Origin of the sequence: Marinicella sediminis (genome assembly GCF_002000055.1) — a bacterium.
Lineage (GTDB): Bacteria > Pseudomonadota > Gammaproteobacteria > Xanthomonadales > Marinicellaceae > Marinicella > Marinicella sediminis.
In genome coordinates, this window is sequence record NZ_MVBD01000018.1 from 1 (window position 1) to 57,671 (window position 57,671).

Sequence of the window (57,671 nt, forward strand, 5' to 3'; positions counted from 1 at the left end):
ACCCTGACTTTCACCATCACCGTGACCAACACCGGTAATGTGACTTTGAACAACGTCACCGTATCTGATCCCATGATCACCCCCAACAGCAACTCATGTGCCACCCTCGCACCTGGGGCTACATGTGTGCTGGTCGGCACCTATGTGGTCCAGCAGTCTGATGTGGACAATGGCTCAATCACCAACACCGGTACCGGCGATTCAGATGAGACACCTCCGGATGATGACACCGTCATCACCCTGATCGGTTCAAATCCTGCCTTGGAAACTGATAAGTCTTACACAAGCAATGCAGATGAAGACGGCTCGGGCACCATCACTGTGGGAGATACCCTGACCTTTACGATCGTGGTTACCAACATTGGTAACATCACCCTGACCCAAGTAACTGTAACCGACAACATGATCACCCCAAACAGTACTGTTTGCCCAGTGGTTCCCGTAGGTAACACTTGCGTGCTGGTTGGTACTTATGTGGTACAACAATCAGACGTTGACAACGGTGAGATCATCAATGTAGCAGAGGGGGACTCTATTGAGACGGGTCCTGATCCTGACTCAGACATTGAAATTGTTATCATCAGCGGACCGAGTCCAGTACAGGTACCTTTGGATAATAAATGGTTGTTCTTATTATTGCTGATAGCCATGTCAGGTCTGGCGGCAGGAAGGTTGCAACAAAAACGTTGATATTTTTATTCCAGAGTCAACATAAAAGGCCTGTCAGTTGACAGGCCTTTTATGCATGACCAATCAATAACTGATGATCAAACAAATTTACAATCAGGTGCAACAAAGGACAATTTGACTGAGCAAAACATTTTACTCCGTAAAGAACTGGAGTTGTATGCAGCTGTTGATAATCCAATGAGCATCAAATCAGTCTTTCAAGCCAAAACCAAAATCCTGATCGGCATTGGCTGCCATGGCAACCACAACCACCCAGGCAGCGACGTTCTGTGCCAGTGCGGCAGGATCGATTTTATCCAGGGTATCATTCGCGGTATGGTGATAATCAAAGTAATCGGTGCCATCTTGTTTCAAACCAAACACCGCCATACCCGCTGCCCGCAGCGGGATCAGGTCAGCACCTGATCCGCTTTGGTTGTTGCTGTACGCAATACCCAATGGTTTTAACTGCTCAGCAATGGCCATAACCACAGGCATGGCTGTCTCAGACACCCGCGTACCAAAGCCGTAAATCCGGCCAGCCCCAAAGTCAGACTCGCCACCCAGAATATGTTTATTCAATTCATGCTTATGCGCCTCGTGATAAGCCTTCGCCCCAGATAAGCCGTATTCTTCGTTGGCCCACAGTACCACCCGAATGGTTTTCTTTAACGGACCCATGTGTTCATTGATCAATTGAGCTGCAGCCATGGTGATTCCACATCCAGAAGCATCATCGATCGCTCCAGTCCCCAGGTCCCAGGAATCCAGGTGACATCCGATCACGATGTACTGATCGGCCTGGGTGGTGCCTTTCATGTCTCCAATCACATTGTATGAAGTGTAATCACCATCCCAGTGAGAAGTCAAAGTCATGCGGACCTTAACCGGAACATCTCGTTTCAGCATGTTAACCAGTAAATCAGCATCAGGATTTGATATGGCTCCGGCAGGCACCGAAGCGATGGCTTCATCATATCGAGCAGCTCCGGTGTGGGGGGTGCGGTTGTTATCGGTACCAATGGAACGAATGATTGCCGCAATACCGCCTTTTTCTGCTGTCACCTGGGCTGTTTCGCCTCTGGCACCGACCGCTTTGCCATAACCTGATCCATCCTGATGCCGTTCCATGCGCTTGCTGATGAACGTAATTTTACCTTTCACCAAAGCAGGGTCTGCGGCTTTTAAAGCCTCAAGATCAGCAAAATGAATGATTTCACCTTCCAATCCTTCTGCAGGAGTCGGCAGGGTCCGACCCAGAGCGGTGATGTGCATGGGTTGGGGGAAAGGTGACAGCACCTCGGCCTGCTCAACACCACGTGTCCATCGTTTCAACGGTGCCGGTTCAAGCCTGACCTCATCAAAACCCAATGCTTTGAATTTGGCTTCTGCCCAAGCCACTGCTTTGGCATCTCCCGGACTGCCTGCAAGCCGGGGACCCACTTCGGTGGTCAATGATTCAGTCAGCTCATAAGCCAGTGAATGATTGATTGCCAGCGACCTGAGTTCACCAAGCTGATGCAAAAATGCCTCAGTATACAGCTGCTCATCATTCTCGCTGGCCATAACGCTGGCCAATCCCACCATCAATAAACACACTGCTTTTGCCACTGACTTCATAACACTCTCATCTTAAAAAACCAAAGATTGTATCAAAGACTGTCCATTCAGACATAAAAAAAGCCGGGACCAGGCCCGGCTTTTAGCTCATTGGCAGCAGTTACTCTGCATCAATTTTGCTGGCGTCACCCGCTGTGATGATGGAAAAACTGTCTGGCTTGACATACTTATTGAAAGCCATATTCACCTGTAAAATAGTCAGGTTACTGATGGCTTCTTCGTACTCTTTATTCCATTGTTGGGTACGATCAAGATCGATGTAATTTGCCAGTTGACCAGCCAATCGGTTGTCTTTGGCACGATCAATCCGGTTGTTTTGCAAGACACCTTTTCTGGCATCATCCAGCTCTTGTTGCGTAAACCCTTCATCAATGACTTTCAACAGCTCTTCTCTGAAACCAGTGGCCACTTTTTCGAGGTTCTCTGGCGCACAGATGGCATAAGCTCCAAATGTGGCATTTTCATCATATGGCGAAGCATTGAAGAACGAACCAGCACCATAACTCAAACCATCCTGTTGCCTTAATCGGTTGGCCAGTCGACTGCTGATAAAACCACCACCAAACATTTGGTTGGCCATTACCAAAGCCGGATAATCCGGATGGTCATCACTGATTGGCATGCGCATCATGGCCCCAAAAGCGGCGCCGGACTTGTCAGGCGTGTCAATGAACTTATTGATGCTGTCTACATCGGCATACCTGGCAGGAACACGCTCATATGCCACATCACTGCTCCAACCATTGAGCACATCCTGAATGACACTTGTTACTTTATCCTGATCAAAATCGCCAACAATACTGACATCCGCATCCTGACCACCATAGAAGGTTTTATGGAATGCCCTTACCTGATCTGGTGTAGCGGCTTTGATGGCCGCAATTTCATCATCAATGGTCATTTGATATCGGGGATGGCCAGGTTCATATGGATCAAGGTGACGACCCAGTTGTCTGAAAACCTGGGTGGTTGGCTGTTGTTTTTGCTGTTCAAGCGAAACAATCAATTCCTGTTTCAGCACATCGAGTTCTTCCTGATCAAAAGCCGGCCGTTTCAAAACCTCATCCAACAATTTAATCACTGCCGGAAGGTTTTCATGGGTAGTCCTGACATTCACACTGGCACTTCTGGCAGAACCGGATACACTGACGTTGGCTTTCAATTCATCAAATTTGGCTTTCAGTTCATTGCGTGAATAGTTGGCTGTTCCCCGATCCAACATATTACCTGCCAGACGGCCCAGCACTGACTGATTGTACAGTGCCTCTTCATTGCCCAAATCCAGCCTGAGGTTCATCACCACCGAATCACCGCGGGTTTGTTTATTGACATGCACCAGTTGAGCACCGTTGCCTAACTCAACTCGTTTGGTACGGGCATCAATGTTTTCAAAGCTGGGATCAAAATCTTCGCCCTGGGCAACCATTTCACGACCTTCATAGCCTTCAACCATGGCTTTGATTTCTGCCAGAGAATACCGTTCAATGGAGTCTGCACGGTCAAAGTCACTTTCCGGTATAAACAACCCCAAGGTTCTGTTGTCATTCACCAGAAATTCTTCAGCAGCGGTTTGTACCTGCTCAAGCGTCACCGCTTCTAAACGATCACGACTCAGAAACATCAAGCGCCAATCACCCATTCCAACCCATTCACTGAGGGCCAGGGCAATGCCTTCTGATGAATTGAATGACAACTCAAATTGTTTGATCAGATTGGCTTTGGCCTGGTTCACTTCTGCTTCGGTGATCAGCTGTTCGCTTGCACCTTCCAGGGTAGCTAAAAAGGCTTCTTTGGCAGCATCAAGGTCTTTATCTTTGGCCACTTGAGCCATGAAAGACATGGCACCTGGCTCTGCCCACTGGAAATTAAAACCAAACGAATTGGCGGCCAACTCTTCTTTCACCACATTTTTATGTAAGCGTCCGGTGGTTGGATGCGCCATGATCTGAGACAACACGTCAACCGCTGGAAAAATAGGATCTGAACCTGCCGGAGCTTTGTACATCGCACCAACCACCTGAACGTCACCAGCTCTTCTCACAGTGACCATGCGCTCACCATCCTGAATAGGCTCTTCGGTATAAAGCGGTCTGATTTCACGGCTTGGTTTTGGTATTTTGCCAAAATGTTTTTTGATCAGTTTGAGGGTTTGATCTACGTCGATCTTACCTGCCACAATCAGCGTGGCATTGTCAGGCTGGTAATACTTTTTGTAAAACGCCTGAAGATTTGAAATGTCTACATTTTCCAGGTCAGATCGGGCACCAATGGTACTCTTACCATAATTATGCCAGTCCATGGAAACTGATCCCATGCGCTGCCAAAGAACCCGAATTGGGTTGTTGTCACCGTTTTCCAGTTCATTTCTGACCACCGTCATTTCTGAATCCAAATCTTCTTTGGAAATAAATGAGTTGATCATTCTGTCTGCTTCCAGTTCAATCGCCCATTCCAGATTGTCATCTGAAGCCGCAAATGTCTCAAAGTAGTTGGTGCGGTCAGTCCAGGTGGTACCATTAGGTTCGGCGCCTCGGTCAGTCAGCTCTTTGGTGATGTTAGGGTGGTTTGGCGTGCCCTTGAACACCAGATGCTCAAGCAAGTGAGCCATTCCGGTTTCACCATAATTTTCATGCTTGGAACCCACGTGGTAGGTGATGTTAACCGTTTGGGTTTCCTGAGATGTATCTGGAAACAACAAAACCTGCAAACCGTTATCCAGGCGGTATTCTGTGATACCTTCTACAGTGGTAACAAATTCTATACCCTTGGGTAGTTTGGCTTGCGCACCCGCAACAGCCACAAGCAGGGTAATCAGCAATACCCACCGGTATTTATGTAAATGAGACATAGTACTCCTCTGTTCAAAAGATTAAAGTTATCCCATCAGACATGAAAATCCTATGAAAATTCACCACTGAGGGGACATCAGCCGGCCGATCATAAATCATTGTAGAGCCTATTACATCCAACGAAAGTCATGAAAACCAGGAAAGTCGCCCTTGCTGCAAGCCTTAATCATGTGATATCTTGAGTCACAATACGGTAACCGGAATTACTGATGAAACTCAATAAAACCATGACATGGTGCCTGCTGACAAGTCTGATCGTGACCTGTCCGGTTATGGCTACTGAAGCCCAATACGATGAACAATTGGCCCAAAAACTCGGGGCTGATGAATATGGCATGAAAATGTATGTCATGGCGTTGTTGAAAAGTGGTCCCAACAGGCCTGAAGACGTTGATCGGGCGCGGGCATTACAGCAAGCACATATGGAAAATATCAAACGATTGGCCAGCGAAAAAGTGTTGGTTCTTGCCGGACCGTTTGGTGCCAATGATGCTGACTTACGAGGAATCTATGTGTTTGATGTGCAGACCATTGAGGAAGCCCGTACACTGACTGAATCTGATCCGGCCATACAGGCTGGCAGTCTGGTTATGGAGCTGATTCCATGGTACGGTTCGGCGGCTTTGATGCAGGTCAACGAACTGAGTTTAAAGCTGGCCAAAAAGTCTTTTTAACCCAAACCCATGATACGAACAGTCCGTTCATCAGGGCTCATTAGGTAAATACAAGACCTCACCTATCATCAGCTGATCAGACGATTTATTGTTGATTGATTTAATGGCAGCCATGCTGGTGCCGTGACGGCTTGCGATGTCACTGAGCGTGTCGCCTGATTGTACAATGTGCTTCTTGCTTTTGGCCTGAGCCGCAATCCATGTATTAGGTGGCGGACTTTGGTAAAAATAATTCCGAATGCCATCAGCAATTTGCCGTGTCAGCTTATCCACATGTTTTGGGTCTTTGAGCTTTTTCTCGTCGTTGGGGTTACTGATATAACCGGTTTCAACCAACATGGATGGAACATCAGGAGACTTCAACACCAAAAAATTGGCCTGACCAAATCCCTGACCATGCAATTTCACAACTTGTTTCAGGGCAGCATGGACTGATTTGGCGGCTTTGTGACTCTCTTCCAGGGCTGCATTCTGAGACAAGTCATACAGCACTTTTGATAACATGTCTTGTTTATCTTCAATCACCACACCACCAATCTGGTCAGATTTGTTTTCAGATTCTGCCAGCCATTTAGCAGCTTCTGAAGAAGCGCCCCTTTGAGACAGGATATATACACTGGCGCCATTGACCTTGCGGCTGTGAAAGGCGTCGGCATGAATCGAGACAAACAGATCAGCATTGTGCTTTCTGGCTTTTTCAAAGCGTTTGCGATGTTTGATGTAATAGTCACCTTCACGAATGATCAGGGCTTTCATGCCAGGCTTGGCATTGATTTTTTTAGCCAGTTGGTTTGCCACATTGAGGGTAATATCCTTTTCGTGCGTCCCGGCAGCACCGATGGCACCAGGATCTTCCCCGCCATGACCGGCGTCAATGGCCACAATCACATCCCGGTTGGATTGGGTGACGGAGGCAACAGATTTCACCTGAGGCTTGGCTGCTCTATTCAGGTCCACCACCAGTCGATGACCATATTCACCCGTGGGTTTCAACAGAAAACTCTTGGGTTTCAGGGATTGATGTAAGTCCAGTACGATTCTGACTTTACCCGGCTCGCTGCTGAAGCGAACTTTTTTGATGTCTTTGTTGTTTTTAATGGTCAGTGATTCGGTCAAAGTTGCCTGATTCAGATCAATCACCACCCTGGGCGGGTTGTCCAGTTCGAATAATTTGTAATCTGCATCGTCGCTCAGATCAAACACAGCCCGGGTGTGCTCAGGGCCGGTCCAGACCCGCATACCTTCTACATTGGTGGCGATGGCCGACTGGCCAGCCAACAGCATCATTGCCATGTACATCAGCTTTTTCATAACTAAAAACCATACAAACTCTGAATAATTGTATGCAAAGGCCGTGCTTGAATCAAGCTTTTTAATTTAAATCAACAAGATAGATTAGCTATTTGATGTTATTGTTAAGGTTCTGTTCAGGCCATTCAAAACAAATTCAAGTACCCAATCAGCTGCTGGCAACACGCCCTTACCCTTTCCAGGCCATTCAATCAGCACAATATGTGCAGGATCGAGCAAATCTTCAATGTCCAGAAAATACAACTCTTCCGGATCAGTCAGGCGGTACAAGTCCATATGCACATATGTTTGTTCGGCCGTTTGATACGTTTCATACATGGTGTAGGTTGGGCTTTTTACCACTTCTGTAATCCCACATGATTTGAGCAACAGCTGGGTGAAAGTGGTTTTACCAGCTCCCAGATCCCCTTGCAGGTAAACCACTGTCCCCGGAGGGATCTCGCAACTTAACTGCCGGGCCACAGCAGACAACTGATCCAGGGTGTCTATCTGAAAAGTACGTGGCTCAATGGATGATTTCATGCAGGTCATCCAGTAAATCTGAGGCCGTCATGGTAAATCCATAACGGCTGTGAGTTCCCACCAGGGCATGCCACAGCACCGCCAGATGTGCCGCTGACAACGGCGAGAAGCCTTGTGCCATAATGCCCGCTACCATACCTGCCAAAACATCTCCGGAACCAGCAGTAGCTAAGTTGGCATTGCCAAAAGGACAACACCAGGTTTGTTCACCATCACTGACCAGAGTACCAGAACCCTTGAGCACTGCGACACAATGGTACCTGCGGGCCAATTGCCGGACGGCAAGCCAGCGGTTTTGTTGGACCTCAGCTACCGAGACATCCAGCAACCTGGCGGCCTCTCTGGGGTGCGGAGTGATGACCCTGAGGTGTTCAGGTGTGACAGGTGAACGCGCCAACAAATTCAACCCATCGGCATCCATCACCAAAGGCGATGGCGTTTTGAGCGCTAGTTTAAACAATTGTTTCGACCATTGTGACTGTCCCATACCCATGCCCATGACCACCACATCAGCAGGCTTTCCAGCAGACAAAGGCTCATCGTCACTGGTACCGGAAAAGCCACTGACCATGAGTTCAGGTGCATACAATGGGACCAACGCCTGGTGCTCCTGGTCAGTGATCAAGGTGGTCAGACCAGCCCCTGATTTAAGCACCGCTCGTCCGGCCAGTAACACGGCACCCAACATACCTGCCTGTCCGCCAACAGTCAGCACATGACCAAAACTGCCTTTGTGGGTGTTGTTTGCTCTTGCAGCTGGTAATTCCTGCAGTTTTTCACGGTTCATCAATTGGGCCTCAGCCACTACTGATTGCAATGCCACTGCCGGAACCCCCAAATCTGCAAACAGAATTTCGCCACAACAGGCCGGGCCATCCAGGGTATATAACCCGGTGTTGCGCCCCAGAATGGACACGGTTTGACTGGCCCGGACAGCACAACCCTTGATTTGTCCTGTGGTGCCATTCAGACCGCTGGGGATGTCAATGGCAAGCGTCTTATATTCATTGTTATTGATGAGACCAATGATGCTCGCATAACTGCCCTCAACCTCACGGGTTAATCCTGTGCCAAAAATGGCATCAACCACACAATCAAAGTTTTCATCCGGCCATTCATCAATCACTGTACCCCGATAGGCGGCAGCTGCTTTGGCCGCGTCGCCGGTCAGCTTACTCACCGGCTGTAATGCCAATACCTTCACTTTCTGACCTTGTTGCCTGGCCAGCTCGGCAACCACAAAACCGTCACCACCATTGTTGCCAGGCCCGGTCACCACCAACAGACGCTGGTGAGTATCCAGGTATTGATGTACCGCTGCTCCGGCTTTTTGCATCAGGGCAAATGAATCAATGCCCAATGCCTCAGCGGCCAATTGATCAATTTCCCGGGTTTTGTTATTGCTGTACAACAGTTTCATAAGGGCTAACAAATTTTGATTTATAATGTCGCTTCATTCAGGCCTTATTTTAACAGTGATTGCACCCGGGGAACACATCGATTACCAGCAGTTGGCACAGCAAATCAAAGGCTGGGCCCGGGAATTGGGATTTCAACAGTCGGGGATTTCAGACATCAACCTCGCAGCGGCAGGACAACACCTCAACAACTGGCTGAATAAAAAGTTTCATGGTTCAATGGCTTACATGGCAAAACATGGCAGCGCACGCTACCATCCTGAACAACTCGTGCCAGGTACCATCCGGGTTATTTCGGTGCGATTGGATTACATGAAAACTGACCTGAAACCGTATGAGCAGCTACTTGAGAATCCGCAAAAAGCTGCGATTTCCCGTTATGCCCTTGGGCGTGATTACCATAAGGTTTTGCGTCAAAAGCTCAAAAAACTCTGTACCATCATTGATCAGCACGCTGGCGAATTCGGCCATCGTGTATTCACGGACTCTGCACCTGTGATGGAAAAAGCCCTGGCTGAAAAAGCCGGCCTTGGCTGGATTGGTAAGCACAGTAACCTGATCAATCATCAGGCCGGTTCGTACTTTTTTCTCGGTGAAATTTACACTGACCTGCCCTTGCCGGTGGACCAGACTGCCAGTTTCCATTGTGGCAGTTGCACGCAGTGCATACAAGACTGTCCCACACAGGCCATTGTGGCTCCTTTTCAGGTGGATGCCAGGCGCTGTATTTCTTACCTGACCATTGAAAACAAAGGACCGATCCCACTGCAATTCCGCCAAGCCATGGGCAACCGCATTTACGGCTGCGATGATTGTCAAGTGGTCTGTCCATGGAACAAGTTCACGCAACACAGCGCAGAACCTGATTTCAGCCCACGACATGCCCTCGACGACACCACCTTGCTAGAATTGTTTAACTGGGACGAGGCCACTTTTTTAAAGCGCACCGAAGGTTCTCCGATTCGCCGCATTGGCTATCAGTCCTGGCAGAGAAACCTGGCCGTTGGGCTGGGAAATGCCCACCCCACGAAAGAGATCATTCAGTCACTGAAAAATCGCCACTCCGGCGCCTCCGAATTGGTTCAGGAACACATCAACTGGGCACTGCAACAACTCACAGAAGTCAATTAAAACCCAGCTCCACCTTACTGAATCAGTTCAATAAGCCCAGCCTCATCGATTGGCCCCATGTGCTTGTCATGTCGCATACCCTGGGGGTCATAAACAATGGTGGTTGGTAATCCCAAACCACCCTCTTCAGCAAATCCAGGTGGGTTATAAACATCCATGGTCAATAACGGGTAATTCACCGAAAAGTCAGCCGCAAAATTTTTCAGTTTGCTGACCTCAGCATCTTCATAAGCAATTCCCAACACCTGCACATTGTCATGGTTGTCCTGGAAAGTAACCAATTCGGGTATTTCGTCGCGACAAGGAGCACACCAGGTGGCCCAGTAATTCAATACCAACCACTTACCACGGAAATCTTCAGCTTTGACTTCATTGCCATCCAGGTCCATCAGTGCAAAAGACAAAGGTGCTGATATGCCATCGTTGGCGGGGTGGATATCTCCCTCCGCGGGGTCGACTTCAACCACCGGAGTTGCAGCAGGCTGTGAAGCTGCCACATCAGCTGCCTGCTCAGTCAGTGAAGTGGGCTGTTGTTCTGTGCAGGCACTGATGGCCAGTAGCGCACAAGTCATAAGGAGTGGGTTAAGTATTTTTTGAATCATGGTCATCTCTGATTTTTATGAGGTTTTCGATGGGCTGGCTTAGCAAGTCGTCGACCGGCTGCCAGTATTCATCAAGCATGGGCTGGTATTGTACAAAATGACGGCTGGCCTTTACAGGAATTTTGAACCCACCACGGGCATACAACGCTTTGAAGTCAATCGCTGACAAATTTTGTCGCAGCAGGTAGTTTCCAGACTGATTCACCGCAATGAATTGTTTTTTTCTGAGCCATTCCAGCTGTGCCGATAGCTCATCATCGGGCACAAAGTAAAAATAATCACTGAGTTCATCATGAGGCACCGTACGCCCATGCTGACTGGCTTTCCATAATTGATAAAGGCATTCCATGATCAGCAAAAGGCGCTGATTAGATTGGTACTCCTGAACATGCAGACGCCACCGTGAACTGCCCAAGGTGGCTGTGACTGTGCCACCCAGCAAAATGATGTTCCAGGACAAAAACATCCAGATCAGAAACAAGGGGATGGTCGCCAGTGTGCCATAGACTTTCTGGTAGCTGGGTATTGAGGTGACATACAGGGCAAAGCCCTTTTTGGCCAATTCAAAGCTAATGGCTGAAAATAAAGCCCCAACTATCGCATGACGCCAGATGACTTTGCGGTTAGGGACAATGTAATAGATCAGGAAAAACGCCAGTGTTGAGGCCAATACCGGCAGGGCCTTGACCAAAAACCCTTTGATGCTGGCAAATGCCGAATACTTAAACACCATTGAAGACAAGGCGATTCCACCACCAACCAACAACGGTCCCATGGTCAAAACGGCCCAATACACCATCACTTTAATTTTCAATCGTCCTGTGGATTGGCTGTCAAAAATCCGGTTCAAAGCCTTTTCCATGGTATGCATCATCAGAATTGATGTCACAAAGACAGCCAGAAACATGGTCACAGTCAGGCCCCTGGCTTTTTCCACAAAACCAAGGATGTAAGTCTGTATCACTGCACCTGTGGTGGGCACAAAGTTCTGAAAGATGAAATCCTGCAATTGCTGTGAGGCTTCTTCAAACAAGGGCATCGCTGAAAACACAGTGACCAATACCGACATGAATGGTACCAGCGATAACAAGGCCGTGTATGCCAGTGAGCTGGCCGCCAGCGACGTTTCATCATCTCGGTATCTTCTGGCCACTTCCAGAACAAAGTTTTTCAGATTGATTACATAGCGCTTCATCAGGTTCATGTGGTTATTGTCTGTGAATTACATGGATTATACAAGCCGACCGATTGATGCCTGTTTGATTGCACCTGACTGCACGTCAATGGTGTCAATTGTTTTAACTTATCTTTTGTGCTATATTGATTATGCGTGTTTGCTGGGGGGCATGACAATCGCAACATACAACGTGGTGTGACATGGCCTTTCTGCAATGAATTTTTAATTCAGTGAACGGATATGTTATGAACAACAATAATACCAAACTCACAATCACAGCCATCCTGTTTCTGGTTTTATCAGCCTGCGGTGGCAGCCATCCTAAACTGACACATTTCAAAGCATTTGACGAACGATTCACCACGGTCATTGACACTTCAGACCCCGCAACTCTGAAAGATCTTGGTGACATGTTCTTTGATCAGGTAGAAGCCACAGGCACTCAGGCCGACTTTGATTTTGTCTATTTAATTGATGTATCGACTGCTGCCGGTTCGGAGCGATATCGATGCACCAAAACCGGATACTGTCAGCTGCGGACAGAAGGTGCAGAAATGCAAAGGGAAATCGTGTACCTTGAACGTTACCGGGAACTGTACGATTTGTCTAATCTGAACTGATTGCCGCCAACAGCGTCAGAACCAGCTCGGTCGATTTCCGTCCGGCCTGCTCTATGTATTCCATGAAATTAAGCTGGGCATCCTCGCCGGCCACGTCACTGAGGTTACGCAAAATCAAAAAGTCAATGTCATGCATATGACAGACCTGGGCAACAGCCGCAGCTTCCATCTCACAAGCAATGACTGCCGGAAATCGTTGCCTGATCAGCTCGACCTGATGTTGTTGATAGATGAATGATTCGCCAGTGGCAATGACTCCCAGGTGGTGAACATCATTCAGTTCATTGGCCACTTCATTCAGCAGATTCAACCATTTTTTCCTGACTTGATAAAACACAGGCAAACGCGGCAATTCTCCATAAGCAAAGCCGATCGGACTGACATCAACATCATGATGACACACCTGACTGGCAAACACAAAATCGCCAATTCGGGCACCCCCTTTGATGGCACCGGCAGACCCAGTGTTGATGATCAATTCAGGCTGAAAGCTCCGTGCCAGCCATTCAGTGGCCAGTGTGGCATTGACTTTGCCTATACCTGATTCCAGCAGGCACACATCATGACCAGCATGCCGGCCATGGGTGATTTTGATGTCAAGATACTGCTCATGACGGGTATCGGACAGTTGTTCACGGTAATATTCACATTCCTGGTGCATTGCACCAATCACGCCGATGCGCTTCATACCTGACCACTCATCAGTTTGTGTAATTGCTGACCTGGATCGGAATGACGCATGAATGACTCACCAATCAGATAGGTGTTGATACCAATACCCTGTAGATAATTGATGTCGGCGCTGACATGGATGCCACTTTCGCTGACCAGGGTACAGTCCTCCGGAACCATGGTGCATAACTGCTCACTGGTTTGCAGTGAGGTATCAAATGTCTTGAGGTTGCGGTTATTGATACCAATTAATGTTGCTGGTGTGTTCAATGCCCGCTGCATTTCTTCGGCATCATGCACTTCCATCAAGACATCCATCTGCAGCTCTGTGGCAGCCGCAAACAGTTCAGCCAACTGCCCATCACTCAGGCATGCCACTATCAGCAAAACACAATCTGCACCCAATGCCCTGGACTCATGAATCTGCCAGGGATCAATCATGAAGTCTTTACGCAGCAATGGCAGTGAAACGGCCTCTCGCACCTGTTGCAAATAGCTGTTATGCCCTTTGAAATACTGTGCATCAGTCAACACCGACAAACATGTGGCGTCACCCTGTTGATACGACCGGGCAATCTGTACCGGATCAAAATCAGCCCGGATGATGCCTTTGGAAGGTGATGCCTTCTTGACCTCAGCAATCACTGCCGATTGTCCGGCATGGAGGCGTTGACGAATGGCCTGATGAAAACCACGGGGTGCCGATTGAGCTGCCATCCGCTCCAATAAATCATTCAGTTGATGAATGGCCTGGCCTTTTCTGACTTCTTCTTTTTTGGTTGCAACAATTTGGTCAAGTACATTACTCATCAGCTTTTCCCAATTTGCAGGTGAATGCTGCCAGGTTTTGAAGCAGCTCCCATGCTGCTCCCGAAGCCATGATTTGGCGGGCTTTTTCAACTCCACCTTTCATTTCAGCACTGCAACCGGCGACATAAATGGCAGCACCTGCATTCAAAGCGAGCATATCGGCTGCAGGCCCTGCCTGGCCAGTTAATGCGGCCTTGATCAAGGCCAGGCTTTCTTCTGCATTGCTGACCACCAATGACTCAACCGACTGTCTCCTCACTGCAAAGTCTTCCGGAGTGAGGCTGTATTCCCTGATCACCCCGTTTCTCAGCTCAGCCACGTCAGTCGGGGCGTTGAGTGATATTTCGTCCATCCCATCTTGTGAGTGAACAACCATGACATGTTCCGAACCCAGTTCACGCAATACTTCAGCAGCGGTCCTGACCCATTGTTTGGCAAATATGCCCATCACCTGAAAAGGTGTATCTGCCGGATTGGTCAACGGACCAAGCAGATTGAACATGGTCCTCACCGCCAGCTCCTTTCTGGGTCCTACCGCGTATTTAGTGGCACCGTGATGCGCTGGCGCGAACAAAAAACCAATGTTGAATTCATCGATGCATTGAGCCACCTGATCCGCATTCAGGCTCAGGTCAAAACCAGCCGCTTCCAGAACATCTGCTGACCCGGTTGATGAGGACACCGACCGGTTGCCATGTTTGGCCACCCGGCAACCGGCTGCAGCTGCAATGAATGCAGCGGCTGTGGATACATTAAAGATACCAACACCATCACCACCGGTGCCACAGGTGTCAATCAGGTGGTGTTTGTTGACCGAGACTTTTACTGCCCGCTCACGCATGACCCTGGCAGCTTCAGTGATGTCGGCCACTGATTCACCATTGAGTTTCAAGGCCATCAATAAACCACCGATTTGGGCCGGGGTGGCTTCGCCATCCATGATTTGGTTCATCACGGCGGTCATGCGGCCTGGTGGCAAGGTTTGTTGTTCACCCAGCATGTCAAGGGCAGATTGTATGGGAGTTTTATTCATTGTTATTTTTGGGTCAAAAAGTTCTTAAGCATTTGATGGCCATGTTCAGTGAGGATACTTTCAGGATGAAACTGAACGCCGGAAATGGCATATTCCTTGTGTTTAAAGCCCATGATTTCCTCAATTTCTCCCGATTCATCCTCCGTCCATGCGGTGACTTCAAGGCATTCTGGCAGGGTGTTTTGATCAACCACCAGTGAATGATATCGTGTGGCATTGAAAGGCATGCTCAGACCACTGAACACATCGGTGTTGGTGTGGTGTACAGCAGAAATTTTACCATGCATGATGGTCTTGGCCCGCACCACTTGTCCGCCAAAAACCTGGCCGATAGACTGGTGTCCTAAACACACCCCCAGCAACGGGACTTGTCCGGCACAAGCGCGGATCATGTCCATAGAAATACCAGCCATATCAGGATTTCTGGGGCCAGGAGAAATCACCACGTGATCTGGCTTCAATGCCAGCGCCTGCTCAACAGTCAGCTCATCATTGCGGTACACCTGTACATCGCAACCAAGCTCACCAAAGTACTGCACCAGGTTATAGGTAAAAGAGTCGTAGTTGTCTATCATCAACAGCATGGGCTGTTCCGGGTCAAATCAGGCATTGTAACGAAATTTCATGCCTGGTGAAAAGAAAAACGGCCTCATTGAGGCCGTTTTTTAAACGTTCATATGTTTGACCAGAGATCAGAAATCAATGGTTGCTCTGACATAACCGAACTGACCTTCACCATCATAGGTCGATGGATCGTAGCCATTGAGTGAACAGCTGAAACAAGCCGGAGGTTGTTTATCTGTCACGTTGTTGATACCCGCTTCAAACTGAACACGGTTCCACTCAGGGAAGATAACCTGAATATCATGGTATGTGGTGCTACCCAGACGATTAGACCGGTTGGCAGGATCAGAACACAATCCCAACTCAGCCAAACCATTGGGAGAACCGTCCAGGAAATCTGAACAGGCTTCTCTCAGACCACTGATGTGTCTGGTGCCCCAAATGAATTTCCAGTCTCTGACATTGAATGTGGTGTACAGATTGGAATTCCAGTTAGGAATACCGGAATCATTGACTTCAATACCATCCAAATCACGTGGAGCAAATCCTGATGCTGTGTTGGCCGGGTTCAGTTCATCAAATTGGTTTACAAATGAGTTGTTCCAATTGGCCTGAATGAAGCCCCAGTCGTATTGTGGAGAAGTCCAGGTTACGTTGACATCAACACCATTGGTTTCAATGCCACCGATGTTGGTCAGCTGCGTGCTGAAGTTTTCAATGTTACCAAAGCTGTCACGACCAAACGATGAACACAAAACATAATTAGGGTCCTGAGCACAACGATTCAAAATAAATTGAGCGTCAACTGCCTGAATCGCGCCATCCACTTCGATGTCATAGTAAGTCACTTCAAAATCCAAACTGGAAGACCAGCTGGTGTCATCGGCCCATTGTGGCGAATAAACCACACCCAGAGTCAATGTCTCAGCTTCTTCCGGAGTCAGATTGGGGTTACCACCTGTGACTGTAGAAATCTGTGGATTGGTCTGCTGGTACCCGGCTGGAATACCGGCACAACCTGGCAAGCTTGGTACCACACCATTGACATCGGAATTACAAGGGTCATTCAGCTGAGCGTCAAAACGTGCCTGGGTACCGAACAATTCACCGATCGATGGAGCGCGCAAACCTTCAGCAAATGTACCACGGAACAACAGGTTGTCAGTAGGCATGTACTTAAAGCCCACCTTACCTGTGGTGTCTGAACCCGACGTACTGTAGTCGGAGCTGCGGAATGCCAGCGAGACATCAAATAACTTGGCATACTCTTTGTCAGCCAAAATGGGAATCAGGAATTCAGCGAAAAACTCATCAACACTGAACTCACCCGAAGTCGGACTGGCAGGTACACCATTACTTTCACCGGCAACAACGATTGGATCAGGCTGGAAAAATCCAGATTTCTTACGATACTCGTACCCAACCGCAACTGACAGCGGGCCGGCAGGTAATTCAACCAGATCACCAGAAATATTGGCCGTGAAATCCGTCAACTCCTGTTCAGAGTTATCCGATTGAATGAAAGAAATGTAATTCAACATATCCGGTGTGATGGTTCCACCACCACTGCCCTGACCACCAAAAATATTCAGTGGCACACAGCCCGGTGTGGCCAGACAGTCGTCCAAAGGTCCCAGTGCAGTGGCAATGCGGGCAATGTTTAAAGCACCGGTTTTGCGTTGTGATGCCTGGTTTTTACCATAAACGCCATTGATGTCCCAATACCAACTGCGATCTGCAGCATTGAACGATCCTTCCAACCCGGTTGAAAAGTAAAAAGTATCCACATCCTGATTAAAGATCCGTGGACCTGCTTCCAGCGGGCGGCGGCCTATGAAGCCAAAACCATCAGAGAAGACATCAATTCCAAATGGGTTATACGGATTGGTCGAATCAATGATGATGTTGTCAGCAATGGCACCAGCTTCTGCAAATGGTCCGATAAAGATCGGTTCCGGCGCAGCCTGATTGGTTGATTTGCGGTTATTGTAAACCCCTTTCATGTGCCAACTGATGTTATCACTGAGTTCAACATCAACCTGGCCGAAAATATTGGAGCGTTTTGAAGGCGTTACATAATAGTTAAACTGTGCGTAATTGAACCGGTCATTATCAGTGAATGGGTGGTAATCATCTCCACTACAAGGAGAGGCCGGATCAAAAAACGGCACACCTGTGACACCATCATTAACGGTACAGTTGATTGAATTGCCATTGATGTCAGTCAACAGAAACCGTCCTTGCGGGGTTCCTGAACTGCCACGAGTTACGCCGGTGAATGGCTTTGGAAATGCAGAAAGCACACGATCTGCTGCTGATACTTCCTGTTGATCGGTGTAGCCAACATTGAAAATCATGTTGATCTTATCGGTTTGGGTACCCACGGTCAGATCAAAACTGCCGGTTTCACCGTCACCTTCATCAAAAGCACCTGCATATACCCTGGCCTGGCCGCCTTGCATGTCTGATTTGGTGATGATGTTGACCACACCAGCGATGGCATCGGCACCATAAATCGAAGAAGCACCGTCTTTCAGGATGTCAATGCGCTCAATGATGCCAACAGGAATTGTATTCATATCAACGGCGTTACTGACACCGGAAGCAGAGCTGCCCGCTACCCAGCGTAAACCGTCCACCAATACCAAAACCCGACTGCTGTCCAAATGGCGCATGTCTACCTGGGTTGAACCGGCGCCAATACCACCACCGTTGGATGGAAAACCAAAGTTACCACTGGAGTTAAAACGGGTGTTGATGGCTGATCCTGATTGTGTCAATTGTTGCAGGATATCACCCACCGATGTCAGACCAGAACGATCAATGTCCTCTCTGGTGATGGTCTGAGTCGGCTCAATGCCCTCAATTTGTGATTGCCTGATACGCGATCCGGTCACCTGAACCTTGCCCAGCTCCTCTACTGAGTCGTCCTGAGCCAGGACAGCAGGTGTGGTGAAAACGCAGGCCACAGTCAGACACATTGCCTGATACAGCCGGTTCCTGTTGAATTTATTTTTCATAGAATTACCCTCTGGTTATTGAAAAGTGCACTTGCTATACAAGTATCGAATTTAATGATTATCCCAACGAATAACCAACTGAAATGCTGCTTATTTATTATTATGAACAAATCAATTGGCCAACAAAATATAGGTGAACTGTCGGTTTTTAGCAACGTTAAATTTAAGTTATTTGTTAAACAAAACTGTACAACATGATGCCGTCATTGGATATTTTTTAATGTGACCGGCATCATGTTTTTAGGCTGGCAGCCGATCAGAATCCCTTGATGGCCTGTTCAACGGCACGGAAGACCGCTTTGGATTTGTTCATGATTTCCTGCCATTCATTCTCAGCGGTGCTGTCAGCCACAATCCCTGCGCCCGCCTGAACATGCAGCTCCTGGTCCTTGATCACTGCTGTGCGGATGGCGATGGCCAGGTCCATGTCGTTGTGCCAGCCCATGTACCCCACGGCACCGGCATAGACATTGCGTTTGACCTTTTCCAACTCGGCAATCACCTCCATGGCCCGCACCTTGGCAGCTCCTGACAAGGTGCCCGCAGGAAAGACTGCTTTGATGACATCGGCATTGGATTTACCGGCCTGCAGCTGCCCCCTGATTTCAGAGACAATATGCATCACATGCGAATAATGCTCAATGATCATCTTGTCTTTCAATACCACAGAACCAATGTCTGCAATCCGACCCACATCATTGCGACCAAGGTCAATCAGCATCAGGTGTTCTGCAATTTCCTTCGGGTCATTGAGCAAATCAATTTCAAAAGCCTTGTCTTCTTCGGCGGTTTTGCCTCGTGGTCTGGTCCCAGCTATGGGCCTGAGGGTTATTTCATCCCCCATCCTCCTGACCAAAACTTCAGGAGATGAACCAACCACCTGATAACCATCAAAGTCCATGTAATACATGTAAGGACTTGGGTTGGAAGCCCGCAACGCACGGTACACATCCAAAGGTCTGGCGTTGAATTGTGTGGAAATTCGCTGCGACAGCACCACTTGCATGATGTCACCTGATTCAATGTAGGCTTTACATTGATCGATCGCCTGATTGAATTCTTCCTGAGTGAAACCGGTTTTAAAGTCTGTGGTATTGATGCTGTTCTGATTGATCATCTCAGCATAACCCGTGGTCCCTGAGCGCAGGCGGTGGGTCAGATCATGCAGGCGTTTCATGCCTTTCTCATATGCAAAGTCATCTGCCGGATCGGCATGCGTAATCAGCCAGACTTTGCCAGCCAGGTTATCAAACACCGCCAACTCTTCGGCCAGCATCATATTGACATCCGGGATGTGCAAGCGGTCTTCCGGCGCCAATCCCTTCAACCGAGGTTCGATCTGTTCAATAATTTCATAGCCCAGATAGCCAACCAATCCTCCATTGAAAGCGGGTAATTCATCAATCACAGGAACTGAATAACGACCTTTGATGTGCTCAATTTGTGCCAGTACATCTTCAGCCTCATATTCATCAATCAGGCTGTCATGCATGAATTCCTGAAAGCGGGTTCCCATCACCTGAAAGCGAAAACTGGCTGACAGACCGATGATTGAGTAACGCCCCCATTGAGCACCACCCTCTACTGATTCCAGCAGGAAGGTATGCTCACCGTTGGCCAGCTTCAGCCACGCACTGAGTGGGGTATCCAAATCAGCGGACACACAATGATAAAGCGGTATGCGGTTATGGCCGGCTGAGGCCAGTTGTTCAAAGCGGGTTTTGTTCATGGCACGACTGTGTGATGGTGAACCGATAGTTTAACGGATTCCCCCTGGCTTGCAACCCATCCGAAGCCTCAATCTGCATAGTCGTACTCACCTCCCTTTTGCAATGCAGCCTGATAGGCAGGCCGCCCCTGAAAGGCCCTGACGTAACGACAGATGTGCGGATGGGATTCTTCGGTGATGCTGCCTTTGGCAACACTGGCTTCCAGCGGAAATGACATCTGAATATCGGCACCGGTTATCCGGTCTCCGGTGAAATACTCATGCTCAGCAAGGTGATCCTCGACATACTGAAAGTGTGTTTTGATGTTCGGGGTCACAAATGAGCTCATCACTTTATTGGCAATGCCATGGGCAATGGGTTTGATGAAAAATGGCATTTTGCTGCTTTTGACTTTATCAAAGACTATTTTAAGCAGCAGTGGAGACATCAATGAGCCTTCGGCATAGTGCAACCAATACATGTATGCCTGGTAACGTGCACTGTTGCGTCTGGGCACCCACTCCTGTTTGCCATAGGCACGCCCCAGGTAATCAATGATGGCGCCTGACTCAGCCAGTACCTGATTGCCATCAGTCACCACCGGCGACTTGCCCAACGGGTGGATGCGCTTCAATTCATCAGGTGCCAGTTGGGTTTCTGCGTCGCGTTGATAAAACTTAATTTCATAATCCAGTTGCAATTCCTCAAGCATCCAAAGGATTCGTTGAGAACGCGAATTATTCAGGTGATGTACGGTAAGCATGTCTGTGTTCCTGTCTTTGAATGGGCACAGTTTAGCATTGTGTTGACATGATGTTGTGAGCAATCACAGCATTTACCGAGCGGAACCCAAGCAGATTTCATGACCTGCATTTTGGGATGCCTTGAAATGGATGATTATGGCTTCAGGACTGGCACAGTAACCAACAGTGTCCAGTCCGGCTCATGCCGGCAGATGGAGCCAACTACTCTGAACGATGAGCTTGTTGATTGAGCCAATGCCCCACCGGAGAACCCTCCTGCCTTCCGGCAAGCTGAATCATGCGTCATTGACTCCTCATAACCGATAAAACATCAAGTCATTCACAGGGCTGACGATTTCATACTTTGGCCAATTCACCAGCCTGATGTTGCCAGCGCTGGATGATGCGTTCGCAGACTTCAGGGTTGTCTTTCATCAGATCAGCAGCCAGGATTTTGGCTTGTTGAAACAACTGAGCATCTTGTTCCGGATTGGAAAACCGAAATTCCATGCTGCCTTTCTGCCGGGTTCCCAGAATTTCTCCCGGGCCACGTAACTTGAGGTCCTGCCTGGCAATTTCAAATCCATCGTTGGTTGAGCGCATGGTTTGTAATCGAATCTGTGCGTTTTCACTCAGGGGAGCCTGGTACATCAACACACAGTGACTTTGCCGGTTTCCCCGCCCTACCCGGCCGCGCAATTGATGCAACTGCGAGAGGCCCAGTCGCTCGGCATTGTCAATCACCATCAGGCTGGCATTGGGAACATCCACCCCAACCTCGATCACCGTGGTGGCCACCAGCAAATGAATTTCATTGGCCTTAAAACGATCCATTACCAGCTGTTTTTCATCGGCTTTCTGCCTGCCATGAATCAGACCCACTTTCAGATCCGGAAACGATGCGGTCAGTTCATCAAAGGTATCCTGTGCTGCTTTGGCACGCAGGTGTTCAGATTCTTCAATCAGGGTACATACCCAATATGCCTGTTCTCCACGCTGGCAGGCACTGCGTATGCGTTCAGCCAGTTGTGGCATTTTACTGTTCTCCAGCAGCACCGTATTGATGACCTTGCGATTGGGTGGCAATTCATCAATCACCGATACATCCAGGTTGGCATAGGCAATTTGTGCCAGCGTCCTTGGTATCGGCGTGGCGGTCATGATCAGGTTGTGTGGCAGCTGATCGTGTTGTTTGCCTTTGTGTTTGAGTTGTAACCGTTGATGAACTCCAAAACGGTGTTGCTCATCGATGATTACCAGGGCCAGATCACGATAAACCACCTCAGTCTGGAACAAAGCATGGGTGCCAATGATGATGTTGCCCTGACCTGCGATGGCAGTCAACGCCTCAGCACGCTCTTGTCCTTTGATTTTTCCGGAAAGAAACACCAGCTGTTCTTGCGGAAAATAATCCCTCATGGTCAGTAGATGCTGTTCAGCCAGGATCTCAGTTGGAGCCATCATCACCGCTTGTTTACCGGCACGCAATGCTGCCTGAATAGCCAATGCAGCAACCACAGTTTTACCACTGCCCACATCACCCTGCACCAACCGTTGCATGGGCATTGGTTTGGCCAAATCCTGATGAATCTCAGCCACCACCCTTTGCTGGGCACCGGTTAACTCAAACGGCAGTCGCTCAAGCATGGCCTGATGATCAGCCTCACTGATTGGCATGGCCACAGCCTGATGTTGCTGGATGGCGGTTCGGGCTTGATGCATGGCCAGAAAATGGGCCAGAATTTCCTCAATCTTAAGTCTGATTTGCGCAGGATGACTCATGGTCATCAATTGATTCACATTCAGTTCCGGTGGCGGGGTGTGCACCTGAATCAATGCTGCTTTGAGGGTTGGCAACTGTTGTGCGCTGAGCCATTGAGCAGGCAGCAATTCGTCCAGTTCAAATGCGCCGGCCTGAAGCAACTGAATGGCCTGAGCGGCGGCTTTTTGCAGCAGTTTTTGAGACACCCCTTCAGATTTGGGGTAAATTGGCGTCAGGGTTTCGGCCAATGGTGGCTGATCTTCGCCCAAAGAAAATTCGGGATGAATGATTTCCATGCCATACATCCCATGCCTGACTTCGCCAAAGGCGCGAACCTTTAATCCAGCACGCATTTTGATTTTTTGTGAATAGTAGAAATTGAAAAATTTCAGCTGCATGTTGCCGCTGCCATCATCGATTTCACAAACCAATATCGGCCGTCTTCCCTGGGTCACGTATGAATGAGTGATCTCACCTTCCACCTGAGCATGACTGAACCCCTGCAAATCATCAATGGCCGTTATTTTGGTTTTATCTTCATACCTCAAAGGCAGATGAAACAACAGATCCATGACATCACGGATACCCAGTTGCTCAAGTTTTTCAGCTGTTGTCTTACCGATCCCTTTGAGCTGAGTCAACTCCATAAAAACGGTCAGTCAACGGCAATAATGGCATCAATTTCGATCAATGAATCTTTAGGCAACCTGGCGACCTGTACTGCTGCCCTTGCCGGGTATGGTTGCTGAATGTATTCACCCATGATGTGATTCAGGCTGGCGAAATTTTCCAGGTCCTGTAAAAACACATTGAGCTTGATGGCATGTTGCAAATCAGTGCCGGCGGCGGCGGCAATGGCTGCCAGATTTTTGAACACCTGATGTGCCTGTAATTCAAACTCTGCCGGCAGCATCTCACCGGTCGCCGGATCAATGGGGATCTGCCCTGAAGTGAACAGTGTGTTGTTATGAACAATGGCCTGCGAATAGGTTCCGATGGCTGCAGGAGCCTGGTCAGTGCTGATGATTTTTTTCATGATAAACTCGATTGACGTTGAGAACTTCCCGATGACTTTGTAACTGATCCATCAGGCTCTGGGCATGTAGTTTACTTTCCACCTCTACGGTAAACAACAGCTGTGAAAATCCGGTGTCTTTATCGGTCTGGTCGATGGTGACAATATTGACATCCTCACCGGCAATCACCGAAGCCAGATTGGCCAGTACCCCGGTGCGGTTTACGACATCCACTTCTATTGAGGTTTTAAAGGTTCCGGTGGTATTGACATTCCAGCGACAAACCACTTTTCTTTCCGGAGAGCTTTTCAGCGTTTCAGCCAAATTGATACAACCACTGCGGTGAATCACCACACCTTTGGCCGGACTCAGGTATCCGGTGATGTCATCACCTGGCAATGGCAAACAACAGTTGGGGTAGTTGACGATGGACCCTTCTGTACCGTCAATAGACAATGCCTCTTTCGGCTCGTATACCTTATCCAATTTCCGTTGTTTCATTAACGGCATGAGTTTTCTTGCCACAATGGATGGCAGCAATTGCCCAAAGGCAAATGACTTGAGTAATTCATCCATGGAACTGAGCTGGTAATGTTTAAGCACCCTTTTAACAGACCGTGGGTCAAGCTTTTCGAAGGTATAGCCAAAGGTATCCAGCGCCCGGTCCAGCATGCGATGACCCAAAATCAGGGCATCTTCATCTTTGATGGCTTTCAATTCTTTGCGGATTGCGGTTCGGGCTTTACTGGTGACCACAACCCTTAACCAGTCTGCATTCACCGTCAATCCGTGTGCCGTTTTAATGCTGACGGTATCTCCAGTGTCCAACACTTGTGACAGGGTTGCCGGATTTCCGTTCACCAGAGCACTTTCGGCATGGGCCCCCACTGAAGTGTGGATTGCAAAAGCAAAGTCAATCACACATGACTTACTGGGTAATTGCACAATGTCACCCTTGGGAGTGAATACATAAATTTCATCACTGCCCAGATCACTCTTCAGGTTTTCATAAAACTCCAGTGAACTGCCTGAATCTTTCTGTAATTTCAGCAATGATGACAGCCAGTTTCTGGCTTTGGTTAATGATTGAGTCTGTTGGGCGTTTTTGTGTTTATATAACCAATGCGCTGCCACACCGGCCTCGGACAGTTGATCCATTTCCTCGGTACGAATCTGCACTTCCAGTTTCATACCAAAAGGACCGGTGACCACAGAATGCAATGATTGATAGCCATTTTGTTTAGGCACGGCAATGTAATCTTTGAAACCATTTTCGTTCGGTGGGTACAGGTTATGTATCACCCCCAGTGCCAGATAGCATTGCGGCAACTCTTTGACCACAATCCTGACGCCGAATAAATCATGGATGTCTTCAATTTCAACCTGCTTATCCTTCAGCTTCTTATAAGTACTGAAAGGTGACTTCTGTCGACCGGTGACTTCGGCTGGCATGGATGATGCCAGCAAAGCTTTTTCTATGGTTTTACGGATTTTTTCCACCGCTTTTTTGCGGTTGCCAGCTATTTTCTTGGAGGCCTCACTGATGGCTTTGTATTGATTGGGGTGCAATGCCTTGAAGGCATGGTCCTCCAATTCATGCTGAATCCACTTTAACCCCATGCGTTCGGCAATGGGCGCATAAACATCCAGCGTTTCTCTGGAAATTCGCCTTTGCCCGGAAGCGCTCATGGCACCAATGGTGCGCATATTATGCAATCGGTCTGATAGCTTAATGATGATCACCCGGATGTCATCAGCCATGGCAAACAACATTTTCACAAATGTCTCGGCCTGAGCCTCTTTCAGGTTACGAAATTTGAGTTTATCAAGCTTGGTGACGGCTTCAACCAGGTTTGCCACGTCTTCATTGAAATGTTCATTGATGTCCTGAAAAGTGACATCTGTGTCTTCAATGGTGTCATGCAAGACCCCGGCAATCAGGGTATCAATATCAACCCGCAATTCAGCCAGCACAGTGGCCACGGTGATGGGGTGAGTGATGTAGGGCTCGCCGGATTTCCGGATTTGTTTTTCGTGGGCAGCTGCGCCGAAATGAACGGCTTTTCTGAGTTGGGTTTTTTCCTGAGGTTCGAGGTAAAGGTTGGTCTTTTCTTTCAGCGTTTTAAATGCCGCCACCACTGCTTTGTGGCTCATGGTGGCAGATGTGAATGACAACTCACTCACATCCAATACCTCATCGATTGACAGTCAGTACAACAGTTATTCGGCGTCTTCATTGTCCTGAGTTTCAGCCGCTGCGTTCCAAGCTTCCAACTCTCTGGCACGTTTGGCTTCCAGCTCCAGTTCTGCCAGTACTTCTTCATTGATTTTGTCTTCGGCGATTTCACGCAAAGCCAGTACAGTCGGTTTGTCGTTTTCTTCTTCAACCATTGGCTCCTGGCCATTGGCAATTAAACGAGCGCGCTTGGCAGCCATCAATACCAAATCAAAACGATTGGGTACTTTTTCTAAACAATCTTCTACGGTGACTCGTGCCATGTTTCTCTCACTGAATTTTAGCTAATCGCGCATTGTAATCAAAAAGCCCACAAATATCAAAGAATATTGATTCACTGTAGGGCAAATGGCCAAAACCCGCTGAAGGCAGCACCAACGGGTGTTTTTCAGCGTCCAATGCCACGATCTGCTGCAATTTCCTGTTGTCTTTCCCGCTCGGTAATCAGCGGTTCATAGCGAGCGATCAGGGCATTGATTTCTGCAGTCTGATAATAATCCAGGTCTTCATTTTTTCGCAGGTTTTTCAATATCCGCACCGCGCGGTAGTTACGCCCCATCAAATGTTCTTTTCTGGCCATGGCTTCACCCGATTGAGTGGGTTTCAACGCATTGTAATAGGCAATGGACAGCAGATCATAGTAGTGTGGATTATGTGGATGCTTCACCACCAGCTTTCTTAAATGGCTGATGGCCTGATCCACATAATCCAGGTCCTTGTACTGCATCAACACCCTGGCAGTGGTTTCCAGTACTGTATCATTATCAGGGCTCCAGGCCAGCAACGCATCAATCTTATCTTTGGTCACCACAGGATCGAGCTGCGACCACACTTGGATTTCCAATAAATCGACCACGTGCCTGGTACCACCCTGTGGTTCAATTAAGGCCAGGGTATCCAATGCCTGCCGAAACTTGTTGCTGGTAAACTCATGCAAAGCCCGGCCGTACAACAACGCATTCACCGAGCCGGTTTCCTGACTCAGAGCGCCCTGGTAATAAGCATTCAGGTCAGTGAACTCATCAGCGGTCAGAACCCGTAATCGTTCTTTCACATATGCATACATGTGAGACTCCCGGACCGGAGCGGGTGAAAAATTTTGCAACCGGTTTCTGGCTTCGGTTACCCGATTGACAGACAATGGGTGGGTGCGCAGGTATTCGGGCAACTGATAGCGGGGGTCAACCCGGTTTTTTTGCATCAATTTACCAAAAAATGTGGCCATGCCTTCTGGGTTAAGGCCGGCATTGTACAGGGTGTTGATGCCAACCCGATCTGCTTCATATTCATGATAACGGGTAAAGTTAATCGCCAACTGTTGCTGAATTGCGGAAACACTCGCAGCGATGGCAATCGGTGCATCACTGCTGCTGCTTGACTGTGCTGCTGCAATGGCTGCCAGCATTCCCAATAAAATTGGAGCCGTCGATTTTTGTTGTTTGGCCATCATCCTTGAAATATGGCGTTGATTCACATGCGCAATCTCATGCGCCAACACCCCTGCCAGTTCACTTTCCGTATCGGTCTCAAGAAACAATCCGGAATAAACCACCACCAGCCCTCCAGGATAGGCAGCGGCGTTGATGAAATTGGCTGGCACCATAAAAAAATCAAAGGTTTGTTCGGGTTTATCTGAAAATGCCGCGAGGCGGTAACCCAGATAGTGTATGTACGATGCAACCACCGGGTCGGTCATGACAAAGTTGAATTGAAACATCTGTTCACGAATACTTTGCCGGTAACGTTGCTCATCATCAGCGGATAACACCCGATCAGCGGGATTGCCCAGATCAGGCAATTTAAATTCAGCCCATGTGATGTTTGTGGTCAACAGCATCAGGCCTGTAAGGGTCAAATATTTGCGCATGTTCATATTGTATCTTTCTGACCAGTAATTAGCTGTTAAATTCAATGATTTTACCTCAGTATTGTCAGCACAAGAACTGACAGCCAGTGCTGATGCATGATCTCATGTAAAATAATGCATTGGCAACCGGTTTAAGGTGGTGTTTACCTGGCTTTATTTCAAGCCACCAATGCTTAATTGAACGCTCAGGGATGTACAGTTGATGTAGCGATTGAGTACAATGTGGACATGAAATTTTGTTTACTGATTAACCCTGCACACCATTGGCAGGCATGCCTGCACGAAGCACTGGCTTTGGCCAGCACCATGGATCAACAAGGGCAGACTGTGCACAGCGTGTTTTTTTACGGGTCGTCGGTTTTACTGTCAACAGATTCTCAGTGGCTGGAATGCTGGCAGTCGATTCAAAACACCCATCAAACCCGGCTGATGATATGCCGCACCATGCTCGATCACCATGACCAGGAGCCACCAGACAGCCCAGCCTTTGAAGTGGTTGGCATGGCCAGCCTGGCCAGCGCCATGGAACAAGCAGATCGCATTGTGGAGCTCACCTGATGAAGTGCCTGTTCATGATTCACCAATCCATGAAACCAGAGCGCCTGGAACAACAATATCTGTTGATGCTGGCCATGCTCAATTTTGATTTTGAAGTCCACTTGGTTTTCACCGAGGGTGCTGCTGAATTTTGGCGACATCATCAACATTGGCGTAAAAAACTGACCGCTCTGGAACTGTACGGCATTGCATCAGTCAGGGAGCTGGTGACATCCGGCGGTGATCCCGGCAACCTTTGTCAACCTGGATGGTATCAAGGGCTGGCTGACTCGGCAGACTTTATTTCATGAGCACCTTACACCAATATCACTGGCAGGACTTTTCGGGATTTGATCGTGGAATGGCACTGATCGGCCCGGCTGACAGCCTGGTGATCTATGGTCAGCTCACAAGCGGGGCAAGCCAATTGTTAATGCAGGACCAGCGGCTCAAAGGCATTCCATGGTACCTTGTAAATGCCAATGATGACCCACATATGAAAGACCATGTGATCGACCACCACAAGTGGCTTGATCTGATCATTGCCCATGACAACACCTGTAGCTGGAAAACATGAAGATAGCAACCGACCAACATGGTCACCTGAAGCACCGTGAAGACTGGAATAAGTCAGTCGCTGAATGGCTGGCCGGAAGCGATGACATCACGCTGACTGATGCGCATTGGGCAGTGATTGACGCAGTTCGGGATATCTTTGAGTTGACTGGTGAAACACCGCCCATGCGCCTGTTGATCAAAGCCCTCAGGCAGCAACTGAATGAACACATAGACTCCAGGTATTTGTACCGGCTTTACCCTGACGGCCCTGTCAGACTGGCCAGTAAACATGCCGGACTACCCAAACCCAAACATTGTATGTAACCAACACCATGAATGACATCATCATATACAGCACACTCATTTGCCCATATTGCAACGCCGCTAAAAATCTGCTGAAAAGCCTCAACCTGGCATATCGGGAGATCAGGGTTGATCAGGATCTTGATCAACGGCAAAAAATGATGGAAAAATCAGGCCGCACCAGCGTGCCACAAATTTTCATCAATGGACATCATGTGGGTGGATTTGACGATTTGAATGCATTGCATCGAAGAGGTCAGCTTGGCGAATTACTCAACGACTGATTCATCCTCAGCTGCTTGAATGGTTTTGGGCCAGGATTCAATGATGGCATTAACCAGGGTGGCCAAAGGAATCGCAAAAAACACACCCCAAAAACCCCAGACACCGCCAAAGAACAGGACCGCAACAATGATCGCTACGGGATGAAGATTGTTGACTTCAGAGAACAGCCAGGGCACCAACACATTCCCATCCAGCATCTGAATGACGCCGTAAGAAATCATCACATAAGCAAATGGTGCCGTCCAGCCAAACTGCACAAAAGCGACCAGCGCGATGGGCACCGTAACTGCCACCGCTCCAATAAATGGAACCAATACAGAGAAGCCCGTCAGAGTGGCCAGCAAAATGGCATACTGTAAATCCAGAAACACAAAGACAATATATGACGTCAGGCCAACCAATACAATTTCAAAGGCTTTGCCCCTGACATAATTTCCTATCTGCACATCCACTTGATGCCAGACTGACAAAGTCAGTTTAGAGTCCCTGGGTATGAATTGTCTTAACCAGGCAACTATGATGGCTTTGTCCTTGAGCAGAAAGAACACCAAAATGGGCATCACCACCAAAAACACCGCGATCGAAAAAGCACTGAAAACTGAGGAAACGGTTTTACCGAGGATGGTCTGCCCCACCGCAGTCATTTCGTTGGTTGCCGTGGTGATGATGGATTGCACCTGCTCAGGTTTGACCAATGCAGGGTACTTTTCCGGGAGTTCACGCAGAAAATCCAGACCTTCCGATAAATAGGAAGGCAACACCTGCGCCAACTGGGTTAGCTGGGAAGTGAGTTTGGGCACCAACCAGATCAGCAGAATAAACATCACTGCCACAAATATCAGAAACACCAGACCAACAGCCAAAACCCGGGGTACTTTATGGCGTTCCAGGCGAATGATAACGCTCTCTAACAAATAAGCAACCACAATACTGGTTAAAAAAGGTGCCAGAGGACGGCCAAAATAGATGACAAAGACAAAACCCAGAATCAGTGCTGAGATGAGAATGACGATTTGCGGATCAGAGAAATTTCTCTTGAACCAGCTGGAGATAACGTTCATGCAGGAAGGGGGTCCTGTTAACTGGTAAAGTTCATCAGAAAGTAAACAACCACGACAACACAGCCTCGGTGTGCTTGCCTTTCAACTCACTGCTGACACTGCCAAAATCGGTGCGCCCGAAATTCAGCGGTTTTGGTGCGTAACTGGCGTAGATATCAAGCTCGCCACCCAACAATGGCGTGGTCAATCCCACCCGCACACTGTACGGCGCAGAAATGGCTTCCAAAATGGTGGTCAGGTCTTCATCAGTGGCAGGCGGTTGTTGTCTTCCGGCGTATTCAACATTCAACACCGCACCGTTTTTGAAACTGTGCTCATAACTGAATGAATACACGGTGTGATCATCCCACAAAAACTCCGGACTTTCGAAGTCATTGAGGAATGTCAAAAATATATCAGGGTATGAACGGCTGACGAATGCATTGATGTCGCTGTAAATGCTGTGCGTAGCCCGCAGGGTGATCGCATCCCGTTCAGTAAGACCAAAACCGAAAGCAAAGTCTATTTGTTCTGGTACATCAAAATCTGCTGGATCAGCCTGCACGCCCAGCAAACGACTGAAACCATCCATGTCAATTTTTGACTGATACTGTGTATCAACAATCAGCCAGTCCGCCAGACGCTGAGAAAATCCCGCACTAAGGCCTAAGCCGTTACTGGTTTCGTTGAAGCTGACCGCATACAGATCAAGCTGATTAAAACCATTGATTTCTGAGGCCAGAAAATTAACATCAGAATAGTTTTGTTGGGCAAACACCACAGCCAGACTGACTTCAGAATCGTCATTCACCCGATAGGCAAAACCAGGGGCAAATATGCTGCGTCTGAAAGAATCCTTTTCTGACAACAGAAACTGATCATATTTAAACGGATTTTCCTGAAACTGCACCGTTTGCAAGAATGACTGGTCGTAGTCGAACGTAAAGAAGTATGACTTACCGTCTTTCAAGTCAAGCAGACGTGTGTTGCTGTCGGTCTTGAAATACAGTTTGGCACCTTGAAAACTCAACTGACTGGCAAACTGGTCCAGCTGAGATATTTGCAGCGTATCGTAAAAATTAGGATAAATGCGGTTGGCAATGGCATTGCGCCAGTGACCCAGGTCCATCTTGCCATCAATCAGGTTCATCTCTGCGTCTTGTGTGGTGCCCCATTGCGACAGATTTTCGGCGGCATCATAGACGTATGCGGACGTCACCACAGGTGACATCAACAGGGACAGGCATAACGCAGGTGTGAATTTGTTGAGTTTTTTTAACATCTATCTAATATTTCGCCGCAGGTCGAATAATGGCAAAAAAACAACAAAAAGTCAATTTTTCATCACACATTTCGTGAAAAAAGTCGCATAAAAAACCACATTTTGTTGCAATCGCACAACAACGACCTGCTGCGCACAGAAAATCAAACAATCTTCAGAGCCTCGAGATCACTGCATCTGTGAATTCTGCGGTGTGTGCAGTGCCCCCCAGATCACCGGTCAAACGATCCTTATCCAGCAGCGTTTGTTTGATGGCCTGGCGAATTCGACCCGCCTCCACGGTGTACCCAAGGTGCTCTATCATCATGGCCGCCGCCAGAATCAAGGCAGTCGGATTGGCTATTTTCTTGCCGGCAATGTCCGGAGCCGATCCATGTACGGCTTCAAACATGGCCACATCATTACCGATGTTGGCACCTGGGGCCATACCCAGACCTCCCACCAAACCTGCACACAAGTCTGAAATGATGTCACCGAATAAATTGGTGGTGACAATCACATCAAACTGTCCGGGATTCATCACCAGCTGCATGCATGTGTTGTCTACAATCAACGTATTGAATTCAATTTCAGGATATTCTTTGGCGATTTCCTGCGCCACTTCCAAAAACAACCCAGAAGTGGTTTTCATGATGTTGGCCTTATGGACCGCTGTGACTTTCTTGCGCCCGGCCTTTTGAGCGATGTCGAAAGCATAGCGCACAATATTGACTGAGGCTTCACGGGTAACCACAATTTTGGATTCAGCCACCGTGCGGTCTTCGTTGATGGTCTGCCCTTCACTGAGGTAAGCACCTTCGGTGTTTTCCCTGATGGTCAGAATATCAATGTCTTCATATTTTGATTTGGTGCCTTCAAAAGTCACCACAGGCCGGACATTCGCATACAAGTTAAAGTAGCGTCGCAAGGCCACATTGATTGAGCTGAATCCTTTGCCCACTGGTGTGGTGAGTGGACCTTTGAGACACATCCCCGTTGATTTGATGGCATCGAGGGTGGCTTGTGGCAACAACTCGCCATGCAGCTCCAGCGCCATTAATCCAGCATCCTGATAGTCATAGGTCAGTCCCAGGTCCAGATGATCCAAAACCCGGATGGTGGCGTCCATGATTTCCGGACCAATGCCGTCTCCTTTGATGATGGTTATTTTTTCACTCATGATTTTTAGCTTCCTTTTTTATTCTTATTTTTGATCAAGCGCAATATTATAACCGATGGCCACTTACAATGCTTTGACCTGCGTCAAAACCTCATCAACATGCCCTGGCACTTTGACCTTTCTCCAGTCATGCAACACCGCACCCTGCCGATCCAGTAAAAAAGTACTGCGCTCAATACCCATGAAGGTTTTACCATACATTTTTTTCTCTTTGATGACATCGAATGCCTGACACAACACTTCATCAGTGTCGGCAATTAATTCCAGCGACATTTCATATTTGGTTTTGAAATTTTGCTGTTTTTTCAGACTGTCCATTGAAACCCCAACCACTTCACAGCCTGCTGCCTGGAACTCACCAAGCCTGGCAGAGAATTCATTGCTTTCAGTGGTACACCCAGGGGTGTTTGCCCGGGGGTAAAAAAACACCACCAGGTACTGATCACAAAGCGCCGACAGTGGCTGAGCTGTGCCATTGGTGAGGCTGTTCTCGTGCTGCCAGATTTTATTGTCTAATTTAACCATTGTTTAATACACAACCATTGAAAAAAGCATATAATTATGCGCTTTTGAAGATTTTATACAAGTCATAATATGGGGCAATTACAAGCCAAAGACCTGCGCGGTTGTATGGTAGCCATGGTCACTCCCATGGACAGCCAGGGCAACCTTGAAATGGCACAGTGGGAACGCCTGATCCAATGGCACACCCAATCCGGCACCTCAGCAGTGGTGGTGGCTGGCACCACAGGAGAATCTGCCTTGCTGACGCAAGCGGAAGTTGACTTGCTCACCCGATCAGCAGTCAGTCATTGTCAGGGGAGCAACACCCGGGTTATTGTCGGGACTGGAGGCATCTGTCCTGACCAAGTAATGGCAGCCAATCAAAAAGCCAAAGACAATGGGGCTGATGCGGTGCTGGTGGTTACACCCTACTACCTGACCCTCACACAAGAAGCCCTGATTCAACATTTCAAAACCATTGCCGGCAACAGCGAGCTGCCAGTCATTCTGTACAATGTGCCATCGCGTACCAGCAATGACCTGGCCACAGCAAGCACAACAAAACTGGCTAAATTGAAACAGGTCATAGGCATCAAGGAAGCAAAAGCAGACATGGGGAGAATTGCTGCATTGGCCCGCATCAAAGACTTCGCAGTGCTGTCAGGCGATGATGGCACCTTTGTTGAAGCGATTAAAAACGGCGCCGATGGTGTGATCAGTGTGGCGGCCAATGTGCGACCCGCCATCATGGCTGAGATGTGTGACCACTTACAGCTCGGCGACGTCGCTCAAGCGGAATCACACGACAAACAATTGCAACCTCTTTACGATTTTTTGTTTCACCAACCCAACCCCTGTCCGGTTAAATCCCTCATGCATCTGGCAAACATGGTATCATCCGGCATCAGAAAACCTTTGGTTATGACCGAACTGACCAATCGACAAATCAAACCATTTATCGAACCCATTCTTAAGGAGTTTAATACACTATGAGTTCATTCATCAGAATTTTCTGTGTCTTCACCGTTTGTCTGCTGACTGCAAGTTGTGGCCGCATGGTTAAAGAAGAGGCTTATCTGGATGCCGAAAGCACACCAAAACTCAAACCTGCCGAAGATCAGGACTTGCCAAGAACCAGTAACAACCTTTCCATTCCTGAAGTCACCGCCTCAGGCAGCAACGTTTCTCCTGATTCCAAACCACCGGAAATGGCTTTTGCCCGCAAACGAAGCGAAGATGAAAACGTGGTCATTATTGAGTCACAAGGCATGCCCACCATAGAAATTTTCAATGAAAAAGACGCCTGGGATCTGATGACCGGGGACCATGGTTACAATTGGCTACTGCTTGATGAAGACAAAGAAAACTGCCAGGCAACTTTCCGGTTTTACGACCCCATCACTGAGGAAGTTGAAAGCAAGAATTTTCTCAAACGCCTGTTCAGTATCAACAGTAACTATGTGGATCGCTCTGGAGATTACCTCCTGACCTGTCTCAAACTGCCACAAAAACAGCAAATCTGGTTACAAACCACAGACTTCCAAGCCCCTTCATCGTATGTGGTGGATGACTTGTTTACCCATATATTTGAGGCCGCCACCACAGAGTGATTCTCATCCTGTTCCACGACACAAAAAAAGCGCCATGCGGCGCTTTTTTTATTTAACTGCACGGTGGATCAATCGTCTCCCCGCTCCAACAAGTGCGCCTTGTCTTTAACCTGAGCCCAATCGTCGGCATCCTCCGGCGCATCTTTCATGGCGGTGATTACCGGCCATTTTTCAGACAATTCCTTATTGATTTCAATGAACGACTCCTGACCAGCGGGCAGGTCATCTTCAGGGTAAATCGCTTCAATGGGACATTCTGGCTCACACAGGGTGCAGTCAATACACTCTTCAGGATCAATCACCAGAAAATTGGGGCCTTCATGGAAACAATCAACCGGGCAGACTTCCACACAATCGGTATATTTACATTTAATACAGGCCTCAGTCACCACAAAAGTCATTCATTTGCTCCTTGATTTGATATAATGCGCAATTATACAACAAGCCAATAAACCGAAGCCAAAAAAGTTGCTGAATAAGAACCTCATCACATACACCAAAGAAGAACATCGTCTGCCCACAGGTGAAATCAACAAAGCCGCGAAAAAAATCATCAGTCGCCTGGTTGATCATGGCTTTGAAGCCTACCTGGTTGGCGGCGCTGTGCGCGATTTACTGTTGGGCTTACATCCCAAAGATTTTGACATCGCCACTGACGCCACACCCGATGACATCAAAAATATTTTCAAAGGTAAATGCCGCATCATTGGGCGCCGTTTCAGGCTCGCTCATATTTATATGGGCAGCAGCATCTATGAAGTTGCAACTTTTCGTGGCAGCGATCCTGGTGACCGGGTCATCAAAAAGGGACAAATCATTCGCGACAATGTTTTTGGCACTGTGGACCAGGATGCTTTGCGCCGTGATTTCAGTTGTAACGCCTTGTATTATGATGTGTTGGAAGAATCCATTCTTGATTTTGCGGATGGGGTCAGAGACCTCAAAACCGGCGAGCTCAAGCTCATTGGTCATCCCGGCAAACGCTTTATAGAAGATCCGGTGAGGATGCTGCGTGCCATCCGGTTTCATGCCAAACTGGGTCTGACGCTGACCGAAGAAATGCAACAAAGCATCATTCAGCATCGCCAGCACCTGATCAATGTACCGGCTGCGCGGCTGTTTGATGAAATGGTCAAAATGTTTCACTGTGGCCACATGGAAATTGCCTACCATGTATTGCGGGAACTGCGCATCTTTGATTTGATGTTCCCAGTGGTAGCCGAAATATTGGAAGAAGACCACCGGTGGGACGCCTTTTTGATTCATGCATTCAAAAACACCGACACGCGGTTACGAAACGGCTTGTCGGTGACTCCTGTTTTCCTGACTGCCTGCGTGCTTTGGGTCCAATTCATTCCAATCTATCACCAGCTGTGTGAAGCAGGTAAAAATGCCCATGACGCATTGCACGAAGCCACCACCGAGGTAATGGTCAACCAACGCGACATGCTGATGATCCCCAAGGCCATCCAAAATGGCGTCAGACAAATGTGGATGCTGCAACTGCGGTTTAAAAAAATGTATGGTAAAGGCGTGTATGGCACATTGCATCACCCCAGATTCAGAGCGGGATACGATTTTCTGTTACTTCGGGCTTCTGTTGATGATTCACTGGAAGCTCAGGACGAATTTTGGACCAACATCCAGAGCATGGCGCCAGAAGCAGTCAAAAGCTTGATTTTTGGAAAGAAAATAAAGCGCCAGAAAGTCAGCCACCTGTTATAAGCGTGCACCGGGCCAGAGACCAAATCTGCTACCTGGGTCTGGGCAGCAACCTCAACAACCCTACGCGCCAACTTCGACTCGCCATCAATTACCTGAACAGACTCCCCGGCTGCCAGGTGATCAACACATCTGCCTGGTACCGCTCAAAACCCTGGGGCATCAAAAATCAGCCTGACTTTGTCAATGCAGCGGTTTCCATGCACACCCAAAAAACCCCAATGCAACTGTTGAAGCTTATTAAGGTCATTGAGTACCGGATCATGGGCAGACAGCACAATGCCAGGTGGCACAGCCGGGTGATTGACATTGACATCCTGCTGTATGACACAATACAACTGAACAGGGCAGAACTGCAGGTTCCCCACCCTTTGATCACGCAACGATGCTTCGTAATGGCACCATTGCTCGAACTGAACCCACAACTGCCCACTCACTTGCATCAACAAATCATCAGCCACTGTCAGCGACATCGCTGTGAAGAACAATTGGTTAAAATCAGACATGTAAAGCATCAGAAGGGTTGAATACACCGATTTCCTGTTGTTTTTTTGCAACACAAATGTAACAAAGGAGGTTTTTGTTGTTTTTTTTAAACAAATAAGCATTTAGGTGTTGCATTTATACAAATCGTGTTGTATTATTGATGACAGTTTTAGAGTAAATCATTCAACTCCAAGACAAGCAGGGCACAAAAGTAAAATATCGTATTTAACCCATCCAATTTGGATGGGTTTTTTTTTGCCATATAAGCTACAATGATGCGTTTGATTGACCTTCGCACAACGCCATGCACAACAATCCACTCTGGCACCAACTTCATGAGAAAGCCAAACAACCACAGGTCAGAGATTTACGGGCTTTGTGGCAACAGGCTGACCGTCATCAACTGCTGACATATGAATGCGAAAACCTTTATCTTGATTTATCCAAAAACTGGATTGACTCATCAGCCATCGGTTTATTGTGTGAGTTGGCAACGCATGCCAAACTCAAGCCTGCGATAGAAGCCCTGTTTGAAGGGCAGGTGGTCAACACCACTGACCAGTTACCAGCCACCCATACCCAGTTACGGGATCCGGATAACCGGGCCTACTCAAAAAACCTGGACAGGTTATTTGCTTTGGCCGACCAGGTCACCGGCGGGCACATCAAAACAGCCTTTGGCGAGCCGGTTAAACAGCTGGTTAACATTGGCATCGGAGGCTCTTACCTTGGCCCCAGGTTGGTGGTGGAAGCAATCACTGAATTACAAAGCGAAAGCCTCATCCCAGTCTATTTTGCTGCCAGTGTAGATGACGCCCTGATCAATCAATTGTTTCAGTCCATTGACATCAGGCACTGTTTATTTTGCATCAGCTCAAAAAGCTTTTCCACCGTAGAAACCCTGATGAACGCCAGGGCCGTTGAGCAAAAACTAAAACAATTACCAGGTTACCAACCCACTGAACACAACAGTTCACTGATGGCCATCACCGCCAACACCCCCAAGGCACGCGCCGCAGGAATCCCTTCGTCCATGATTTTGCCATTTGAAGAAACCATTGGTGGTCGTTTCTCCCTGTGGTCAGCCATCGGCTTTCCGATTGTGCTGGCGGCCGGTAAAGAACAATTCCTGGCACTGCTCAAAGGCGCCCACCAAATGGACTGCCATTACCGCGAGCAACCTTTTGCAAGCAACATACCGGTACTGATGGCGCTGATGACAGTCTGGTACCGGAATTTCATTGGTTTGGATGCATACGGCTGCCTGCCTTATGACGCCCGGCTGCGCAGTCTTCCCAAATGGCTACAGCAACTGATGATGGAAAGCGCCGGAAAAATGCACAACATCGACGGAGAAGTGATCACTTATCCCACCACACCCTGGGTATTTGGCGATCATGGTCAATTGTCACAACATGCATTCTTCCAGGCCTTTCATCAAGGTGTGGATGCCTTGCCTCTGGATTTCATCGGAGTACTGGAAAAAGACTCTGACAGCCAGAATTTTCTGCTGTTTAACCTGATCGCCCAGGGTGCGGCCTTGATGTCCGGCAAAGAGGAAGACCACAGCATGAAAGGCTGCCCAGGTAACAAACCCAGCACCACCCTACTGATGAAAGACATTTCAGCACAGACCGTAGGTCAACTGTTGGCCATGTATGAACACATGGTCTATTCCTTATCTGTGATCTGGAACATCAATTGTTTTGACCAGCCCGGTGTCGAGTTGGGCAAAGCCATTGCCAGAGACATTGCCGAACATGTGGCCAACAACACTTTAAATGACATGGCACTGGACCCATCTACCTTGTCATTGATCAAAAAAGTTATGGAGCATTAACCATGAGTGATTTCAACCAACTGACAGACCCGGTTACCCAACAGGTCATTGGTAAGTCCATGGATTTCCAAGCCAAAAAACGGCGCGTAGAAAGCCGCTTCCCCATGGGCCCATTTACAGACGCCTATCAGACCGGATTGCAACAGTTGTGCGGTGTGGATGAAATGAACCTTCAGCAAAACATCCGACAACACCGGGTCAGGGAGGGCATCAAACCCATCAAAGGGGTGAAAAACATCATTGCCGTGGCTTCAGGGAAAGGCGGGGTAGGCAAATCATCAATGAGTGTAATGCTGGCCAGAAGCCTGCAGCAATTGGGTGCCAATGTGGGCTTACTGGATGCCGACATCTACGGCCCCAGCATCCCCAAAATGCTGGGGGTCAGCCAAAAGCCTGAATCCCCTGATCAAAAATCTTTCCTGCCAGTGGATGCCGATGGCTTACAAACCATGTCATTGGGCTATATCCTGGGTGAAAAAGACCCGGCCATCTGGCGCGGCGCGATGGTCACCAAAGCACTGATGCAGATGATCGAAGACACGCGCTGGTCCAAACTGGATTACCTGATCATGGATTTGCCGCCTGGCACCGGGGATATTCAGCTGACCATGATTCAAAAGATTCCGGTTTCTGCGGCGGTGCTGATCACCACACCGCAAGACATTGCCTTGCTGGATGCCCAGAAAGCCCTGGCCATGTTTAACAAAGTTGATATACCCGTTCTCGGTGTGATTGAAAACATGAGTACCTTTACCTGCGAAAATTGTGGTCATGAAGCTCACATCTTCGGACAACATGGCGGGCAGAAAATGGCTGAAGAGTTTGCCGTGCCTCTGTTGGGTCAAATGCCATTGAATATTGAAATCCGCACCAACATGGATGAAGGCACCCCGGACAAGGTTTGGAACCCTGGTCAAAAACTGCAGGAAAAAGCCAGCATGATGGCACTGCGGACCGCGCAAAACCTGGCCAAATTGCCAATCAAATTCAGCCTGACCGACAGCCTGAAGTTGCATAAAATATAACCTGGATGAATCACTCATCCCTCAACGACAACAGACACCTATGAGCATCAAATCTGACAAATGGATCCGCCGCATGGCCCAAGAACAAGACATGATCTCCCCTTTTGTGGCAGATCAGGTCAGAACAACTTCACGCAACAATAAAATCATTTCCTATGGCACCTCAAGCTATGGGTATGACGTGCGCTGTTCAGATGAGTTTAAAATTTTTCACAACATCAATTCAGCTGTGGTTGACCCCAAAAGGTTTGACCGCAAAAGCTTCGTCGATGTGAAATCAGATGTTTGCATCATTCCACCCAATTCATTTTGTCTCGCGCGTACGGTTGAATATTTGAAAATTCCCAGAAATGTACTGACGATTTGTCTGGGCAAATCCACCTATGCACGTTGTGGCATCATCGTCAATGTCACCCCACTGGAACCAGAATGGGAAGGTCATGTGACCCTGGAATTTTCCAACACCACTCCATTGCCAGCCAAAATTTATGCCAATGAAGGTGTGGCTCAGTTTCTGTTTTTCGAATCCGATGAAGTGTGCGACGTGTCTTACAAAGATCGGGATGGAAAATACCAGGGACAACAAGGTGTCACCCTGCCAAAAGCCTGAAGCATGAGCCGCATCACCTTGGTCGGCAGTGGTTGGCTGGCCCTTCCATTGGCCAGCGAACTGGAGCGACTGGGACATCATCTCACCCTCACCACCACCCAGGCTGACAAAGCCAGAGAGCTGAAGACAAAAGGCCATAAAGTTGAAGTGTATGAGTTGGGCCAGCAACTGGCTCCAGATTCAGCCTTATTGCAAGCGGATGTGTTGCTATTGGCCATCACCAGTAAAGATGTGGAAGCTTATCAGGGGTTGGTTGAACAACTCAGACAGGCAGATTCACAGCACCTGCTATTCATCAGTTCAACCTCTGTTTATCTGAACAATGGCCAGTTACAGGATGAATCCAGCCTGGCCCTGAATACCGACTCCGCTTTGTATCAGATAGAGCAACTGATCCGCACACTGCCTTCTGTCACCATTCTGCGTTTCGCCGGTCTGGTAGGACCGGACCGGCATCCCGGCCGGTTTTTCAGAAGAACCGGGGTGATGAACAATCCCCAGGCTCCGGTTAACCTGATCCATCTGGATGATTGTCTGGGCATCATTGCTGCCATCATCAAACAACAGGCGTGGAATGAGGTATTCAACGGTTGTGCCGACACCCACCCCAGTAAAGCTGAGTTTTATCCAGCAATGGCCGCATCTTTGGGGCTGAAGCCACCTGAACCAGCAAACAGCATTTCAGGTTCAGACAAAATCATCAGTAACCAAAAAGTTAAACTGAAGCTTAACTATGTTTTTCGGTACCCTGATGTCATGCAGATGGACTTTTGACGGCCATGTTTTGATGCACATCAATTGATCAATGCCTTGATTTGCGCTTCAAGCTCAGCTTTCAGCTTTTCATAATGCTCACCGGTGCCCGGACCAGCAAAGCCGGAATGTATGTTGACCACCTGATGGTTGCGATCAAGGAACACACTGGTTGGATAGGCCACCACCTGATCAATAAAGCCCAAAACCTCTGCAGCCTGTTGTTTGTCATTGGTGCCAGCCAATAACAACGGATATTCAATCCCGTAGCGGTTTTTGAAGCGCTCAAGTTGTTGCTGATCGCGCGCTTTATCACCCGTATATTCAAAAGCAAGTCCCACAATTTCAAAACCCTGATCACGGTATTTTTGATGGAATTCGGCCAATACAGGGGCCTCGTCATTACAGTTCGGACACCAGGTACCAAAGATATTCAGCAACATCGCTTTATTTTGAAAGCGGTCATCACTGAGTTGTACCAACTGACCGTTCAGGTCTTCAAATGCAAAAGATACAGAATGATCTTCCGTGGTCACAGCCACCATATCCCAACTGTCAGGTAACACCTCATGGGCCTGGTCATTGCGCCTGGCAGTCCAGCTGGCATGGTAGGTGTCACGCGACCAAAAATCACCTTCCAATATGCCCTCATCACTGAGTTCAGCAGTGAATAAAAAAGCATGCGCGCCATCAAATGCAGACAATTTGAGTTCGCCGTTCATGGCATGACCAGCCAGAAAACGGTAATCACCGGTAGGGGTTAAAAAAGTACCTTTAACCACTGGACCACTTTGTGAGAATTCACCAACCGCAACCGATTCTCCATCTTCATCAACAAATGTCGCTTCCCAGACACCGTTCACCGAAGACATGACCTGACTGTCAGCAGGAAATCTGAACCGATGGCCGTAACCCCGGCTGGCTTTGAATGGTAACTGAGAAATGGCACCGGCGGCAGTCTTGCTCCACTGCCCGTTCATGACATCTCCGGTTGCATCGAGAGAAGCTTTAATTCGGGCATCGTACCAATCAAACTGTATTTCAATGTGTTGACCGTCTACCAACACAGCTGAAGTATCGGCCCGCTCACTGCCATTGAGAATTTGTGCAGAATAGCCTGATTCAGTCTTTGAAACCTGAATACCAAAAGGCAGCTCACCACCCGGGGAAGCCAGCACACCGCGCCACAAGCCAGCTAACTGTATCGGTTTGGGCTGCATGGCAGCTGGCTGATCAGTCTTGGTTTGTGGTGACGCTGAATCACCGTTGTGTTCAGAGCCACAACCAGCCAACAGCATGGCAATGATTAAAAGGATGGATTGTTTCATGCTTAATTGACCAGTAACTCGACAAAAACTTTCATTATAAAGGGTATTTTACTTTGGTTTCAGTCACTTTTTCACCACAGCAACATCTTTGCTGTGGTTAAATAAAGAGGTGTTTAAGATGATCCGGCAATTGAGCTCCAGGCGAGATGAACCAGCAAAGACTTAACATGATTCGAGTGGCTGCCATCAGTTGGCTGATGGTGCTGTTGACTGCCTGCGAACAGAACCGTTATTTACTGGTCATTGGCAACAACACCACTGCACAAATCAATGAGATCGAAATTACTTTTTCCGGGCAGTCCTTCCCCACCAGGGACCTCAAACCAGGACAACAGGAAACCGCCATCTTTGAACATCCGCCATTGAGCGAAGTGATCAGCGTCAGTTGGCAAACAGGCGGGCAACCGTTCAGTCAAACATTTCAGACATTCAATCACATTCCCAGGTCACATCACCACGGCCGGGTGATGATCCAGATCAACGCCGACCAAACCGCCAGTCTGATCTATCAGAACCAGTAATCACTTCCGCTCCTGTCACCGGTGATTCAGCATCATTTGATGCATGTCCAGCCCGTCTGATCAATGAATGTCAACTGCGGGTTCCTCAGTGACGATCCTGGAATTGGCGACTGTTCACACGGTAAAATGAAAACCGCCTCAGGTCACCGTGACATACCAGCCGTTGGCACGCGGAGCAAGCCAGCAGCTGGTTCATCAAAGACTGTCCCTTGTATGGCGGTATTCGACGCAGTTGAAAGAAGCCTTATAAGGGCTACCTTAAATGGGTCCACAGGTGCGTATACGCCAATGCCAGCCGCTCAGCCAGTTGTTCATTGGTGCTTGAGCCACCATGCCCACCTTCGGTGTTTTCGTAGTACCAAACCGGATAACCATATGACATCATTTTGGCCGCCATTTTACGCGCGTGACCAGGATGTACCCGATCATCACGGGTTGAAGTATAAAAGAAAGTGGCCGGATAATCGGTTTGCTTGGCGAGGTTTTGGTATGGGCTGTATTCCTTGATGAAGGCCCATTGTTCAGGCACATCGGGGTTACCATATTCGCCCATCCAACTGGCACCTGCCAATAACTTATTGTAGCGTTTCATGTCCAGCAACGGCACACCGCAAATGACCGCACCATACAGGTCTGGTCTTCTGGTCATGGTGGCACCAACCAACAGCCCGCCATTGGAACGACCTTCAATACCCAGGTGGTCAGGTGAGGTGATTTTACGTTTGATCAGGTCTTCAGCCACTGCTTCAAAGTCTTCAAAAGATTTTTTACGGTTTTCCAACAATGCCGACTGATGCCATTTGGGACCATATGCCCCTCCACCCCGGATGTTGGCTGAGACAAAAACGCCCCCCCTGTCCAACCACAATTTCCCATAGGCCCCTTCCAGCGCTTCATAAGACCCGGAGTATGAGGGCGTCAGTGAGTTTCTGAATCCTCCGTAGGAGAATATGTGGGTCGGATTTTTACCATTGAATACGGTGTCCTTATTCATGACAATGAAATACGGCACAAAAGTTCCGTCCTTGGAGCGGGCAAAAAATTGCTCCACCTGATAGGGGCTCGGGTCAAAACTTTGCGATTGTGATTTAACGGCTTTTGGGGTCAGCTTACTGCCATCCACATGATACAGCGTGGGCGGGGTAATGAATGACTCGTATTCAGCGAAGAAACTACCACTTTCACCATCAATACCAGTGATGCCGATGGCCCCGTTATCAGGGAAGTCAACGGTGCTGACGGTCCAGCCTTGTTCAGCGGGACTGTAAACCCGAATTTCACTGACCACATCGGTCAGGACATTGACCAGTACAGCCTCATCAGATGTGCCGATGCTCTCGATGTTTTCATTGGCTGCCGGTTGCAGGAAGATTTCCCAATCTGTTGCTTCAACCAGGGATTTTTGACCAGTCAGGACATCCGGGTTGATCATCAATACGGTACCGGCATTCAGGAATTGACCTTGAAACTGCCAGTCTTCTTTTAAGGAAACAATCATGCGTCCCTGAAAATCCCCATTGACCACGGCTGTTTGAGGTAAATCAAATGGCAAGGCTTTGCCATCGACCCATTGGTAATACTGATTGGTCCAGAATGAAGTGCTGTCAATCAGAAAATCTCTGGCCTCATCACCTTCACCAGACCGGTAAGCAAACACCGACACCGAGTCAGGTGCCACTTCCATCAGGGTTTCAGCCGCTGATAATGGAGTACCCCGTTTCCATAACTTAATGATTCTGGGATAACCTGATTTTGTCATTGAACCTGGACCAAAATCAGTGCCCACATACAGGTGATCCTCATCGCGCCAGGTAACCCGCATTTTTGACTTAGGCAAGTTGAATCCATCGGTAACAAAGGTTTTCTTTTTCATGTCAAATTCATGCATCTCCACCGCATCGCCACCACCTGGTGAAAGATAGGCCAGACACTTGCGGTATTTGGGAGCCAGACAACTCATGCCTTTATACACCCAATTGCCTTCATGTTGCTCATTGTAAAGATCCATGTCTAAAACCGTTTGCCAGTCAGGGTCTTCTTTGCTGTTGAAGTCTTTCAGCTTGGCCCGGCGATAGATACCACGTGGATTGTTGTCGTCTTTCCAGTAGTTGTAAACCCAATCACCCCTTTGCGAAACCGAGGGTATTCTTGACTGGTTGTTCAGCGTGGACAATGCCTGATCATACAACTCCTGATAAAGCGGATCTGCTTTGTATTGATCAGCGGTTTGTTGATTGTGCTGATAGACCCAGTTCATGGACTTTTCAGCATCAACGTCTTCCAACCAGATGAAGGGATCTTCCATGGTGTCTTTGGCCATCACATTAAAGGCCAGGAGGATGGTGAACAGTGTGGTTTTCTGCATCTTGATTCTCGTCACGAAAAAGATCAATGATGTTATCAGTAATGACATGAATTTTCAGTAGACAGGGCACAAAAAAAATTCAATTGTGACTTTAGTCATGGTTGTGAATTCAACCTTGTATTTTCGCGCAGCCATTTTTTTTGAAAGTAATGACTGACCGATCCTGTCTGCTGTTAACCAACCACAATAACAATCCATGAAACACTGCACACTATTCTGCTTACCGATTCTTTTCCTGCCCACCTGGCTTGGCGCACAATCACTGACCATCAACAGTCCGGAATCACAAACCACTTTGATTGAACTGTATTCGTCAGAAGGCTGTCATTCTTGCCCACCGGCTGATCAATTCATCAGCCAGTTCAGTCAGTCTGAAACATTGTGGCAGACCTATATTCCGTTGGTTTTTCATGTCGATTACTGGGATTATCTGGGTTGGCAGGACCCTTATGCGTCACCGGCTTATTCCAATCGACAAAGGCAATTCAAACAACAAGGTCTGTTGTCTTCAGTCTATACCCCGGGATTCATGGTCAATGGCCTTGAGTGGACTGGTTTTTTCAAAGCCTGGCGATCATTGCCTGAAACCGAACAAAAACCCGGCTCATTACAGGTCACCATCAAAGAGCAACATGCGGTGGTGTATTTTGATTCTTCCAAACAACTCACTTTTCATTTGGCCATTGTAGGCAACGGCTTACGCTCATCGGTCGACGCCGGTGAAAACCAGGGCAAACAATTATTACATGACTTTGTGGTACTGGACCACCAGAGCAGTTCAGGCTTACAGGCGGTGCATTTTCAGTTGCCATTGATACACCGTCATCAACCTGAGCGCCTGGCACTGATCAGTTGGGTGACAGCAGATGGCGACATGCAACCTTTACAAGCCGCAGGTGGCTGGTTGCCCGATGGTTTGATCAGGGTGCTTTGACTGCCCGAATACCCTGAATGCGATACACCTCCTGCCACTGTTCAGTGGCCTGATTCCGGTATTCAAGCTTCCACTGAAATGATTGGGCTTTGATGGCGAAAAATGTGATCCTCGAAGGCTGGCCATTGAACAAGCCGGTCATGACAATTTGCTGGTCATGCTCGGTGGCCTGAAAAGTGTCAATCTGTTGTCCTTTGACTGACATCCAGGCCATTTCCCAGCGATGCTCACCGAAGTTATATATCCGTATATTGGTGCCATATTGCCGACCCTTTTCTGGCGCAGGCTGGTTGATGGGTGGTGATACCCACTCATCCTGGATGGCGTGACCATTGAAGATCGGGTAAAAATGCCAACTGGCACCTGGACCTGACAGCCACTGCCCACTGGCATCACGGGTTTGATCTTTGATTTGCCAGTGTCCCAGTAATTGGCGGAACAGGCTGTTATTGAGCTGGTCGGTCAATTCAACGGGTTGCTCAACAGCATAAGCCGGGTAAACAGCCATCCAGAAAAGCCATAAAAACCCATATTTATTCATCTTTTTGCCCGTTGTTCTCGCGAAAGTAGTAGCCGTCAAACCAGGTGTACCAATTCTCACCACCGTCTGTGCTTTCTTCGAAGAATTGCCTCACCACGCCACTTTTCAAGACCGTCCAGGTTCCTCTGAAATGTCTGACCTGTGGTTGCTGACTGTTTTGTGCATAATAGATTCTGCCCGTCAATTGCATCGCCTGTTGGCCTTCCGCCTTGCTGATCAGGCCACCTGAATAATCAATCACAGTACCACCGCCACTGACCCATCGCTGAACCCATTGATTTTGGATGCCATCAAAATAATTCATGCTGGTACCAGTACTGCCACTGGCTCCCTGCCATTGCTCCATGATTAGACAGCCCTGTTCAGCCCTGGTGATGTGATTGTGGCCAAATAACGGACCACTTTTCTCAGAATCACCGTAAACCTCCCAACGGCCCAGCCAAAAATCAAATTGTCGGTAGCGTTCATCATACATACAGGGCCGAAGGTTTTTATCAGCACTCTGGAGAATGTCTGAAAACAGCTGATGTTTACGCAGCTCAGACCACAATGGATTTTCTTCCAATTCACGGGTGTTGCTGTAACCGGACCTGACTGCCTGATCCAGGGCTTTTAACTGAGCTTGTTCATCACCAGTCAGTTGCCAGGCCTGAGCCTGCTGATACCACACCAACTGGATGGGTATTTGTTGAGCTTCAGACAGTTGCTGATTGGCCTGCAGGGCTTGCAACCCTTGCTGAAGACTGATGTGGGATTGTGCCAGCCTGTACCAGGCCTGTTCGTTTTGAGGATCTCCTGCCAGCAACTGTCGATATGCTTCGATGGCCTCAGGCCATTGTTGTTGCTGATAATGTTCTGTTGCTACAGCCGTCAGATCCTCAGTGGCCTGAACCATTGCACTCATCATCAGTGCCAAGGTCAAAAGACTGGTTTTCAAGTGGTGGTACCCTTGCATCATGAGCTCCTTTGGGGTTGAATTGATGACGCAAAAAACGCCTCGTGGATGACAATGCTGCGTTCATTATGCGGGCTGATCCTGAGTAAAGGCTATCAAATAATTGCTCAGTTATGACTGAACTTTTGCCTGCAAGCACTGGGCGTGAGGCCAAAATATCGCTTAAACTGTGCAGACATATGGGCATGGCTGGAGAAGCCATGATCAAAAGCCAAATCTACCAACCCGGTATCAGGGTTTTGTATTTCCAACATCAAAGCACGAAGCCTTTGTTGGGTCCGGTAATGATTCAGGCCCATGCCGGTGACGGCTTTGAAAACCCTGCACAAATGATGTGGCGACGTGTTGTGGCGACGTGCCAACACCCGTAAAGAAATATTGACACCCAATTCGTGTTGTAAGGTTTCTTTGACACAACTGACCAATTGACGATGTTTGGTTGTGGTCAACTTAGTTGAATTCTGTTGGCTTGCTACTGAACTGAACAAGTCAGCACATACAGCCAGCACTTCTGCATCTATGCTCAATTGGTCCGTTGTACACGATTGATTGATCTGATTGAGAATACCCAGATGACGATAAAAAATGGCCGGGGAACACGGCATGTTTTCTCGATCGAAGTGATGCTGTTCACGGTTAACCACTTCTGCCAACAGATCATCGGCAATGCGGAACCAATGACAATAATCGCCATTTGGATTGATGGCAAAGCGATGGTAGTTTTGACCCTGATTATAAAAATTAACCACTGTGGTGTCAGCCACGAATGGTTGTGAACCGGCATGTTGGATCCATATACTGTTTTTGGGGAACACAATGATCGGATCCTTTACAAAACCCATTTCAACAAAACGTGATTCACTTGGAGAGAGCACAAAAAGTCCCACCTCTACCGACTCACTTTGATACAAAATGTGTTCCTGCATATGCAGATTATAGCAAACCAAACATCAGGGAAAGAAAACCATCAGAATATAGACAGCTGAGTCTTGGTGGTGAATTGCTCAAGAAACTGTAAACCCCGAAATGAATTGCCTTTTTCATTGAGCCTTGGGCTCCAGACTGCAATACTGAAATGACCTGGTAACACCGCCACGATGCCCCCACCAACGCCACTCTTACCCGGCAAACCCACCTGATAAGCAAAGTCCCCGGCTTCATCATAAAAACCACAAGTGAGCATGATGGCATTCATGCGCTTGGTCTGGCTGACATTGAGCAGTTGATAGTGCTCATCAAGGGTTTGACCGTTATTGGCAAACACCAGAAATAAGCGGCACAGTTGTTCGGTATTGATGGCAATCGAGCAACAGTCAAAATACAACGCCAATACCGCATCAACATCATTGTGAATGTTGCCCAGAGAGCGAACAAAATTGGCCAATGCCACATTGCGGTAACCTTCTGCTTTTTCAGACGCGGCCACTGCTGGATCATATTGAATGGTGTCGTCATCAGCCAGACGTCTGACCATGTCAAGCAATGCCTGCCTGGGATTTTCATACAAATCCAGTAACACATCACACACCACGATTGCTCCGGCGTTTGAAAAAGGGTTTCTGGGGATACCCTGATCATATTCCAGGGTACCGAGTGAATTGAATGGTGTGCCGGAAGGTTCAACACCCACTCGTTGCCATAACCGGCCACCCAGCCGAGTGTAAGCCATACTCAGCAGCAGTACTTTGACGATGCTTTGCAGCGAAAACAAATCCTGGCTGTCTCCGGCCTGATAACAAACGCCATTGACGGTGATCAGGCTGACCCCAAATTTTTCCGGATCAATGTCTGACAATTCGGGGATATATCCTGCCACTTCACCATAGTTTTTTTGCGCAATGATCTGCTGATGGATGTCATCAATGATGCTTTGAAAATCTGCCATGTATGCTGTTTTCTGCTGAAGAGACTACATGGTAACCAAAATACGTACAGAGTCCAACTGTGGCTGTATCTGACTGATGGATTTCTGAGCATCCAGTAATCGCTTCTCCTGGAATTCAATTTCATCTGACCTGACCTGGCCATTGTGCGCGGCCAGTTGTTTCAACCGGGATATTTCCTGTTCGAGCTTATCGTTCAGCCGCTGAGCTGCAACGGCTTTCAGATCAGGTAAATCTGCCTGCATCATGTCATCTGCCTTCTTCAAAAGTTTTTTGATCACTGGTAATTTGGCTTTTACCACCTCAACTGCGACATTCATGGGTACCCCACCGGTAAACTGACTGACCAGTTTTTCAGTGAGCTTTTCTGCCACATTCACACCAGCTTCAGCGAGCAGCAATCGTTTCATTTGAGGAGGCAGATAGCGGGATAACTGCATATTGGCATGACCACTGGATTGCACCAAATAACGACATTCAAGGAACAGTTGGCCAGCATTGAGTCCAGAGCCTTTAAGGACCATGAAACCACTGTTGCCCATTTCCTGATTGAGCAACATATCCATGGTTTCAGTCACCATGGGATGTTCCCAGGTGATGAAATGGTAAGTTTCATTGGCCAATGCGACCTCGCGGTCATAGGTGATGGTCATCCCCTCTTCCAATAAAAATGGAAAATAACCATGCATTTCATCAGTTGGCCTGATCACTTCACTGCCTGTTTTGTGCTCTTCATGATGCACCCCGAACAGGTCAAAGACCTGATGCATGTATTGCTCCAAAGCCGCTGATTGCTCCAACTCAAAAGCAGCAGCTGTGAGCTCTGCAGCTTGTTCTGGTCGGCAAGAATTATACTCAAGCAAACGATCGCGTCCCCGGTTCATTTGTTGCAGCAACTGTTCGCTTTGTTCCTGACTGTCTGTGATCAGTCTTGTCAGCTGTTGGTCATCCAATGGCTGATGCAATCGTTCTGACATGGCAGTAAAGACATGATGTGCCGCGGGATTGGTTCTGGCAAACAGTTGCAGACCCTGGTCATACCAGGTAAACCATCGCTCTTGAGCCGTACCGCTCAGATAGCAGACATGAATCTGAATGGTCTGTTGCTGGCCGATGCGATCAAGTCGGCCGATGCGTTGCTCAAGCAAGTCAGGGTGCTCTGGCAAGTCAAAAAATAACAGGTGATGAGCAAACTGAAAATTACGACCTTCACTACCAATCTCTGAACACAGCAACAGTTGTGCACCATGCTCTTCATCAGCAAACCAGGCAGCCGATTGATCCCGTTCAATCAAACTCATGCCTTCATGAAATACCGCCGCATGAATACCATGTTGCTCGCGCAGACATCGTTCCAGCTGCAGGACGGTGCCTGCCTGAGAAGCAATGACCAGGAGTTTTTCTCTCTTGTTGGCCTTTGCTTGTGAAACCAACCAATTAACGCGTGGATCAATTGCCATCCAGTCAACATCATCAGCCACAGTGGTTTCCGGGATCAAAGATTGGCGGCTGTCCTCATTGTTCAAGTAAATATCCGGAGCCGGCAACGGATATGGGTGTAATTCACGTGTGGGAAAGCCCGTCACTGAATGACGGGTGTTGCGAAACAATACCCGGCCTGTGCCATGCTGATCCAACAATTGATTGATTAAGCCATAAACCTGCTTGTTTTCTGTGATTTGTTCAGGGAGCTGTGCACATTGGTCTGCAGATAAAACGCCCGTTAATTGCTTGCGGATTTCCGAAAGATTTGTCAACTCCTGATGCTGAGCAGCTGTTAACAACTGTTCAATCACATCGGCGATGGCTTCAAATGTCTGTTCTTCTTTGATAAAAGATTCATAATCTGCAAAACGATCAGCATCCAGTAATCGTAACCGGGCAAAGTGACTTTTCCTGCCCAACTGTTCCGGAGTTGCGGTGAGTAATAACACTCCGGGCACCACCTGTGACAAAGACTCAATCAACTGATAGGCCTGTACCGCAGGGTTGTCACTCTCACCACTGGCTTCGTCAAACCATTGCAGGTGATGAGCCTCATCAACCACCAGCAAGTCCCATTTTGCCTCAATCACCTGAGCAGCCCTGACGGGGTTGTTAACCAACAGTTCCAACGGCAGCAATACCAGTTGACTGGCTTCGAATGGATTGGCAAAGCCGCTGGAAGACTCAGTTTCCTGGCATTTTTCTTCATCCAGCACACTGACGGATAAATTAAACCGTCGCAACAACTCCACCATCCATTGATGTGTCAGGCTTTCTGGGACAACCATCAGTACCCTCTGCGCACGATTGGTCAGTAATTGCTGATGAACAATCAAGCCTGCTTCAATGGTTTTGCCCAGGCCTACCTCGTCAGCCAGCAAGACCCGAGGGGCGTGTCGTTGTCCGACCGAATGGGCAATATACAATTGATGGGGCAATAACGCCGTCCGGCAACCCGTCAGTCCATACAGGGGGGATGCCATCAGTCGCTGTTGGTGATACCAGGTTTGTTGCCGTAAATCATACCAGCGTGCTTTGTCAAACTGGGCATTGAGTAAGCGATCAGCAGGCCGATCGAGAGAAATGTTGTCACTGATTTCAGATTCTGGAATGACTTCTTCCTCACCCGTTTCCCGAACCCCAAAATAAATATTCAGACCATTGAGGTTTTTGACTTCCCTAATGGTGATGTACCAACCATCTTTGTGTTGCAACCGGTCATCAATCCGGGCCTCAAAACGACTCAAAGGAGCTGAATCCTTGGCATAAATCCGCTCTTCACCGACGGCATCAAAAGCCACCTTAACCATGCGGTGATTATCGCCCATCACCCTGCCAAGACCCAGCTGTAAATCCGCATTGTTGATGTACCGTTGTCCAGTAACAAATTCCATAAATATGATCTGATCATTAAAAAGCTGCGCTATTGTAACAACCATTGATTTGACTTGTCACACCAACTGCACATGGATTTACAACATCTGGATTGGGCAATCTGTTTCTTTTCAGCTACAATCTGCCAGTATGAAGCCCCTGTTAATCCTTTTTAATCCAATGGCCGGCAGTGGCCGGTCAATGCAATACCTGCAACTTATTCTGACAGCACTTAAAAACGCACAAAGACCCGTTGAACTGATTCACACCAACCACAGTGGTCACGCACAACAGGTCGTTGAAGCAACTGATTTATCGGTATACAGTGGGGTCATTGCTGCGGGTGGTGATGGCACCTTGTTTGAAGTGATCAACGGTCTGATGAGCCATCCGGCAGAACGACGGGCACCATTGGGCGTGATCCCTGTGGGTACCGGCAATGCTTTTTCCAGGGAATTGGGTCTACAACCCACTGACTGGGAAAAAGGCATTGGCATCATCACAGGTAACCATGCCCAATCAATTGACATTGGTCACGCTCAATCCAGGGACCAACACTTTTACTTCATCAATATCATCGGCGTGGGCTTCGTGGTGGACGCCGGACGAACCACACTGAAGATTAAGAAACTGGGCAAATCCGCTTATACACTGGCCACACTGTGGGAGACCGCCCGACTGAAAAAACATCCGGTTAAACTCACCATGGAAGACCACAGCGGCCAAGTCATCCACCTGGACGATGAAGTGGTGTTCGTGGAAGTCGCTAACAGCCGTTTCACCGGGACTTCTTTTCTCATAGCCCCTGAAGCCCGCATTGATGATGGTTTACTGGATGTGGTGATCCTGAACAACATATCCCGTCTTAGAATTTTGCGGCTGTTTCCGACCATCTATTCCGGCAAGCACGTCAATTACCCTGAAGTGGAGACTCACCAGGTCAAACGCATCACCATCCACACCGAAAAACCCATGCCATTGATGCCTGACGGTGAATTTATTGGGCACACACCTGTGACCATTGAATGCATGACCGCTGCTCTGAAGATGTTCAGCCCTTCTTCAGACTGATCAGACAACCTAACTGGGCATCGGGCATCATCTCAGTTAAGCACAACTGAAGTTAAGCAATGAAAACATGCCGCTCTGATGATCACTCCCTGATTGTTACCGGGGATTGTCATGCCCACAAGCACGATAATCTGTTGGATATTAAACAAGGCAGACCCAGCAAAAAAGTTATTGATCCACAACCCACATATTCTCCGCAACCTTCGAATTGTGTACAACTCCTCAAATGAAACAACCTAAGGTCATAAGCACCAGCCAACATTGGCACTGTCAGTAAAGCCGGACAATCAAACCTTGTTCAGCCGGTAACGCGCCATCTGCCACCGTTTTGAAGACAGCTGCCAATGCCTTCAATCCGGATAAATTGTTAATCACCAGCCAGTCTCTGGAGGCCAGAGCAGCCCGGTGCAGGTATTGTGTCGACCGCTTTTGAAATTCAGCGGCTCCCCAAACGGCCATCTTTTCCTGTATGTATGCCGGTGCAAAAAACACTTCGCTGCGTTCTGCCAGGTAACCTGATCCCATGTCATTATCGGACCAGTGAGTTAAACCAACATGCCAGGTATGGCGCATGTGATCCTGCAATTTTTCGTGCAGTTGACCCAACAGCTTACCATTTCCTGAGAAGTCAACTATCACGGTACTGTGGTGCGCATTGATGTCACCATTCTCCTCATAACAAAGCACCTGGTCATAACAGCCCAATGACTTCACAAAACCGAGGTTTTTATCAGCTGTCAGGCCAATCAGATAAGGGGCATGCTCAAGATTCTTGAATCCCTGAACCAAACCCAAAGCTGTCTTGCTTGACGCGCTGGTTACAAGCAACTGTTTCATCTCCGTTTTTTGCTCATTGACCAGTGTGTCAAACAAACAAAAAGAAGTGATGTGTAGAGGAAAGAGTAACATGTTCAAGGCCTCCTGCTGGTCATTTGTCTGCCCTGAAGACAGCCTTTGATAACGGTTGTACCCAGCAGGTAACGTCTGACGGTGTTCACTGGCGTCAAACAAAAATTCAGAACTCAACCGGCCAGGGCGCATCACCAGACAATCAGCCGTGGGAAAATATCCAAACAACCGTTCACCAACAGACACTTCATCATGCTTCGATGCCTCAACTTCAGCATAGCCCCACACCGGAATGACTCCCCACTGTTCTCCGTCATTATCAGCTGCCGGAAAAAATTGCCAGTACCTCATTCGTTCACCCATGGCCCAGTATGTGATGTTATTGGCTGAAAAACCAAATGCCTGGATGCGAACCCTGATCTGACCTGGTTGCAGATCACCGTTGGTGATCGCGATGATCCGGTTTTTTTTCAGCGCTTGCTTATGTACCTGGAATTGAGCCATCAAATAAGAATCCTCTGTTGTGACCACTGATTATTCTAGCTCAATTTTGATGACCACGTGATGACCTGTTAACCCCTCGCTTTTCAGACCAAATGACCAGACGGCATTAACCTCACAAGCCTGATGCGGACTTTGCCACCTGGTATCAGGCCCTGGAGTGAGCGCCATTGCGTTCCATCGGAGCAAACAAAGAAGTTCACTGAAACCGCCGGCTGCCTCCGTCATATCGTCACTGTTGTGACCAAAACCAATCCGCCAGTCAAAAATTTATTTTTGCTCAACCAGTACAAAGCTGGGTAAGCGATGGGTTGTTATGTCATCAATGGCAATAACCTGAGCAATGATCTGTACACCACTCTTTACACCATTCTGAACTTCCGGCTCAGCTGGCCACACAATGGCCCGATTCTGATGACACAGCGAATTAAAACCCTGTGCTGACTGCCAGGACCAGGAAAAGCCCGGCCAACAGCATGTTGAACAATAAAAATTTCCAGACAAATCCGGCCCATTCTGACCAACTGACTTTGGCCACACCCAGGCACCCCATCAATGAGGCAGAAGTGGGCACAATCAGGTTGGTCAGGCCATCACCCAGTTGAAAAGCCAACACAGCAGTTTGGCGGGTTACCTCTACGAGATCAGAAAGTGGGGCCATCAATGGCATGGTCAATGCTGCCTGCCCGGAACCGGAAGCCACAAAAAAATTAAAACAAGACTGGAAAGAAAACATCAGCAACGCAGCAGTTGATTGGCCAAAACCGCCGATGGCTTCACCCGTATGGTGTAAAACCGTATTCAACACCGTAGGCTCAGTGGGACTGGCACCACCCAGAATAACGATCAATCCCTGAGCAAAACCAACGATCAAGGCGGCTGGCAGCAATTCAGCAGCCCCTTTTTGAAAATTGACAGCCAGCTGATTGGCAGTGAGCTGATCCAACTTGAACAACAGAGTGATCAGCGCAGAAGTCAGGCCTATGGTAAAAAACTGGGTTGCAATCTCGGCAATGTAATACCCTTGGGTCGATACTCCCCAAATCACCCATATCATTCCGAACAGTAAGTTGAGCATGATCAGGCGATCGCCCCATGACATGTCATCAGCCTCAAAATCGAACACTTCCGCTTTTTTATGATCACGGTTTTTGTGTGCATACCAGGTAGCAAAAGCACATAACAACACAGTGAACACACACCACATGGTAAATCGAAATCCAGCTCCCGACAAAACAGGCACTCCGGCCAGTCCTTGCGCAATGGCCACATTAAACGGGTTCATCCATGAAGTGGCAAAGCCTATTTGAGTGGCTCCATAAGTGGTCAGCACCACGGTAATGGCACTGAATCCCTGAGCTTTGAATATAGGAGCCAGTATCAACGCGAAAGCAATCGCCTCTTCACTCATACCAAATACCGCCCCGCCAAGCGAAAACACCAGACACAAAATGGGTATCACGAGGATGCCTTTGTCTCCAAAAACAGCCAATAACCTGACCAGTGACTTGTTCATTGACTGAGGCGCCATGATGATACCGAAGGCGCCGCCGATGATCAGTAAAAAAGCAATCACTGCCACCGCTCCACCATCCCGGCTGCCACGGGTCAGCCCATCAAAGGCAGCATTCAGAAAACCATGGTGACCAGGGTCACCGAACACAGGTAAACCCTCAACCTGTGGTTCTCCTGCTTCGTCAACCACATAACTGAATGAGTCGCCGTCAAGCACTTCCCGGCTGGTGGTTTTATCGCCTGACTGGTATTCAATGACCTGTGATTCAAAAGAACCCTGGGGGATCAACCAGGTCATTAACCACACAAGCAGAGCCAACCAAAAGATCAGTACCAGGGTTTCGGGCATTTTGCGGGTCAAGTTTGTTTTCATCTTTGTCATTCCTGAAGAAGTGATACCGCATTGTATACGCAGCCTGGCATCTCAAACAATCCGTCAGCTCACATCAATAGCTGTGCACATCGTTAAAATGACAATACAGGCATTGATCCCAACGGGCAACGGTGCGTTGTTGTCTGAGTTCAACACCTCAAGCGCATGTTGGCATTCACGCAGATCATGGATTAGCTGTTCAATAAACAGCGGTTCATGGGTTGATTATATGAACAC

General features: G+C 48.2%; 53 protein-coding genes. 20 read left to right on the top strand and 33 right to left on the bottom strand.

The annotated features are described in order from the left end of the window. Window positions 1-690 (top strand): DUF7507 domain-containing protein (locus B0475_RS16530; RefSeq protein WP_157893037.1); only part of this gene is annotated, 690 nt, incomplete at its 5' end. A gap of 189 nt (window positions 691-879) precedes the next feature. Here the strand turns inward: B0475_RS16530 and B0475_RS16535 are convergent. Together B0475_RS16535 and B0475_RS16540 are read right to left on the bottom strand one after the other, a co-directional pair. Then, window positions 880-2,289 (bottom strand): M28 family peptidase, encoded by a 1,410-nt coding sequence (locus tag B0475_RS16535; protein WP_077412994.1) that lies wholly within the window; start codon window positions 2,287-2,289, stop codon window positions 880-882. 100 nt (window positions 2,290-2,389) lie between these two features. Continuing rightward, the gene (locus B0475_RS16540; RefSeq protein ID WP_077412995.1) at window positions 2,390-5,137 is read right to left on the bottom strand and encodes a M16 family metallopeptidase; all 2,748 of its coding nucleotides are present in this window, start codon (window positions 5,135-5,137) and stop codon (window positions 2,390-2,392) included. A 210-nt stretch (window positions 5,138-5,347) separates the two neighbouring features. On the opposite strand from B0475_RS16540, the gene B0475_RS16545 reads away from it, so the two are divergent. Then, window positions 5,348-5,812, top strand: coding sequence for a YciI family protein (locus B0475_RS16545; protein ID WP_077412996.1), 465 nt, complete (start codon window positions 5,348-5,350; stop codon window positions 5,810-5,812). Window positions 5,813-5,842: 30 nt separating this feature from the next. On the opposite strand, the gene B0475_RS16550 is transcribed toward B0475_RS16545, so the two are convergent. The 3 genes from B0475_RS16550 to B0475_RS16560 all read right to left on the bottom strand — a co-directional run bounded on the left by B0475_RS16550 (window position 5,843) and on the right by B0475_RS16560 (window position 9,065). Beyond that, a complete protein-coding gene (locus B0475_RS16550) occupies window positions 5,843-7,123 on the bottom strand; it encodes an N-acetylmuramoyl-L-alanine amidase (RefSeq protein WP_077412997.1) in 1,281 nt (426 codons plus the stop codon). An 84-nt stretch (window positions 7,124-7,207) separates the two neighbouring features. After that, window positions 7,208-7,645 (bottom strand): tRNA (adenosine(37)-N6)-threonylcarbamoyltransferase complex ATPase subunit type 1 TsaE, encoded by a 438-nt coding sequence (tsaE, locus tag B0475_RS16555; protein WP_077412998.1) that lies wholly within the window; start codon window positions 7,643-7,645, stop codon window positions 7,208-7,210. Further along, on the bottom strand, window positions 7,629-9,065 hold the full coding sequence (locus tag B0475_RS16560) for a bifunctional ADP-dependent NAD(P)H-hydrate dehydratase/NAD(P)H-hydrate epimerase (RefSeq protein WP_077412999.1): 1,437 nt from the start codon (window positions 9,063-9,065) through the stop codon (window positions 7,629-7,631). The genes tsaE and B0475_RS16560 overlap by 17 nt, the downstream gene beginning before the upstream one ends. A gap of 55 nt (window positions 9,066-9,120) precedes the next feature. On the opposite strand from B0475_RS16560, the gene queG reads away from it, so the two are divergent. Then, the gene (gene queG, locus B0475_RS16565) at window positions 9,121-10,194 is read left to right on the top strand and encodes a tRNA epoxyqueuosine(34) reductase QueG (protein ID WP_232781905.1); all 1,074 of its coding nucleotides are present in this window, start codon (window positions 9,121-9,123) and stop codon (window positions 10,192-10,194) included. Between the two features lie 14 nt (window positions 10,195-10,208). On the opposite strand, the gene B0475_RS16570 is transcribed toward queG, so the two are convergent. Together B0475_RS16570 and B0475_RS16575 are read right to left on the bottom strand one after the other, a co-directional pair. Then, window positions 10,209-10,796, bottom strand: a complete 588-nt coding sequence (locus B0475_RS16570; protein ID WP_198538363.1) for a TlpA family protein disulfide reductase — start codon at window positions 10,794-10,796, stop codon at window positions 10,209-10,211. Then, complete coding sequence (locus tag B0475_RS16575) at window positions 10,777-11,991, bottom strand: YihY family inner membrane protein (protein ID WP_198538364.1); 1,215 nt, start codon at window positions 11,989-11,991, stop codon at window positions 10,777-10,779. The genes B0475_RS16570 and B0475_RS16575 overlap by 20 nt, the downstream gene beginning before the upstream one ends. A gap of 227 nt (window positions 11,992-12,218) precedes the next feature. Between B0475_RS16575 and B0475_RS16580 the strand changes: the two genes are divergently transcribed. Then, on the top strand, window positions 12,219-12,593 hold the full coding sequence (locus B0475_RS16580) for a hypothetical protein (RefSeq protein ID WP_077413003.1): 375 nt from the start codon (window positions 12,219-12,221) through the stop codon (window positions 12,591-12,593). Here the strand turns inward: B0475_RS16580 and B0475_RS16585 are convergent. The 12 genes from B0475_RS16585 to B0475_RS16640 form a co-directional block, all read right to left on the bottom strand. Continuing rightward, complete coding sequence (locus B0475_RS16585; RefSeq protein ID WP_077413004.1) at window positions 12,580-13,281, bottom strand: 5'-methylthioadenosine/adenosylhomocysteine nucleosidase; 702 nt, start codon at window positions 13,279-13,281, stop codon at window positions 12,580-12,582. The two genes, B0475_RS16580 and B0475_RS16585, sit on opposite strands and share 14 nt — an antisense overlap. Then, window positions 13,278-14,075 (bottom strand): indole-3-glycerol phosphate synthase TrpC, encoded by a 798-nt coding sequence (gene trpC, locus B0475_RS16590; protein ID WP_077413005.1) that lies wholly within the window; start codon window positions 14,073-14,075, stop codon window positions 13,278-13,280. Before trpC ends, B0475_RS16585 begins: the two co-directional genes overlap by 4 nt. After that, complete coding sequence (gene trpD / locus B0475_RS16595) at window positions 14,068-15,108, bottom strand: anthranilate phosphoribosyltransferase (RefSeq protein ID WP_077413006.1); 1,041 nt, start codon at window positions 15,106-15,108, stop codon at window positions 14,068-14,070. Before trpD ends, trpC begins: the two co-directional genes overlap by 8 nt. Window positions 15,109-15,110: 2 nt before the next feature. Beyond that, complete coding sequence (locus B0475_RS16600; protein WP_077413007.1) at window positions 15,111-15,692, bottom strand: anthranilate synthase component II; 582 nt, start codon at window positions 15,690-15,692, stop codon at window positions 15,111-15,113. A 108-nt stretch (window positions 15,693-15,800) separates the two neighbouring features. Then, window positions 15,801-18,692: a TonB-dependent receptor domain-containing protein gene (locus tag B0475_RS16605; RefSeq protein ID WP_109862421.1), complete on the bottom strand. Its 2,892-nt coding sequence runs from the start codon at window positions 18,690-18,692 to the stop codon at window positions 15,801-15,803. Between the two features lie 256 nt (window positions 18,693-18,948). Continuing rightward, window positions 18,949-20,421, bottom strand: coding sequence for an anthranilate synthase component I (trpE, locus tag B0475_RS16610; RefSeq protein WP_077413008.1), 1,473 nt, complete (start codon window positions 20,419-20,421; stop codon window positions 18,949-18,951). A gap of 68 nt (window positions 20,422-20,489) precedes the next feature. After that, a complete protein-coding gene (locus tag B0475_RS16615) occupies window positions 20,490-21,164 on the bottom strand; it encodes a glutathione S-transferase (RefSeq protein WP_077413009.1) in 675 nt (224 codons plus the stop codon). A gap of 337 nt (window positions 21,165-21,501) precedes the next feature. Continuing rightward, the gene (recG, locus tag B0475_RS16620; RefSeq protein WP_077413010.1) at window positions 21,502-23,553 is read right to left on the bottom strand and encodes an ATP-dependent DNA helicase RecG; all 2,052 of its coding nucleotides are present in this window, start codon (window positions 23,551-23,553) and stop codon (window positions 21,502-21,504) included. A gap of 8 nt (window positions 23,554-23,561) precedes the next feature. Then, a complete protein-coding gene (locus B0475_RS16625) occupies window positions 23,562-23,942 on the bottom strand; it encodes a RidA family protein (protein WP_449288552.1) in 381 nt (126 codons plus the stop codon). Continuing rightward, window positions 23,920-26,106, bottom strand: a complete 2,187-nt coding sequence (locus B0475_RS16630; protein ID WP_157893039.1) for a RelA/SpoT family protein — start codon at window positions 26,104-26,106, stop codon at window positions 23,920-23,922. Before B0475_RS16630 ends, B0475_RS16625 begins: the two co-directional genes overlap by 23 nt. A gap of 36 nt (window positions 26,107-26,142) precedes the next feature. Further along, window positions 26,143-26,421 carry a DNA-directed RNA polymerase subunit omega gene (gene rpoZ / locus B0475_RS16635; RefSeq protein ID WP_077413013.1) on the bottom strand — a complete coding sequence of 93 codons (279 nt, stop codon included), beginning with the start codon at window positions 26,419-26,421 and terminating at the stop codon, window positions 26,143-26,145. A gap of 125 nt (window positions 26,422-26,546) precedes the next feature. Next, the gene (locus B0475_RS16640; RefSeq protein ID WP_157893040.1) at window positions 26,547-28,025 is read right to left on the bottom strand and encodes a M48 family metalloprotease; all 1,479 of its coding nucleotides are present in this window, start codon (window positions 28,023-28,025) and stop codon (window positions 26,547-26,549) included. Between the two features lie 228 nt (window positions 28,026-28,253). On the opposite strand from B0475_RS16640, the gene B0475_RS16645 reads away from it, so the two are divergent. From B0475_RS16645 to grxC, 5 genes are read left to right on the top strand one after another with little or no spacing between them, the layout of a single operon-like run. Beyond that, window positions 28,254-28,583 carry a DsrE family protein gene (locus B0475_RS16645; RefSeq protein ID WP_077413015.1) on the top strand — a complete coding sequence of 110 codons (330 nt, stop codon included), beginning with the start codon at window positions 28,254-28,256 and terminating at the stop codon, window positions 28,581-28,583. Next, entirely contained in the window at window positions 28,583-28,873 is a 291-nt protein-coding gene (locus B0475_RS16650; RefSeq protein ID WP_157893041.1) for a hypothetical protein, read from the top strand. The genes B0475_RS16645 and B0475_RS16650 overlap by 1 nt, the downstream gene beginning before the upstream one ends. After that, window positions 28,870-29,139 (top strand): hypothetical protein, encoded by a 270-nt coding sequence (locus B0475_RS16655; protein ID WP_077413017.1) that lies wholly within the window; start codon window positions 28,870-28,872, stop codon window positions 29,137-29,139. The genes B0475_RS16650 and B0475_RS16655 overlap by 4 nt, the downstream gene beginning before the upstream one ends. Beyond that, window positions 29,136-29,444, top strand: a complete 309-nt coding sequence (locus B0475_RS16660) for a TusE/DsrC/DsvC family sulfur relay protein (RefSeq protein WP_077413018.1) — start codon at window positions 29,136-29,138, stop codon at window positions 29,442-29,444. Before B0475_RS16655 ends, B0475_RS16660 begins: the two co-directional genes overlap by 4 nt. Before the next feature lie 8 nt (window positions 29,445-29,452). Further along, window positions 29,453-29,707, top strand: a complete 255-nt coding sequence (gene grxC / locus B0475_RS16665) for a glutaredoxin 3 (protein WP_077413019.1) — start codon at window positions 29,453-29,455, stop codon at window positions 29,705-29,707. Here the strand turns inward: grxC and B0475_RS16670 are convergent. The 4 genes from B0475_RS16670 to B0475_RS16685 all read right to left on the bottom strand — a co-directional run bounded on the left by B0475_RS16670 (window position 29,693) and on the right by B0475_RS16685 (window position 33,714). Continuing rightward, complete coding sequence (locus B0475_RS16670) at window positions 29,693-30,769, bottom strand: AI-2E family transporter (protein ID WP_077413020.1); 1,077 nt, start codon at window positions 30,767-30,769, stop codon at window positions 29,693-29,695. The genes grxC and B0475_RS16670 overlap by 15 nt on opposite strands. 34 nt (window positions 30,770-30,803) lie before the next feature. Continuing rightward, on the bottom strand, window positions 30,804-31,979 hold the full coding sequence (locus tag B0475_RS16675) for a hypothetical protein (RefSeq protein ID WP_198538365.1): 1,176 nt from the start codon (window positions 31,977-31,979) through the stop codon (window positions 30,804-30,806). A 205-nt stretch (window positions 31,980-32,184) separates the two neighbouring features. Continuing rightward, window positions 32,185-33,189: an isocitrate dehydrogenase gene (locus tag B0475_RS16680; RefSeq protein ID WP_077413022.1), complete on the bottom strand. Its 1,005-nt coding sequence runs from the start codon at window positions 33,187-33,189 to the stop codon at window positions 32,185-32,187. 63 nt (window positions 33,190-33,252) lie between these two features. Continuing rightward, window positions 33,253-33,714: a peroxiredoxin gene (locus B0475_RS16685; RefSeq protein ID WP_077413023.1), complete on the bottom strand. Its 462-nt coding sequence runs from the start codon at window positions 33,712-33,714 to the stop codon at window positions 33,253-33,255. Between the two features lie 69 nt (window positions 33,715-33,783). Between B0475_RS16685 and dapA the strand changes: the two genes are divergently transcribed. Together dapA and B0475_RS16695 are read left to right on the top strand one after the other, a co-directional pair. Next, complete coding sequence (gene dapA / locus B0475_RS16690; RefSeq protein ID WP_077413024.1) at window positions 33,784-34,686, top strand: 4-hydroxy-tetrahydrodipicolinate synthase; 903 nt, start codon at window positions 33,784-33,786, stop codon at window positions 34,684-34,686. Further along, a complete protein-coding gene (locus tag B0475_RS16695) occupies window positions 34,683-35,303 on the top strand; it encodes a hypothetical protein (protein ID WP_077413025.1) in 621 nt (206 codons plus the stop codon). The genes dapA and B0475_RS16695 overlap by 4 nt, the downstream gene beginning before the upstream one ends. Before the next feature lie 68 nt (window positions 35,304-35,371). Here the strand turns inward: B0475_RS16695 and fdxA are convergent, their stop codons facing one another. Continuing rightward, complete coding sequence (gene fdxA, locus B0475_RS16700; RefSeq protein WP_077413026.1) at window positions 35,372-35,704, bottom strand: ferredoxin FdxA; 333 nt, start codon at window positions 35,702-35,704, stop codon at window positions 35,372-35,374. A gap of 67 nt (window positions 35,705-35,771) precedes the next feature. Here fdxA and pcnB point away from each other — a divergent pair, with 67 nt between their 5' ends. The 6 genes from pcnB to B0475_RS16730 all read left to right on the top strand — a co-directional run bounded on the left by pcnB (window position 35,772) and on the right by B0475_RS16730 (window position 41,760). Then, entirely contained in the window at window positions 35,772-37,028 is a 1,257-nt protein-coding gene (gene pcnB / locus B0475_RS16705) for a polynucleotide adenylyltransferase PcnB (protein WP_157893042.1), read from the top strand. 2 nt (window positions 37,029-37,030) lie between these two features. Continuing rightward, a complete protein-coding gene (gene folK, locus B0475_RS16710; RefSeq protein ID WP_157893043.1) occupies window positions 37,031-37,552 on the top strand; it encodes a 2-amino-4-hydroxy-6-hydroxymethyldihydropteridine diphosphokinase in 522 nt (173 codons plus the stop codon). 263 nt (window positions 37,553-37,815) lie between these two features. Next, on the top strand, window positions 37,816-39,351 hold the full coding sequence (pgi, locus tag B0475_RS16715; protein ID WP_077413028.1) for a glucose-6-phosphate isomerase: 1,536 nt from the start codon (window positions 37,816-37,818) through the stop codon (window positions 39,349-39,351). 2 nt (window positions 39,352-39,353) lie between these two features. After that, the gene (apbC, locus tag B0475_RS16720) at window positions 39,354-40,376 is read left to right on the top strand and encodes an iron-sulfur cluster carrier protein ApbC (RefSeq protein WP_077413029.1); all 1,023 of its coding nucleotides are present in this window, start codon (window positions 39,354-39,356) and stop codon (window positions 40,374-40,376) included. 40 nt (window positions 40,377-40,416) lie between these two features. Further along, a complete protein-coding gene (gene dcd / locus B0475_RS16725; protein WP_077413030.1) occupies window positions 40,417-40,986 on the top strand; it encodes a dCTP deaminase in 570 nt (189 codons plus the stop codon). A gap of 3 nt (window positions 40,987-40,989) precedes the next feature. After that, window positions 40,990-41,760, top strand: a complete 771-nt coding sequence (locus tag B0475_RS16730; RefSeq protein ID WP_077413031.1) for a Rossmann-fold NAD(P)-binding domain-containing protein — start codon at window positions 40,990-40,992, stop codon at window positions 41,758-41,760. 20 nt (window positions 41,761-41,780) lie between these two features. On the opposite strand, the gene B0475_RS16735 is transcribed toward B0475_RS16730, so the two are convergent. Next, window positions 41,781-43,067: a TlpA disulfide reductase family protein gene (locus tag B0475_RS16735; RefSeq protein WP_077413032.1), complete on the bottom strand. Its 1,287-nt coding sequence runs from the start codon at window positions 43,065-43,067 to the stop codon at window positions 41,781-41,783. A gap of 167 nt (window positions 43,068-43,234) precedes the next feature. Here B0475_RS16735 and B0475_RS16740 point away from each other — a divergent pair, with 167 nt between their 5' ends. Then, window positions 43,235-43,588 carry a hypothetical protein gene (locus tag B0475_RS16740; RefSeq protein WP_198538366.1) on the top strand — a complete coding sequence of 118 codons (354 nt, stop codon included), beginning with the start codon at window positions 43,235-43,237 and terminating at the stop codon, window positions 43,586-43,588. Window positions 43,589-43,841: 253 nt separating this feature from the next. Here B0475_RS16740 and B0475_RS16745 read toward each other — a convergent pair whose 3' ends face one another. Beyond that, window positions 43,842-45,953: a prolyl oligopeptidase family serine peptidase gene (locus tag B0475_RS16745; protein WP_077413034.1), complete on the bottom strand. Its 2,112-nt coding sequence runs from the start codon at window positions 45,951-45,953 to the stop codon at window positions 43,842-43,844. Between the two features lie 196 nt (window positions 45,954-46,149). Here B0475_RS16745 and B0475_RS16750 point away from each other — a divergent pair, with 196 nt between their 5' ends. Further along, window positions 46,150-46,887, top strand: a complete 738-nt coding sequence (locus B0475_RS16750) for a DUF1223 domain-containing protein (RefSeq protein WP_077413035.1) — start codon at window positions 46,150-46,152, stop codon at window positions 46,885-46,887. Here the strand turns inward: B0475_RS16750 and B0475_RS16755 are convergent. The 5 genes from B0475_RS16755 to rapA form a co-directional block, all read right to left on the bottom strand. Then, window positions 46,874-47,428 carry a hypothetical protein gene (locus tag B0475_RS16755; protein WP_157893044.1) on the bottom strand — a complete coding sequence of 185 codons (555 nt, stop codon included), beginning with the start codon at window positions 47,426-47,428 and terminating at the stop codon, window positions 46,874-46,876. The genes B0475_RS16750 and B0475_RS16755 overlap by 14 nt on opposite strands. Then, window positions 47,421-48,386, bottom strand: coding sequence for a tetratricopeptide repeat protein (locus B0475_RS16760; protein WP_077413037.1), 966 nt, complete (start codon window positions 48,384-48,386; stop codon window positions 47,421-47,423). The genes B0475_RS16755 and B0475_RS16760 overlap by 8 nt, the downstream gene beginning before the upstream one ends. Window positions 48,387-48,490: 104 nt before the next feature. Beyond that, window positions 48,491-49,309 (bottom strand): helix-turn-helix transcriptional regulator, encoded by an 819-nt coding sequence (locus B0475_RS16765; RefSeq protein ID WP_077413038.1) that lies wholly within the window; start codon window positions 49,307-49,309, stop codon window positions 48,491-48,493. Window positions 49,310-49,350: 41 nt separating this feature from the next. Further along, window positions 49,351-50,268, bottom strand: coding sequence for a glutaminase (locus tag B0475_RS16770; RefSeq protein ID WP_077413039.1), 918 nt, complete (start codon window positions 50,266-50,268; stop codon window positions 49,351-49,353). Window positions 50,269-50,292: 24 nt separating this feature from the next. Continuing rightward, on the bottom strand, window positions 50,293-53,145 hold the full coding sequence (rapA, locus tag B0475_RS16775; RefSeq protein WP_157893045.1) for an RNA polymerase-associated protein RapA: 2,853 nt from the start codon (window positions 53,143-53,145) through the stop codon (window positions 50,293-50,295). A 130-nt stretch (window positions 53,146-53,275) separates the two neighbouring features. Between rapA and B0475_RS16780 the strand changes: the two genes are divergently transcribed. Beyond that, window positions 53,276-54,196, top strand: a complete 921-nt coding sequence (locus B0475_RS16780) for a diacylglycerol/lipid kinase family protein (protein WP_077413041.1) — start codon at window positions 53,276-53,278, stop codon at window positions 54,194-54,196. A 270-nt stretch (window positions 54,197-54,466) separates the two neighbouring features. Here the strand turns inward: B0475_RS16780 and B0475_RS16785 are convergent, their stop codons facing one another. Both B0475_RS16785 and yfcC read right to left on the bottom strand, forming a co-directional pair. After that, a complete protein-coding gene (locus B0475_RS16785) occupies window positions 54,467-55,549 on the bottom strand; it encodes a DUF2855 family protein (RefSeq protein WP_077413042.1) in 1,083 nt (360 codons plus the stop codon). A 424-nt stretch (window positions 55,550-55,973) separates the two neighbouring features. Continuing rightward, window positions 55,974-57,434, bottom strand: a complete 1,461-nt coding sequence (yfcC, locus tag B0475_RS16795; protein WP_232781906.1) for a putative basic amino acid antiporter YfcC — start codon at window positions 57,432-57,434, stop codon at window positions 55,974-55,976. Between the last annotated feature and the right edge of the window lie 237 nt (window positions 57,435-57,671).

Excerpts from the sequence above, each read along its gene's own strand:
- rpoZ (WP_077413013.1), bottom strand. The coding sequence starts at position 26,421 with ATGGCACGAGTCACCGTAGAAGATTGTTTAGAAAAAGTACCCAATCGT.
- B0475_RS16695 (WP_077413025.1), top strand. The coding sequence starts at position 34,683 with ATGAGTTCATTCATCAGAATTTTCTGTGTCTTCACCGTTTGTCTGCTG.
- B0475_RS16605 (WP_109862421.1), bottom strand. The coding sequence starts at position 18,692 with ATGAAAAATAAATTCAACAGGAACCGGCTGTATCAGGCAATGTGTCTG.
- fdxA (WP_077413026.1), bottom strand. The coding sequence starts at position 35,704 with ATGACTTTTGTGGTGACTGAGGCCTGTATTAAATGTAAATATACCGAT.
- B0475_RS16735 (WP_077413032.1), bottom strand. The coding sequence starts at position 43,067 with ATGAAACAATCCATCCTTTTAATCATTGCCATGCTGTTGGCTGGTTGT.
- dcd (WP_077413030.1), top strand. The coding sequence starts at position 40,417 with ATGAGCATCAAATCTGACAAATGGATCCGCCGCATGGCCCAAGAACAA.
- B0475_RS16585 (WP_077413004.1), bottom strand. The coding sequence starts at position 13,281 with ATGAAGCGCATCGGCGTGATTGGTGCAATGCACCAGGAATGTGAATAT.
- B0475_RS16745 (WP_077413034.1), bottom strand. The coding sequence starts at position 45,953 with ATGCAGAAAACCACACTGTTCACCATCCTCCTGGCCTTTAATGTGATG.
- B0475_RS16575 (WP_198538364.1), bottom strand. The coding sequence starts at position 11,991 with ATGAAGCGCTATGTAATCAATCTGAAAAACTTTGTTCTGGAAGTGGCC.
- B0475_RS16785 (WP_077413042.1), bottom strand. The coding sequence starts at position 55,549 with ATGGCTCAATTCCAGGTACATAAGCAAGCGCTGAAAAAAAACCGGATC.
- B0475_RS16655 (WP_077413017.1), top strand. The coding sequence starts at position 28,870 with ATGAGCACCTTACACCAATATCACTGGCAGGACTTTTCGGGATTTGAT.
- B0475_RS16750 (WP_077413035.1), top strand. The coding sequence starts at position 46,150 with ATGAAACACTGCACACTATTCTGCTTACCGATTCTTTTCCTGCCCACC.
- B0475_RS16755 (WP_157893044.1), bottom strand. The coding sequence starts at position 47,428 with ATGAATAAATATGGGTTTTTATGGCTTTTCTGGATGGCTGTTTACCCG.
- apbC (WP_077413029.1), top strand. The coding sequence starts at position 39,354 with ATGAGTGATTTCAACCAACTGACAGACCCGGTTACCCAACAGGTCATT.
- trpD (WP_077413006.1), bottom strand. The coding sequence starts at position 15,108 with ATGAATAAAACTCCCATACAATCTGCCCTTGACATGCTGGGTGAACAA.
- B0475_RS16545 (WP_077412996.1), top strand. The coding sequence starts at position 5,348 with ATGAAACTCAATAAAACCATGACATGGTGCCTGCTGACAAGTCTGATC.
- B0475_RS16680 (WP_077413022.1), bottom strand. The coding sequence starts at position 33,189 with ATGAGTGAAAAAATAACCATCATCAAAGGAGACGGCATTGGTCCGGAA.
- B0475_RS16625 (WP_449288552.1), bottom strand. The coding sequence starts at position 23,942 with ATGAAAAAAATCATCAGCACTGACCAGGCTCCTGCAGCCATCGGAACC.
- B0475_RS16560 (WP_077412999.1), bottom strand. The coding sequence starts at position 9,065 with ATGAAACTGTTGTACAGCAATAACAAAACCCGGGAAATTGATCAATTG.
- B0475_RS16600 (WP_077413007.1), bottom strand. The coding sequence starts at position 15,692 with ATGCTGTTGATGATAGACAACTACGACTCTTTTACCTATAACCTGGTG.
- B0475_RS16650 (WP_157893041.1), top strand. The coding sequence starts at position 28,583 with ATGAAGTGCCTGTTCATGATTCACCAATCCATGAAACCAGAGCGCCTG.
- B0475_RS16615 (WP_077413009.1), bottom strand. The coding sequence starts at position 21,164 with ATGCTTACCGTACATCACCTGAATAATTCGCGTTCTCAACGAATCCTT.
- recG (WP_077413010.1), bottom strand. The coding sequence starts at position 23,553 with ATGGAGTTGACTCAGCTCAAAGGGATCGGTAAGACAACAGCTGAAAAA.
- B0475_RS16675 (WP_198538365.1), bottom strand. The coding sequence starts at position 31,979 with ATGTCACCTGTGGTGACGTCCGCATACGTCTATGATGCCGCCGAAAAT.
- B0475_RS16770 (WP_077413039.1), bottom strand. The coding sequence starts at position 50,268 with ATGGCAGATTTTCAAAGCATCATTGATGACATCCATCAGCAGATCATT.
- B0475_RS16580 (WP_077413003.1), top strand. The coding sequence starts at position 12,219 with ATGAACAACAATAATACCAAACTCACAATCACAGCCATCCTGTTTCTG.
- B0475_RS16760 (WP_077413037.1), bottom strand. The coding sequence starts at position 48,386 with ATGATGCAAGGGTACCACCACTTGAAAACCAGTCTTTTGACCTTGGCA.
- B0475_RS16765 (WP_077413038.1), bottom strand. The coding sequence starts at position 49,309 with ATGCAGGAACACATTTTGTATCAAAGTGAGTCGGTAGAGGTGGGACTT.
- B0475_RS16660 (WP_077413018.1), top strand. The coding sequence starts at position 29,136 with ATGAAGATAGCAACCGACCAACATGGTCACCTGAAGCACCGTGAAGAC.
- yfcC (WP_232781906.1), bottom strand. The coding sequence starts at position 57,434 with ATGAAAACAAACTTGACCCGCAAAATGCCCGAAACCCTGGTACTGATC.
- B0475_RS16740 (WP_198538366.1), top strand. The coding sequence starts at position 43,235 with ATGATTCGAGTGGCTGCCATCAGTTGGCTGATGGTGCTGTTGACTGCC.
- tsaE (WP_077412998.1), bottom strand. The coding sequence starts at position 7,645 with ATGAAATCATCCATTGAGCCACGTACTTTTCAGATAGACACCCTGGAT.
- B0475_RS16730 (WP_077413031.1), top strand. The coding sequence starts at position 40,990 with ATGAGCCGCATCACCTTGGTCGGCAGTGGTTGGCTGGCCCTTCCATTG.
- trpC (WP_077413005.1), bottom strand. The coding sequence starts at position 14,075 with ATGAGTAATGTACTTGACCAAATTGTTGCAACCAAAAAAGAAGAAGTC.
- B0475_RS16540 (WP_077412995.1), bottom strand. The coding sequence starts at position 5,137 with ATGTCTCATTTACATAAATACCGGTGGGTATTGCTGATTACCCTGCTT.
- B0475_RS16570 (WP_198538363.1), bottom strand. The coding sequence starts at position 10,796 with ATGATTCAAAAAATACTTAACCCACTCCTTATGACTTGTGCGCTACTG.
- trpE (WP_077413008.1), bottom strand. The coding sequence starts at position 20,421 with ATGAACAAAACCCGCTTTGAACAACTGGCCTCAGCCGGCCATAACCGC.
- B0475_RS16685 (WP_077413023.1), bottom strand. The coding sequence starts at position 33,714 with ATGGTTAAATTAGACAATAAAATCTGGCAGCACGAGAACAGCCTCACC.
- dapA (WP_077413024.1), top strand. The coding sequence starts at position 33,784 with ATGGGGCAATTACAAGCCAAAGACCTGCGCGGTTGTATGGTAGCCATG.
- B0475_RS16645 (WP_077413015.1), top strand. The coding sequence starts at position 28,254 with ATGAAATTTTGTTTACTGATTAACCCTGCACACCATTGGCAGGCATGC.
- B0475_RS16640 (WP_157893040.1), bottom strand. The coding sequence starts at position 28,025 with ATGCGCAAATATTTGACCCTTACAGGCCTGATGCTGTTGACCACAAAC.
- grxC (WP_077413019.1), top strand. The coding sequence starts at position 29,453 with ATGAATGACATCATCATATACAGCACACTCATTTGCCCATATTGCAAC.
- B0475_RS16535 (WP_077412994.1), bottom strand. The coding sequence starts at position 2,289 with ATGAAGTCAGTGGCAAAAGCAGTGTGTTTATTGATGGTGGGATTGGCC.
- pgi (WP_077413028.1), top strand. The coding sequence starts at position 37,816 with ATGCACAACAATCCACTCTGGCACCAACTTCATGAGAAAGCCAAACAA.
- rapA (WP_157893045.1), bottom strand. The coding sequence starts at position 53,145 with ATGGAATTTGTTACTGGACAACGGTACATCAACAATGCGGATTTACAG.
- B0475_RS16550 (WP_077412997.1), bottom strand. The coding sequence starts at position 7,123 with ATGAAAAAGCTGATGTACATGGCAATGATGCTGTTGGCTGGCCAGTCG.
- B0475_RS16780 (WP_077413041.1), top strand. The coding sequence starts at position 53,276 with ATGAAGCCCCTGTTAATCCTTTTTAATCCAATGGCCGGCAGTGGCCGG.
- B0475_RS16670 (WP_077413020.1), bottom strand. The coding sequence starts at position 30,769 with ATGAACGTTATCTCCAGCTGGTTCAAGAGAAATTTCTCTGATCCGCAA.